Consider the following 54,046-nt stretch of genomic DNA (forward strand, 5'->3'; position numbering starts at 1 on the left):
AGCCCAGCCCAGCCCAGCCCAGCCCAGCCCAGCCCAGCCCAGCCCAGCCCAGCCCAGCCCAGCCCAGCCCAGCCCAGCCCAGCCCAGCCCAGCCCAGCCCAGCCCAGCCCAGCCCAGCCCAGCCCAGCCCAGCCCAGAAAAAGGTAAGTCACTTACTTTTCATAGTCAATGGTTGTTCTATCGGGACATCTCGCCACCAATAGAAAGGTGAGTCACTTACTTTTGTGGGTGAGTGCGTGCAGGAAGCGATGTACCTTTGTCAGTCGCCGATGTCCTCGAACCAGAGGTCGGGATGCTGGGCGATGAACTCCGACATCATCCGCACGCATTGCGGGTCGTCCAGCACTGTCACTGACACGCCGTGGTCGGCGAGCCAGTCGTGGCCGCCGGTGAACGTCGTCGACTCACCGATGAGGACGGACGAGATGCCGAACTGGCGTATCAAGCCGCTGCAGTACCAGCAGGGGGACAGCGTCGTCACCATGATGGTGCCGCGATAGGACCGGCGTCTGCCCGCCGCGCGGAAAGCCGCTGTCTCGCCGTGCACCGACGGGTCGCCGTCCTGCACCCGCCGGTTGCGACCGCTTCCCCACAGCTCACCGTCCGGGCCGAACAGCGCGGCACCCACCGGCACGCCGCCCTCGGACAAGCCGATCCGGGCCTCGCCGACCGCCACCGCCAGCATTTCGTCGGTGTTCAACGACGCCTCCCGCGCAACTCAAGCGAACAAGACCGACAAATCCCGCAAGACACGGGCTGCCCATCGCGGCAACCAAGATCTCCGGCGACCCGCAGGACTCAACAAGGTCTCAGGATGCCTCACGCGACTCGGGCCACCGAGCGCACCGGCTCGCGAACACCCGGCAGGACCAGCGGGCGCGGAACTTCGACGAGATCGAGGCGGGCAGATCACCGCAGGGTGCACCTGGGCGTAGCGGGATCGTGATCACGCCCGCGCGTCCGATGGGCGTGCGCGTCGTTGTCCTGGTAGGTCTACTGGGAAGTAGATAACCGGGAGGGACATCGACATGACCGCCTACCAGACCGTGGTCGTCGGGACCGACGGCTCGGACTCGTCCTTCCGCGCGGTCGACCGCGCGGCCGCGATCGCGGCGGACGCCGGTGCCACGCTGGTCATCGCCTGCGCGTTCCAGGCCCCGGCCGGTCGGGACCTGGAACGGACCCAGGACACCCTCGGCGACGACGTCGCCTACCAGGTGGTCGGCTCGAACCCGGCCGAGGAGTCGGTGCGCACCGCCGCCGAGCGGGCCCGGCGGGCGGGGGCGGTGAAGATCGACACGGTCGTGGTCGACGGCGACCCGGTGCCCACGCTGGCCAGGGTCGTGGCCGAGCGCGGCGCTGACCTGCTGGTGGTCGGCAACCGCGGGCTCAACACATTGACCGGGCGCATCCTGGGCTCGGTGCCCGCCGAGGCCGCGCGCAAGTCCGGTGTGGACGTCCTGATCGTGCACACCACCTGACCGCGATGGCCGAGAACGACGAAGACACCCTGGCCGCCGCCCAACGGCGCGTGGAGGAAGTGCTGCTCGGCGGTCGGCGCGAGTACACGCGCGGGGAGGTCTGCGCGAAGGCCGGGGTGCCGCTCGAGCGCGCGATGTCGTTGTGGCGGGCGCTGGGCTTCGCCACGGTCGGCGACGACGAGGTGGTGTTCACCGAGAGCGACGCCGAGACGCTGCGGATGACCGACGAGCTGATGTCGGCGGGCATCCTGGAACCCGAGCTGGCCACCGCCACCGCGCGGATGCTCGGCCAGCACCTGTCCCGACTGGCCGAGTGGGAGGTCGACGTCCTGCGCGGCGTGCTGGCGGCCAACCCCGAGCTGCTCACCGACGAGCGCCAGCTGGGCAGACTCGTCGAACGGCTGGTGCCCGACCTGGAGCGGATGCACAACTTCGCCTGGCGCAGGCACCTGGCCGCCTACGCGGGCCGCGCGCTGGCCGCGCCCGGGGACATCGAGTCGCGCAGCCAGGTCGTCGGGTTCGCCGACATGGTCGGTTTCACCACCCGCACCCGGCGCGCCGACGAGGCCGAGCTCGTCCGGCTGGTCGACCGGTTCGACCTGGTCACCGCTGAGGTCGTCGCCGAGAACCACGGCCGGATCGTGAAGATGCTCGGCGACGAGGTGCTCTTCGTGGTCGACGACCCGGAACACGGCGCGGAGATCGCATTGCGCCTGCTGGAGCGGGCGGCGGCCGAGCCGGAACTGCCCGCCCTGCGAGCCGGACTGGCCTACGGCCGGGTCCTGAGCCGCTTCGGCGACGTGTACGGATCGGTGGTCAACATCGCCAGCAGGCTCACCTCAGCCGCCCGTCCCGGCACGGTCCTGGTCGACAAGGGTCTGGCCAACGCCCTGGTCGATGCCGCACACTTCACCACCCGCAGCCGCAGGCCGGTCTCGGTCCGCGGCTACAGCAGGCTCCGGCACAGCGTGCTGCGCCGGGCGGGCACCGAGCCCGCGGGCCTGGTCGACCTCGTGCAGCAGCGCGCGGCCGACCTGCTGGGGCTCGGGGTGGACGAGGAGGAGGACGAGGGGATGCCGAGCATCGAACTGCACCCCGACGACGAGCGACGCGCCCGGAAGCGGCGCAGGCGCTGATGGACAGGCTCCCCGGTCCGAGCCCTCGTGGGCGGGGCTCGGACCGGGGACGCCACTGGCACTGGTGACGTCGACCAGCACACCAGGCCGATACCGGTCGCGCGACGGCTCAACCCGGCTCGACCGCACGATGCGACGGCCAGCACGGCAGCAGCACTCGTCGTCCCCGGTCGTCCAGGTACGCCGAGGCCGCACCGGCGCGCGGACTGTCCACCGCGGCCCCGCCGTCGCGGTACTTGCCGGTCAGGAAACCCTTCGCCAGCGACCAGCACGGCAGCACGGCAGCACGGCAGCACGGCAGCACGGACAGGCTGATCACCGGGCGACTCGATCCACTCCCGTAGCGCGAATAGGCCACCGGGCCAGCCGGGAAAACCAAGGCCGGCCAGGCCAACCCAGCTGGGCCACCCAAGCGGTACGCGGCCGGTCGCGGTCGCCGGTCGCGGTCGCCGGTCGCGGTCGCCGGTCGCGGTCGCCGGTCGCCGGTCGCCGGTCGCCGGTCGCCGGTCGCCGGTCGCCGGTCGCCGGTGAACAAGCCGGGGCTTGTTCACCGCGCCGAACCGGCTGGGTGGGCCCGGCTGTCAGGGCTATCGGGCTCATCGGGCTGGCCCGAGTGATCAGGCTGACCAGGCTCGTCGGGCCGCGCGAGCGAGCCCAGCCGATCGCGCGAGCCCTCCCACCGAATCGACCAGCCCGGCTGGCAGGGCTGGCCCGGTGATCAGGCTGGCCAAACTCGTCCGCTGCGCCGGCGAGTCCACCTGATCAAGCAGGACTGCCGCGCCGGGCTGGCAAGCTGGCCGAGCTAGGTGGGCTCGCACGAGCTGGCCGATTGGTCGGGCTGGCTAGATGAGTGATTCCGTGAAGGTGGTGTGAGGCGGGGCTGGTTCACCGCGTGGGTAGGAGGGTGTTCAAGATCAATGTGTGACGAAAGAACTGAACACCCTCCTGACCGCACTCTACGTGTTGATCGACGACCATGTCGTGCCGCCCCGCACCGGACGTGGCCGCCGACCCGAGTTGACCGACAGTGAGTTGATCACGCTGGCCGTGGCCCAGATGTTGCAGCGGTATGCCAGTGAACGCCGCTGGATCCGACACATCCACGCCGACCCCGACTGGCGGGCGATGTTCCCCGCCATGCTCACCCAGTCCGGCTACCACAAACGCCTGAAAACCGCGCAACCGTTGCTGTGCAGGGCGATCCTGACCTTGGCCGCGTGTTGCCCGTCCTGGTTCGACGACCTGTGGATCACCGACGCCACCCCCGTGCCCTGCGGCATGTCCAGAGAGACCGTGAAACGCTCCGACCTGGCCGGACACGCCGGCTACGGCTACTGCGCGTCACACTCCCGGTGGTACTGGGCCTCAAGCTCTACCTCGTCTGCGCCGGGGACGGGATGCCGGTCATGTGGTGCCTGGCCACTCCGAGAATCGGTGAACGCGAGGTGCTGGCCGCGCTGCTCGACCACAACCACCACCTCATCCGCGATGGTCAAGTTCTGTTGGCGGACAAGGGGTTCGCCGGGAAAGCCTTCAAGAATCTGACCGAGAGGATGGGGCTGGACCTGCTACGACCGGACCGCAAGGACGAGACCTACCGCAACGGCCACCTCGGCGGCGTTCGCCAGCGGATCGAGTCGGTCAACCAGACCCTCAAAGGCCATCTCGACCTCGAAGCCCACGGCGGACGCACCCCGCACGGCGTGTTCACCCGAGTTGCCCAGCGTCTGCTGGCCATGGCCACCGCGATCTGGCACAACTGGGCCACCGGCCTGACCAGCAAACGATCACTCATCGCCTACGACCACTAACACCAACTTCACGGAATCACTCATCTAGCCGGCAGGCCGGCCCAGTTGGCCCGAATGGCCGAGCTGAGCTAGTGGGCCAGACAGGCCAAGCCTTCGCCAGCGCACTGGCTCGGCAGGTCTGGGTGTCCGGTTACCTAGCCGTGAGCCATGGCAGGACTGCTGCGGTGAAGGCTTTAGGGGACTCGATCGGTGGTAGGTGTCCGACTCCGGGTAGCACCACTAGCTCCCCGGCCGTCAGTTCCGCGAGCTGCTCGCCCAGCGCGGCCGGCATCAGGCCGTCAGCCTCGCCGTGCACCACCAGGGCGTTCAGGTCCAGTGCTCGCAGTGTCTCCACCGAGTCCGGGCGGGCCGCCATCGCTCGCTGGGCCCAGGCCACCGACTCCCCCGGCTGCTCTTCCATCCATCCCCGCACCAAACCCGCGGCGGACTGGTCGGCCAGCAAATTGGGCAGCATCGTGTCAGCCAGCCAGGGCGCGATCCCCTCCCGCTCGGCCCGATCGGCCACCGCGAGCCGATTCGTTCGTGCTTCTGGGGTGTCCGCTGGGGCCTTGGTGTCCACCAGCAGCAGACCCGCGACGCGTTCGGGGGCCGCGCGCAGCATGGCCATCGCCACGTACCCACCCATCGAGCAGCCGCCGACCACCGCGCGCTCGATGCCGAGGGTGTCCAGCAGGGCGACCATGTCCGCGGCCACCACCTCCAGCGACGGCTCCGCCGAACCCAGCGGTGCGCGACCGAAGCCGCGCTGGTCGGGGGTGATCAGGTGGACGTGCGCGGACAGTTCCGCGCGCACGCCGTCCCACATCCGGGAGTCGAGGGGGAAGGCGTGGAAGAGCATCAGGGGGTGCACACGGTCATCCTGCCTCCCCGACCCGGCCCGCGCGGATGCGCTGGACCGCGTCCTCGCCCGCCAGCTCCGTGCGCGCGGAGGGGTTGGCCAGGTAGTAGCGCAGCGTGTGCAGGACCACGAGCTGGTCGACGTTCACCGTGCGCATCGACACCGCGCACAGCAGGTCGGGGCCGAAGCGGGTGGCGACCTTGCGCATCCGCTCGGCCTCCTCGCTGTGCTCGTGGGCGGCGACGCCGAGGTAGTTCTGGCTCAGCGCGCCCCGCTTGCGGCCCATCCGCAGGGCCAGCGGCCGGATCTCGGTGATCGAACCCCACGGGACCCGCACGGCCGGGCGGACCCAGTTGAGGACCACGTGCTCGGGGGTCAGCAGGATGCCGACGTCGCGCTGCTTGCGGGTGAGCGCGAAGACCCCGGCGGCGAGCAGCAGCAGGCCCAGCAGACCGAGGACGACCCCGGCCACCACGGCGAGCGTCGGGCCGCCCGCGATGAGCAGCCCGCCGGGCACGGCCATCGCCAGGCCGACCAGCACGAGCACGACACCCGCGGCCACGGCGGCGGGTCGGGAGGGCAGCAGGACCCCGGCGGCGTCGTCGGTGCGCACGACGGCGACGGCACCGGACGGGGTGCCCGCGGGGTTGGGCGTTCCGTCGGTTCGGCGCCAGGGTTGGGGACACGGGAGGGAGGCGGCCTGTTCGTCCATGATGACCATGCAAGCGCACCGGGCCACCGTCCCGCCAGCTAGGTTCGGGGCATGAGCGGCATCCGCACCGAACGGCTGAGCCTGCGACCGGTGACGGCGGCGGACCTCGCCCAGGTCACCGAGATCCAGGGCGACCCGGCGGCCGCCCGGTTCCGCCCCGGCGGGGCGAACACCCCGGACGAGTCGGCGAGCCAGCTGGTGGCCTGGGTGGAGCACTGGCGGGCGCACGGCTTCGGCTACTGGGCGGTCGAGGTCACCGCCACCGGCGCGCTCATCGGGCTGGGCGGGCTGCAGCACAGCGAGTTCGACGGCGAGCGCTACCTGAACCTGTACTACCGCTTCCGGCCCAGTTCCTGGGGCCACGGGTACGCCCCGGAGATGGCCAGGGCCGCGATGGACCTGGCCGCCCGGCAGCTGCCCCGGCTCGCGGTGTGGATCGTCACCACGGTGGAGAACACCCCGGCGCGGCGGGTGGCCGAGAAGCTGGGGTTCACCGAGTTCCGCGAGGGGATGTACGCGGGCGCGCTGTCCCGCTTCTACCAGTGGCGCGGCAGCGGCAGCTCGACCTCGGGCGCCACCAGCTCGACCAACGAGTCCAACGCCTCCTCGGCGTAGCCGACGAACAGGTGCTTGGCCCCGGTGAACTCGATCACCTCGGCCTGCGGCACGGCGGCGAAGCGCTCGCGGGCGGCGGGCGGGCGCAGGTAGTCGTCGAACTCGGGCACCAGGCAGCGCACCGGCTTGCCCGCGGCGGCCCAGGCGGCGAGGTGCTCGGGACTCGAGCGGCGCAGCGTGGGCGCCATCAGCACGGCCCCGCGCACCCGGGGGTCGCAGCCGTGCATCAGGGCCAGGTCGGTGCCGAACGACCACGCGGCGAGCCAGGGCGCGGGGAGGTCGGCGACGAAGTCCAGGGCGGCGCGCACGTCGGCGCGCTCGGTCACCCCGTCGCCGTGCTCGCCCTCGCTGGCGCCGGACTCGCTGGCGGTGCCCCGGGTGTTGAACCGGAAGGTGGCCAGCCCGGCGAGCGCGGGCAGCCGGGCGGCGGCCTTGCGGATCAGGTGGGTGTCCATCGAGCCGCCGCCGAGCGGGTTCGGGTGCAGCAGCACGACGGTGGCGCTGGGCTCGCGGTCGGCGGGCAGGGCCAGCTCACCGGCCAGCCGCAGGCCGTCCGCGGTTGTCAGGGTGACGATGGAGCGGCGGGCGGGGAGCAGGGTGTCCGGGCCGATTCTGCGCACCGGCCCAGTCTGTCACCGGCCCTGGTTCGCGGGCGCCGGGTGGGACCGGCAGCACGAACTCAGCCTCCGACTAGAAGGGCACGTGCCCTGCCGGGGTCCGATGTCACGCCCACCAGCCGGACCGCGGGCAGCGATCACCGGCGCCGGGTGGGGCCGCGCCTGCCGCGGGCCGACCAGCAGCCGGGGTGCCAGTGCCTGCGGTCCTCGACGGTGCCGAACTCCTCGGCGGGCCAGGCCACCACGTGCGGGGTGCCGGGGCGGATCTCGTGGTCGCAGCCGGGGCAGCGGTAGAACTTGGTCGCCTGCGCGCCGGGGATGCTGCGCACCAGCCAGTCGCCGTCCGGGCCGGACTCCACCCGCTGGTTCGCCGCGCCGCCGAGCGGGCGCGCCTCGGCGTCCGGCCTGGGTCGGTTGCGGCGGGGCACGGTGCAGCAGGTTAATCGTGCGCGGACCCGCGTCCTACTGGGTGGGCGGGTGCAGGCTCATCGGGCCGTAGACCTCGGCGCCGCCGTCGAGCAGCACGACCTGGTGCACGCCGGCCGCGAGCAGGTCGGCCCACTCGGCGCCGAACCACTCCTCGGCCTCGGCCTGGTCGTCGAAGGTCAGGTCCGGGCCGGTGACCGGGGTGCCGGACCCGTCCTCGTAGCGCCAGCGGAAGCTCACGCCGTCAACGGTAGCGTGACCAGGCGTGGACAAGACGCTGGTGCTCGGCGGGGCACGCTCGGGCAAGTCGGCGCACGCGGAGGGGCTGCTCAGCGGCCCGTCGGTCTACCTCGCCACCGCGCGCCGCGTCCCCGGGGACACCGAGTGGGACGCGCGCATCGCCACCCACATCGCCCGCAGGCCCAAGACCTGGCTGACCGTCGAGGCGCCGGACACCGACACCGTGGTGGCCGCCTTGGCCGCGCCGGAGCTCCCGGTCCTCCTCGACGACGTGGCGACCTGGCTCACCGGTGTGCTCGACGACGCGGGCGCGTGGGAGAGCGCGGACCTGGACCGGCCGCGCGCGGAGGCGATGCGGCTGGTGGCGGCGGTGCGGGCGTGTCCGGCGCCGGTCGTGCTGGTGTCCGCGGAGGTCGGGCTGGGTGTGGTTCCCGGCACCCGCTCTGGCAGGCTCTTCCGGGACGAGCTCGGAGCGGTCAACGCCTCCCTGGCCGAGGTCTGCAGTGACGTGCTGCTCCTGGTCGCGGGTCTGCCGCTGCGGCTGAAATGAGCGATTCGCGGAGGTATCCCGGGTGAGCACCGACTTCCCCCACATCCCGACCCCGGACGCGCCCACGCACCGGGAGACCGTGGCCCGACACCTGCGGCTGACCAAGCCCGCGGGCTCGCTGGGCAGGCTGGAGGAGCTGGGCGTGTTCGTGGCGGCCTGCCAGGGCCAGTGCCCGCCGCGGCCGTTCGCCCGGCCCCGGGTGGTGATCTTCGCGGGCGACCACGGCGTCGCCGCGCACGGCGTCTCGGCCTTCCCCAGCGAGGTCACCGCGCAGATGGTGTCGAACTTCCTCGCCGGGGGCGCCGCGATCAACGCGATGGCCGCCACGGCGGGGGCGACGGTGCGCGTGCTGGACCTGGCCGTGGACACCGACGACGCGTACCCCGAGGCCGTCACCGCGCACAAGGTGCGCCGCTCGTCCGGCTCGATCGACCGCGAGGACGCGCTCACCGACGCCGAGGTCGTCGCGGCGATCACCGCGGGTCGGGCGATCGCCGACGAGGAGGTCGACGGCGGCGCCGACCTGCTGATCGCCGGGGACATGGGGATCGGCAACACCACCCCGGCCGCGGTGCTGATCGCCGCGCTGGCGGGCGCCGAGCCGGTGGCCGTGGTCGGCCGGGGCACCGGCGTCGACGACCAGGGCTGGATGCGCAAGGCGGCCGCGATCCGCGACGGCCTGCGCCGCGCGCGGAAGGTGAGCGCGAACCCGGTCGCCCTGCTGCGCACCGTCGGCGGCGCCGACATCGCCGCGATGGCCGCGTTCCTGGCGCAGGCGGCGGTCCGCAAGACCCCGGTGATCCTCGACGGCCTGGTCTCCGGCGCGGCGGCACTGGTGGCCGAGGAACTGGCCCCCGGCGCGTCGGAGTGGTGGGTCGCCGGGCACCGCTCGGTCGAGCCCGCGCACGCGCTGGTGCTCGAACAGCTGAACCTCAAGCCGATCCTGGACCTGGACCTGCGCCTGGGCGAGGGCACCGGCGCCGTGGCGGCACTGCCGCTGCTGTCCATGGCCGCCCGCGTCCTGGCCGAGATGGCGACCTTCGACGACGCCGGGGTGAGCGGCCGAACCATCCCGCTCCCGGAATTGAAGGTCAAGAACGGCGGCTGGCGATAACCGGCCTGCGGTTGGCACTGTCCTGGCTGACAGTGCTACCAATCCGGGTATCCGACGCCGACGCGGTGGACCCCCGGAACACGCGGCGCGCCATCACACTCGCACCGCTTGTGGGCCTGCTACTGGGCTTCGCAGCCGTGGGCGTCCTGTTCGGAGCACACCTACTGGGCCTACCCGCACTACTCGGCGGCGTCCTGACGGTCGGCTTCCTCGCACTGGCCACTCGCGGAATGCACCTCGACGGCCTGGCCGACACCGCTGACGGACTGGGGTGCTACGGCCCACCAGAGCGCGCGCTGGAAGTAATGCGCTCCGGCGGCGCCGGACCATTCGGCGTGGTAACGCTGCTGGTAGTACTCGGCGCCCAGGCTGTCTCCTACGCCGCACTGGTACCACAACGATGGGGCGCGGTGGTGCTGGCGATCGTGGCAGGACGCGCGGCATTCACCGCCTGCTGCGTGCGGGGTGTCCCAGCCGCTCGCCCTTCGGGACTGGGAGCCCTGGTCGCCGACTCACAACCCCCATGGATCCCGGCGGCCTGGCTGACCATCCTCTTGGGAGTGTCCACCCTGGTCGTTCCAGGTCATTGGTGGCTAGGCCCAACAGGAGTGGCAATAGCAGCCCTCGTTGTCCTGACCCTAACGCGGCACACCCAAAAACGCTTCGGCGGAATCACCGGCGACGTACTAGGCGCTACCAGCGAACTAACCACGGCAACAATCCTCATCGCATGCACGGCCACCCTTTAGCGGCCAACGCCACCCACCACAACCACCACCCACCGACCGCCACCCGGCAACCAAACCCGCTGCCTGCGACCAGTCCCCGCCCTGCATCCCATACGCAGCCCAAAACACGGGCCGGGGTTGGGTGTCAAGGCATCTTTCCCGCCTTGACACCCAACCCCGGCCCGTAGTCACAATTGTGCGTAAGGGAAGCAGGCAGCCACGAACGCACTCAGAGAGTCGTCAACCAACCCCGAGAGTCAACACTCTCCCCACGCTGCAACCGAGTAAGGCTCTCCCGCAGCTGCGAGGTGATAGGCCCAGTCACCCCACCACTGATGTCAAAGCTGCCCTCAGCGTGCTTCACATGCCCCACCGGCGTGATCACCGCGGCCGTCCCGCAGGCGAAGACCTCGGTCAGCTCCCCCGACTCCGCCTTCTTCTCCCACTCCTCAGTGGAGATCCGGCGTTCCTCGACCCCGTACCCGAGGTCGGCGGCCAGGGCCAGCAGCGAGTCGCGGGTGATCCCCGGCAGCAGCGCCCCGGACAGCTCCGGGGTGACCACGCGGGCGTCGGCGCCCGAGCCGAGGACGAAGAACAGGTTCATCCCGCCCATCTCCTCGACCCAGCGGCGCTCCACCGCGTCCAGCCAGACGACCTGGTCGCAGCCCTGCTCGGCGGCCTGGGCCTGGGCGATCAGCGAGGCCGCGTAGTTCCCCGCGAACTTCGCCGCGCCGGTGCCGCCGGGGGACGCGCGCACGTACTCGGTGGACAGCCACACCGTGACCGGCTTGACCCCGCCGGCGAAGTAGGCGCCCGCCGGGGAGGCGATGGCGACGTAGAGGTACTCGTCGGACGGGCGCACGCCCAGGGCGGCCTCGGTGGAGATCATGAAGGGCCGCAGGTAGAGCGACTCCTCGGCCTGCTCGGGCACCCAGCGCTCGTCGGCGGCGACGAGCTCGCGCAGCGAGGTCAGGAACAGCTCCTCGGGCAGCTCGGGCATGGCCAGCCTGCGCGCGGAGGCGTTGAAGCGGGCGGCGTTGGCCTCGGGCCGGAACGAGGCGATGGTGCCGTCGGGCTGGCGGTAGGCCTTGAGGCCCTCGAAGATGGCCTGCCCGTAGTGCAGGACCATCGCCGACGGGTCCAGGGTGATCGGGCGGTAGGGCTCCAGCTTGGCGTCGTGCCACCCGTTCGCGCGGGTGTAGCGGATCGTCACCATGTGGTCGGTGAAGAACTGCCCGAAGCCCGGCTTGGCAAGTACCTCCGCGACCCGCTCCGGGGTCGCCGGGTTCGGGTTGGGGGTCCGTGCGAACGGCGTAGGCGTCATGGGAAGACGGTATCTCCCGATCCGCCTCGGGAAAATCGGTATCCCGAGGATCGGACGACCAACTACCTGGGGTGACCCCCGGCGGACACCCGGGAGCCGCGTCGGGCGTACGCCGCGCACAACGCCGTGCCCACCCCGAGAACCGCGAGCGCGCCCAGCAGGGAGGTCAGGCTGATGTTGACCCCGACGATCACCGACAGCGCCAGGCCGCAGCACCCGGTGCGCACCCAGGTGGACCGCTCGACCCGGCACAGCTGACGGGCGGCGGAGTTGACGAAGGCGTGCGCGCCGAGCACCAGGGTGGCCGCGAGGGCCAGTGCCGTGGTCGGGCTGAGCACCAGCGCCACCGCTGCCATCGCCGCGGCGCAGAGCACGGGCCCGCGGGCGACGCCGGGGAGTTCGCCCGCCGCGACGAGTTCGGCCGCGCTGCCCACGGCGCCCGTGAGCAGGACGTGCAGCGCCAAGACGGCGCCGACGGCGATCCCGAGGGTGAGCAGCGGGTCGATCGCGGACCCGTCGGCGGCGGCGAGGGCGTCACGCAGCGGGGTCGGGGAGAGCGCGAGCCGGGCGCCGCCGAGGTGGCGCAGCGCGACGAAGGCGACGAGCAGGTAACCGAGCCCGGCCAGCACCACCGCCACGACGCCCACGCGCGCCCGCGGCCCGCCCGCGCGCTCGGCGCCGAGGAAACCGAAGAACAGGACACCCGCGGCGGTCAGCAGCCCGGTCGGGTCGTCGGTCCCCGGGGTGCCCGCGGGCGCGGAGACGGCTTGGACGACGGGTTCGATGGCCAACCCGGTTGTCACGAACAACAATGTTGTGACGATCGTCACAAGACCAGCCACTCGGAGTAATGTAGGTGCAGGCGCAACCTTCATCGCGGCGGGCGCGACGACCACCGCGACCAACCCCGCGGCGGCCACTCCGGGCGCGCCGGGGAGCAGGTACCGCGCGGCCGCGCCCGCGACTGCGGCACCGGCCACCAGCCTGCCGGACAGGTCGAGCACACCCGCCAGCCGTCCCGGCCACTCGCCCAGCCGAGCCGTGACATGGGCCGGGATCCCGCCCGGACCGGACTGCGCGGCCAGGTCGGCGAAGGAGACCGCGGTCAGCAGGGCGACCAGAGCGGCCAGCGGCAGGGCGGCCAGGGTCCACCAGCCCGCGGCACCAGCTGCGGGACCGATCGTCAGCAACGCCCCCGCGCCCAGCGCCGCGCCGACGGCGGCGGGCACTGTAGCCCAGCTCCCCGGCGACGCCTGTCCCATCGCTGTCACGGGCACAACCGTGTCAGACACGAACCGAAATCTCCATCCGGCCGCTGGTTGAATGCGGCCCCCAACTCGTTAGCATGCGTCATTACCTGGCCGTAGGACCGGCCCCACCAGGTCCGAAAGGTCTCACGAGGACCCAGCCGGGTCACCCGAGCGATATCCCGAGGAGCACATCTGTGACCGCCCCCAAGTTGGCCCTGGCCGCCACCCCGGTTTCCGAGGCCCCCGTCGACGCCATCGTCGTCGGCACCATCCAGAACGGGTCGGGCGCGGTGCTCGCGCCGGGCAGCGAAGCGGTGGACGCGGCGTTCGACGGCAAGCTGACCGAGGTGCTCGGCGCGCTCGGCGCCACCGGCAAGGCCGACGAGATCGTCAAGATCCCCACCCTGGGCAAGCTCAAGGCCGCCGTGGTCGTGGCCGCGGGCCTGGGCAAGCCGGGCGCCGACGGCGCCGTCACCGCCGAGCAGGTGCGCCGCGCCTCCGGTGCCGCCGCCCGCGCGCTGCTCGGCAGCCGCTCGGCCGCCAGCACGCTGTCCACTGTGGACCTCCAGGGCGCGGTCGAGGGCACCGTGCTCGGCGCGTACTCGTTCACCGCCTACCGGTCCGAGGGCACCCGGCCGGAACTGGCCAAGGTGGACCTGGCCGCGCCCGCCGAGGGCACCACAAAGGACCACCGCGCCACCCTTAAGGCAGCCACCGCGATCGCCGAGGCCGTGGCCACCGCGCGCGACCTGGTGAACACCCCGCCGAACGACCTCTACCCGGCCTCCTTCGCCGACAGGGCCGCCGCGCTGGCCAAGTCGCTGGGCCTCGAGGTCGAGGTGCTCGACGAGAAGGCGCTCAAGAAGCAGGGCTTCGGCGGCATCCTCGGCGTCGGCGTCGGCTCCACCCGCCAGCCCCGGCTGGTGCGGATCACCTACAAGGGCGCCAAGGCGCGCAAGCGGGTCGCGCTCGTCGGCAAGGGCATCACCTTCGACACCGGCGGCATCTCGATCAAGCCCGCGGCCAACATGGAGCAGATGACCTCGGACATGGGCGGCGCGGCGGCGGTCATCGCCAGCGTCGTGCTGGCGGCGAAGCTGAAGTACCCGCTGGAGGTCACCGCGACGGTGCCGATGGCCGAGAACATGCCCTCCGGCGCGGCCTACCGCCCGGGCGACGTCCTGACCATGTACGGCGGCAAGACCGTCGAGATCCTCAACACCGACGCCGAGGGCAGGCTCATCCTGGCCGACGCCATCGTGCGCGCGGGCGAGGACGACCCGGACTACCTGATCGAGACCGCCACGCTCACCGGCGCCCAGGTCGTGGCGCTGGGCAACCGCACCTCGGGCGTGATGGGCAGCGACGAGTTCCGCGACCGCGTCGCCGCGATCGCCCGGGCCACCGGCGAGGGCGGCTGGGCCATGCCGCTGCCCGAGGAGCTGCGCGCGGACCTGGACTCGCGGCTGGCCGACCTGGCCAACGTGACCGGCCACCGCTGGGGCAGCATGCTCGCCGCGGGCGTGTTCCTCGCCGAGTTCGTGCCCGAGGGCCTGCCCTGGGCGCACATCGACATCGCGGGCCCGGCGTACAACGCGGGCGCCCCGTGGGGCTACAGCGGCAAGGGCGCCACCGGGGTACCGGTGCGCACCATCGCCGCGGTGCTGGCCGACATCGCCGAGAACGGCTGACGAGCGGGACCGAGCAGTGATCCACGCCGCCGCGACCGGGGTCCCCGGGCGCGGCGGCGTGGGCGTCTCAGCCCCGGCCCTCGCGCTTCTGCCTGGCCATGTAGTCGCGCATCCGCTGCGGGTAGCCGACCCTGGCCACCTCGTACACCGGGATCGACCGCTTCTTGCCGAACTCCAGCGCGCTGTCGAAGTCCGCGATCCGCCGCCGGGTCCACTCGCCGTCGTGCGCGACGAGCACCATGGTCGTGTCCGTCACGTTGGTCCGGGGCTCCACGTAGGCCTCGACGCCCTGGCGCTCACCCGCCCACTCGTCCAGGTGCGCCGTGTCCTGCTTGCTCGCCCCGCGCAGCACGCCGGGCTTCTGCCGCTTCCTGCGCAGCGAGTCGAAAACACCCACCGACGCCACCTCCGAATGTCGGTCCGCTCCTACCAGTGTCCCCGACCCGATCGGGGTACCAGCGGGTAACTCGAACAGGGGTGTAGGACACACCGGCCACCTCGCAAGCGTGCCCCACGTAGTGACAAGATGTCGTGTGGTGGCAGGCGCGGGCCGAAACCCGGCCACCACCTCGGAAGACTTTCGATGTATAGAACGTTGTCGCCTGTCGAGGAGATCCCGTGACTGACACCTCCGCTGACCTTGTGATCCTGGGTGGCGGGTCCGGTGGCTATGCCTGCGCCTTCCGCGCCGCCGAGCTCGGACTCTCGGTCATCCTGGTGGAGAAGGACAAGGTCGGTGGCACCTGCCTGCACCGCGGCTGCATCCCGACCAAGGCGCTGCTGCACGCCGCCGAGGTCGCGGACAACGCGCGCGAGGGTGACCAGTTCGGCGTGAAGTCCTCGCTGGAGGGCATCGACATGAACGGTGTCAACTCCTACAAGGACGGCATCGTCGGCGGCCTGTACAAGGGCCTGCAGGGCCTGTTCAAGGCCAACAAGGTCACCATCGTCGAGGGTTCGGGCACCTTCGTCGGGCCCAACTCCGTCGAGGTCGACGGCACCCGCTACACCGGCAAGAACGTGGTGCTGGCGACCGGCTCCTACGCCCGCACGCTGCCCGGTCTGGAGATCGGCGGCCGGATCATCACCAGCGACCAGGCGCTGAACCTGGACTACGTGCCCGAGCAGGTCGTGGTGCTCGGCGGCGGTGTGATCGGCGTGGAGTTCGCCAGCGTGTGGCGCTCCTTCGGCGCCGAGGTGACCATCGTCGAGGCGCTGCCCCGGCTGGTGCCGCTGGAGGACGAGTGGGCCTCCAAGCAGCTCGAGCGCGCCTTCCGCAAGCGCGGGATCAAGTTCAAGACCGGGGTCCGCTTCACCGGCGCCACCCAGGACGACAACGGCGTGCACGTGTCGCTGGAGTCCGGCGAGACCTTCGACGCCGACCTGCTGCTGGTCTCGGTCGGCCGCGGCCCGAACAGCGCGGGCCACGGCTACGAGGAGGCGGGCCTGAAGATGGACCGCGGCTTCGTGCTCACCGACGAGCGGCTGCGCACCAACCTGCCCGGCGTCTACGCCGTCGGCGACCTGGTGCCCGGCCTGCAGCTCGCGCACCGCGGCTTCCAGCAGGGGATCTTCATCGCCGAGGACATCGCCGGGCAGAACCCGAAGGTCATCGACGAGGCGGGCATCCCCAAGGTCACCTACTGCAAGCCCGAGGTCGCCTCGGTCGGCCTCACCGAGGCGCAGGCCAAGGAGAAGTACGGCGCCGCCGAGACGCTGGTCTACAACCTCTCGGGCAACGGCAAGAGCCAGATCCTCAAGACCAGCGGCGGGGTCAAGCTGGTCAAGGCCCCCGACGGCCCGGTGGTGGGCATCACCCTGGTCGGCGAGCGGGTCGGCGAGCTGATCGGCGAGGCCCAGCTGATCTACAGCTGGGAGGCCTACCCGGAGGACGTCGCCCCGCTGGTGCACGCACACCCGACCCAGAACGAGTCGCTCGGCGAGGCCTTCCTGGCGCTCGCGGGCAAGCCACTGCACGTGCACGGCTGACCGCCGGACGGCTCAGCCCACACCCGCAAGTCAGCCGCAGCAGGAAGAGCACGAGGAGTCTGAACAACCATGGCGTTCTCCGTTGAGATGCCCGCCCTCGGTGAGAGCGTCACCGAGGGCACCGTCACCCGCTGGCTCAAGCAGGAGGGCGACACCGTCGAGGTCGACGAGCCGTTGCTCGAGGTCTCCACCGACAAGGTCGACACCGAGATCCCCTCCCCCGCGGCGGGCGTGCTGCAGAAGATCGTCGCCCAGGAGGACGAGACCGTCCCGGTGGGCGCCGAGCTCGCGGTGATCGGCGACGGCAGCGGCGGCGGTGGCGAGAGCGCCCCGCAGGCCGAGTCCGAGCCGGAGCCGGAGCCGGAGCCGGAGCCCGCGCAGGCCGAGGAAGAGGCGTCCGCGCCCGGTCCCCAGCCGTCGGCCGACGCGCCCTCGGGCGGCAGCGGCAAGGGCACCGCGGTGACCATGCCCGCCCTGGGCGAGAGCGTCACCGAGGGCACCGTCACCCGCTGGCTCAAGCAGGTCGGCGACAGCGTCGAGGTCGACGAGCCGCTGGTGGAGGTCTCCACCGACAAGGTCGACACCGAGATCCCGTCGCCGGTGGCGGGCACCCTGCTGGAGATCAGCGCGGGCGAGGACGCCACCGTCGAGGTCGGCGGCAAGCTGGCGGTGATCGGCGACGCGGGCAGTGCCCCGGCCGAGACCCCCGCCGCTCCCGAGCCCGAGGCCCCGAAGCAGGAGGCCCCCAAGCAGGAGGAAGCGCCCAAGCAGGAGGCCGCCAAGGCCGAGGCGCCCAAGCCCGCCGCCACCCAGGCACCGGCCCCCAGCCGCGCGCCGCAGCCCGCGCAGGACACCCAGGCGCAGGACAGCCAGTCCGCCAACGGTGCCGCGCCCTACGTGACCCCGCTGGTGCGCAAGCTCGCCACCGAGCACGGTGTGGACCTCGGTTCGCTCACCGGCACCGGTGTCGGCGGTCGCATCCGCAAGCAGGACGTGCTCGCCGCCGCGGAGGCCGCCAAGGCGCCCGCGCCGGAGCCCGCCCCGCAGCAGCCCGCCGCGCCCGCCGCGAAGTCCGCGCCGAGCAAGGCCCCGGTGTCGGACACCTCGCTGCGCGGCACCACGCAGAAGCTCACCCGCCTGCGCCAGACGGTCTCCCGCCGGATGGTCGAGTCGCTGCAGACCGCCGCCCAGCTCACCCAGGTGGTCGAGGTCGACGTCACCCGGATCGCCAAGCTGCGGTCGCGGTCGAAGTCGGCGTTCGAGCAGCGCGAGGGCGTCAAGCTGACGTTCCTGCCGTTCTTCGCCAAGGCCACCGTCGAGGCGCTCAAGGGGCACCCGAAGCTCAACGCCTCGATCAACGACGAGACCAACGAGGTCACCTACCACGGCGCCGAGCACCTGGGCATCGCGGTGGACACCGAGCGCGGCCTGCTCACCCCGGCCATCCGCGACGCGGGCGACCTGAGCATCTCCGGGCTGGCGCACAAGATCGGCCACCTGGCCGACCGCACCAGGGCCAACAAGGTCACCCCGGACGAGCTGTTCGGCGCGACCTTCAACCTGACCAACCTGGGCAGCCAGGGCGCGCTGTTCGACACCCCGATCATCCAGCTGCCGCAGGTCGGCATCCTGGGCGTCGGCCTGGTCGTCAAGCGCCCGGTCGTGGTGACCGACGAGAACGGCGACGACAGCATCGCCATCCGCTCGATGGTCTACCTGGCGCTGACCTACGACCACCGCCTGGTCGACGGCGCCGACGCGGGCCGGTTCCTCAGCGCGGTGAAGTCCCGCCTGGAGGAAGGCGCGTTCGAGGGCGACCTCGGGCTCTAGCTTGTCGATCGCGAGAGGGGCCGTCCCGGTCGGGGCGGCCCCTCTCGCGTTGTCCGCCGTCACCCGGAAGTGCGGTGGCGCGGGATCTTGGGGACGATTCACCCCATGCGTGTAGTAGTCGCCGGTTCGTCCGGCCTGATCGGGACCGCGCTCGTGGCCAAGCTCCGCCGGGACGGTGACGAGGTCGTCCGGCTGGTCCGGCGCCCACCGCAGGGCCCCGACGAGCGGCAGTGGGACCCGCCCGCGGGCAAGCTCGCCGAGGACGCCCTCGACGGCGTGCACGCGGTGGTCAACCTGTGCGGCGCGGGCGTCGCGGACCGGCGGTGGAGCCAGGCGCGCAAGCAGGTGCTGCTGGACAGCCGGATCGAGCCGACCGAGGTGCTGGCCGCCGCGGTCGCCCAGCACGGGGTCCCGGTGCTGGTCAACGGTTCCGCGGTGGGCTACTACGGCGACACCGGCCCCGGACCCGCCGACGAGACGCAGCCGCGCGGTGCCGGGTTCCTGGCCGAGCTGTGCACGCGGTGGGAAGCGGCCGCCGAGCCCGCGAAGGCGGCGGGAGCGCGGGTCGCGCTGGCCCGCACGGCGCAGGTGCTCTCGCGGCACGGCGGCCTGCTCGGTCCGCTGCGCCCGCTTTTCGCGCTCGGCCTGGGCGGGAAGCTGGGCGGCGGCAAGCAGTACATGCCGTGGATCCACCTCGACGACGAGGTCGACGCGCTGGCGTTCCTGTTGCGCGAGGACATCAGCGGGCCGGTAAACCTGGTCGGCCCGAGTCCGGCGACCAACGCCGAGTTCACCCGCGCGTTCGGCCGCGCCAAGAACCGGCCCGCGCTGCTGACCGTGCCGAAGGTGGCGCTGCAGGTCGCCCTCGGCGAGCTCGCCGGGGAGGTTCTGCGCAGCCAGCACCTGGTGCCGAAGGTGTTGCAGGACAATGGGTTCCGCTTCCAGTACGACTCCGTGCAGGACGCGCTGGCGGCCACCGAGGCGCGGTGAGGCGGTCACTGGCGCTCGGCGGGCTGCTGCTGATCGCTTTCCTGCTGCTGGGCGCGGTCGTGTCCGGCCCGGCGCCGGGGATCGACGAGTTCCTGGCGAACTCGGTCGGCGCCGACTACCAGGGCACCGCCGGGCGCATCGCCTACGGCATCAGCCTGGTGCTCGGCCCGGTGCTGCCCGGGATCACCGCACTCGCGCTGATCGTCGCGGCGCTCGTGGTGCGCGGGCGGGACCCGCGGCTGATGGGTGTGCTGCTGCGCTGTGTGTTGCTACTGGCTGCGTGCCGGGCGGTGTCGCTGGTCAAGCCGTACTTCCACCGCGTCCGGCCGCGCGACTACCCGGACTTCAGCTACCCGAGTGGACACGTCGTCTCGGTCGCGTCGGTGGCGTTCACCGCGGTGGTGCTGTGCGCCTGGGTCGCGCGCGAGTGGCTGCGCACCGTGGTGATCGTCGCCGCCGCCGCGGTGGCGCTGATCGCGCTGTGCCGGATGCTGCTCGACGTGCACTGGTTCACCGACGTCGTCGGCGGCACCGTCGGCGTGGTGGCGGTCGGCCTGCTGGCCGGGTGCGCCCTGCGGCTGCTGCCCGCCGGGAGACCGACGGCGTAGGGTCGGCACCGTGAGCATCCGGGACATCTCCTGCCGCGCCGACGACACCCGACCGGTGGTCGTGCGCGAGCTCGGGACCATCGACTACCAGGCGGCCTGGGACGTGCAGCGCGAGCTGGCCCACGACCGCGCCGAGGACACCGGCGGCGACACCCTGCTGCTGCTGGAGCACCCGTCGGTCTACACCGCGGGCAAGCGCACCACCGACGACGAGCGCCCCGACGACGGCACCCCGGTGATCGACGTCGACCGCGGCGGCAAGATCACCTGGCACGGGCCGGGGCAGCTGGTGGGCTACCCGATCGTCAAGCTGTCCGACCCGGTGGACGTCGTGCAGTACGTGCGCCGGGTGGAGGAGGCCCTGATCGAGGTGTGCGCTCGGCTCGGGCTGGCCACCGGCCGGGTCGAGGGCCGCAGCGGCGTCTGGCTCGCCGCCGACGAGACCCGCCCCGAGCGCAAGATCGCCGCCATCGGCATCCGGGTGCAGCGCGGGGTCACCCTGCACGGCTTCGAGATCAACTGCGACGCCGACCTGAGCGCGTTCGACCGGATCATCCCGTGCGGCATCCGGGACGCGGGCGTCACCTCGCTCACCGCGGAGCTGGGTCGCCGGGTCACCGTGGCCGAGGTGCTGCCGCTGGCCCGCGAGGCCGTGCTGGCCGCGCTGGCGGGCACGCTCCCGGTGTCCGAGCACCCGCTGGCCGAGCCGGAACCCGCCACCCCGGGCGTCACCTTCGCGCTGAGCTGACCCGCGGGTCTCAGTCGATCTTCCCGGCATCGGTCCGCGCCGGGTCGACTTGCCCTGGACCGATCTTGGCGACCGCCAGCAGCGGGTAGCCGGGGAAGCCCGCGGCCCGGGTCGTGCCCGGCTCGGGCTGCCCGGCGAACCACAGCGCCCCGGTCTCCCACACGGTCCCGAGCAGGTCGACCGACGCTCCGGGAAGGCGCGCGGTGCGCGTCTCGCCGTCGGGAAGGGTGAGCACGGCGGTCGCCTCGGCGGTCCCGTCCAGTCGGGCTCTCCACGGCCCCAGCAGTGCCGAAACGGCCACCCACTCCCCCGCCTCGACGAGTCCGGGGAGCCGCAGCCCGGCCCAGCGGTAGCGGGCTTGCAGGAGCAGCAAGACACCCGCGAGCACGACCATGGCCAGCCACATCACCGCCCCGGGAACGTTGAACGGGGAGACGGTGGTCAGGAAAACCCCGCCGAGGGGTGTCGACGGCACCAAGACCGCCAGCGGGCCCAAGACGTCCAGCCGGGCCCGAGCAGCCGCCCGCCGGCTGACCTCCGCGGCCGAGACCTGTTCGACGACGGCCGCGGGTCGAAGCGGACGGGTGCGCACCACCGCGGGCCAGAACGCGTGCGCGCCGTCCACCCGGAACACGCACAGCGCACCCGCCGGACCCACCAGCCAGGCCCGGCCGGTGCGGGAGATCATCGCCCGGTGCGCGGGCGGCAGCCCGCGCACGGTGAGCGGGACGAACGCGCCGTTCTCCTCGATCTCGACCACGGTGGACTCCCACCCCACGCGCACCACCCGCGTGGTGACCGGCCGCCAGGCCTGGGTGGTGAGCAGTTCCGCGCCCCGGGGCACCCAGCCGATCTGGCGCCAGACGAGGACCGAGGCCACCAGGCTGCCCACCAGCACCACCGCCCACGCGACGCTGGCGGCGAGGGTCCGGCCGCCGATCACCAGGAGCACCAGCGCGATGGAGTACAGCGGGACCTGGAGCACGAGCATCGGCCCGAGCCGCAGCCACCGGTGCCTGCTCCGGTGTCCACTCAGAATCACCTCGGTGGTCGGGTCGCCCGCGGCTGGCCGGTCCGTCGCCGGGTCCGGCACCACCCCGATGTCCGTGCCGGTGTCCGCCATCGTGTTCCCCCCGTGCTCCCCAAGTTCGCCGCGCCGCCGAGATGATCCTCCCACCGGGGCACTCCGTCAGGCGGAGATCTTCGCGACCGCCAACATCGGGTAGCCGGGGAACCCGACAGCGACCACCTCGCCCGGGACCGGCGCCCCCGCGACCCACAGCGCGCCGGTCTCGGCCACGGCGCCGAGCAGGTCGACCGTGCCCGCGGCCAGGGACGCGGTGCGGACCGAGCCGTCCGGCAGCCAGAGGGTGAGGGTGACCGCCACCGTGCCGTCCGGCCGCGCGGTGGCGGGGGCGGCGAGCGCGCGCACCTGCGTCCACGGCCCGGCCTTGATCAAACTGGGCAGCCGCCACTCGGCGAGCAGGTACCGCTTGCGCCACAACGGGGCGGCGGCCGCGATGGCTATCGCGAGGCTGACCACCAGCTCGACGAGCAGCAGGTCGGGGTCCGACACCGTCCCGAGGAAGAAGGCGCCCAGCACGAGCACGACCACCACGGGCATGGCCAGCACGAGAACCCGCTGCCGCAGCAGGGTGGCCCACCGGTGCGTGGGTTCCGCGCGGTCAGCGGCCGGGACGCGCACCGCCGTCGGCCGCTTGTCGGCCGGCACGGCGGGCCACGCCTCGTGCGACCCGGCGACCCGCAGCGCGGCCGCACCGGACTGGTCGGGCCCCACGACCCAGGCCTGGTCCTCGCGCGCCAGCACACCGCGGTGCGCCGAGCTCAGCGAGAACACCTGGAACAGCGAGGTCGTGCCCACGCGGCCGTCCGGGTCGTACTCGGTGGCCTCGACCACCGAGTACGCCTTGGCACCGCGCAGCGTGACCACCCGCGCCTGCCGCCACGGGGCCGACTCGAGCAGGTCCCGGCTGGTCCGGAGCCGTTTACCGATCTTGAGCCACTGCACCCCGGTGATGGTGAGGAGTGCGGTCAGGGCCACCAGCAGGACGAAGAAGCCGCTCGCGTCGTCGGACAGGACGAGCAGGTCGGCGACGGCGAACACGGCGAGCACGGCCGCGTTGCCGAAGGCGCGCAGCGCGACCGATCGCGGGTCGCGGCGGAGCCCGAAGAGCAGGGCGGTGGTCGGGTCGGCGAGCACGGGCCGGTCGAGCGCGGGCCCGGGCAGGACGACCCGCGAAGGTGCGGTCATCGATCTGTCTCCCCAGTGACTAACCCCGGAGCCGGCGCAGCAGGGACGCGGGCTCGCGCCCCGGTTCGTCGTCCGGGCTCTCGGCAGGCGCCTGTCTGCGCATGCCGTGCAGCACTCTAATGATCGTCTGCGAGACCTCGGCACTGGCTTTCTTGGGGTCCTCGGCACCGGCGATGACCGCGGCGCCGGTCTGCAGCGCGCCGAAGAGGATGCGCGCGGTGACCTCGACCGGCAACGGGTCGATCTCGCCCGCCTCGATGAGCGACTCGATGGCGGCCCGGACGATGCCGTAGCTGAAGTGCTCCTCGGCCTCGCGCCAGCGCTCCCAGCCCATCACCACCGGGCCCTCGTGGATGGCGATGCGCTGGTAGGAGGGCTCCAGGCAGACCTTGACGTAGGCCTGCAGGCCGCTGACCGCCCGGTCCCACGGGGTGCCCGGCCCGGTGACCACCTCGCCGAGCCTGCTCATCACGGCGCGCTCGACCGCGTCGAAGGCGGCCTCGAACAGCGCCTGCTTGCCGCTGAAGTGGTGGTAGAGCGCGCCCTTGGTGACCCGGGCGCGCTTGGCGATCGCGTCCAGCGAGGTGGCCGAGTAGCCCTGCCTGGTGAACAGCGCGACGGCCGAGTCGACCAGGGCCTGCCTGGTCGACTCGCTGTAGTCCACTCGCCTCGACCGCGCTGTCGGCACGCTCACAACCATAGGACATACCGGGGGTACGTACCGGTGGTATGTTGGCCGCATCGGTTCCGTACCGACGGTATGCCGCAAACCCACGGTATGGCCGCGGTCACGGTGAGGGGAGCCCGCGGATGAGCTGGGACGACTTCTATCGCAGGCGGGACGCCCTGGACGCGGCGCTCGCGCACCTGCGGCACAACCCCGAGGGCTCGCTGCCCCTCGACGAGGTGGCCGACGTCTTCGACAGCGCGACCGCGCTGCTGCTCGCCCTGCACTACCGCTGGACCCTCAAGCTCGCGGGCCGGGTCGGCCTGGCGCAGGCCACCGCCGAGAAGGACCCGTCGGTCGACCTGGTCGACGCTGTCGCCCAGGCCTGGCGGACCACCGCCACCGAGCACCCGGTGCTTCGCCGCGTGCTCGACGCGCACCCCGAGACCGTGCGCCCGGCCGAGGAGGGCGAGTACCGGATGCTCGCGCTGGCCGCGAACCTGGCGGAGTACGGCGACTCGCGCGACGAGCTGACCCGCGTCGGTGCCGCCTTCGTCGCCTTGCTGCGCTCCGCCCCGCCGCGCGCGGCCCGTCGCCGCACCCCGGTCGACCTGCTGCGCAGGCTGGTCGCCAGCGCCTGAGCGGACTCTCAACCGGGGCTGCCTACCATCGGGTAGCACACGACCCGAGGAGGACGCGATGAGCTGGTCCGAGGCCGACATCCCGCGCCAGGACGGCAAGACCGTGCTGGTCACCGGGGCCAACTCGGGCCTGGGCCTGCGCACCGCCCAGGTCCTCGCCGAGCACGGCGCGCACGTGATCATGGCGTGCCGGTCGGTGGAGCGCGGGAAGGCCGCGCTGACCACGATCGACGGCGCCGCCGAGCTGCTGGAGCTGGACCTGGCCGACCTGGCGTCGGTGCGCAAGGCCGCCGCCGAGGTCCGCGAGCGCACCGGCGACCACCTCGACGTGCTGGTCAACAACGCGGGCGTGATGGCCACCCCGCGGGCCGCCACCGCCGACGGCTTCGAGCTGCAGCTGGGCACCAACCACCTCGGCCACGCCGCGCTCACCTGGCTGCTGATGCCCGCCTTGCGCGAAGTCCCGGGCGCGCGTGTGGTCACCCTGTCGAGCATTGCCCACCGAGGCAGCGGCCTGGACCTCGACGACCTCAACTTCGAACGGCGCCGCTACCGGGCGGGCGCGGCGTACAGCCAGTCCAAGCTCGCGAACCTGGTCTTCGCCGTGGAGCTGCACCGCCGGGCCACCGCGGCCGGGCTGGACCTGGTCAGCGTGGCCGCGCACCCGGGGATGACCGACACCGAGCTGGCGGGCAACTCCGCCCGGCTGCGCGCGAGCGGTCCGCTGGGCCGGGTCGTCACCGCCGTGGTGGACGTGGGGAACAAGCTGATCACCCAGTCGCTCGCCCGCGGCACCCTGCCCCAGCTCTACGCGGCGACCGCGCCGGACGTGCGCGGCGGCGAGTACTTCGGGCCCACCGGCCCGGCGGAGATCTTCGGCGCTCCGGGGCGGGCGAAACCGCGGGCTGCCGCCCTCGACCCCACGATCGGCCGGACATTGTGGGGGCGAACGGCCGATCTGACCGGTGTTTCTCCGGATCCGGCCTAGAGGCGTAGCCTGACCGTGTGACAGTCGCGCCTGAGGGTCGGAAGATGCTGCGCCTGGAAGTGCGCAACGCCCAGACACCGATCGAGAAGAAGCCCTCGTGGATCAAGACCAAGGCGAAGATGGGCCCCGAGTACCGGGAGCTCAAGGGCCTGGTCAAGCGTGAGGGCCTGCACACGGTGTGCGAGGAAGCGGGCTGTCCCAACATCTACGAGTGCTGGGAAGACCGCGAGGCGACCTTCCTGATCGGCGGCGAGCAGTGCACCCGCCGGTGCGACTTCTGCCAGATCGACACCGGCAAGCCCGCCGACCTCGACCGCGACGAGCCGCGCCGGGTCGCCGAGTCGGTGCAGGCGATGGGCCTGCGCTACTCCACGATCACCGGCGTCGCCCGCGACGACCTGCCCGACGGCGGCGCCTGGCTCTACGCCGAGACCGTCCGCCAGATCCACGCGCTCAACCCGGGCACAGGCGTGGAGCTGCTCATCCCGGACTTCAACGCCGAGCCCGACCAGCTGGCCGAGGTCTTCGGCTCCCGGCCGCAGGTGCTCGCGCACAACCTGGAGACGGTGCCGCGGATCTTCAAGCGGATCCGGCCCGCGTTCCGCTACGAGCGGTCGCTGCAGGTGATCACCGAGGCGCGCGAGTTCGGCCTGGTCACCAAGTCCAACCTGATCCTGGGCATGGGCGAGACCCCGGACGAGGTCACCGAGGCGCTGGCGGACCTGCATGACGCGGGCTGCGACATCATCACCATCACCCAGTACCTGCGCCCCAGCGTGCGCCACCACCCGGTCGACCGGTGGGTCAAGCCGGAGGAGTTCCTGGCGCACAAGGAGTCCGCCGAGCGGATCGGGTTCGCCGGGATCATGGCCGGACCGCTGGTGCGCTCGTCCTACCGCGCGGGCCGCCTCTACACCCAGGCCGTCGAGCACCGCGGCCAGCAGGTGCCGGAGAACCTGCGGCACCTCGCCGAGGCGGGCGAGTCCAGCCAGGAGATCAGCGCGCTGCTCAAGCGCTAGTAGTCCCCTGGTCTGACCCCGGGATCGGAGCACGGGTCGATCCCCGGGTTCACCCTGATCTGCCACGCTCGACAGAACGAGACAATTCGTACGCGCACCGCGGCAACCCGCCGCGGGTCCGGCGCGTCACTTCTCGCGTACTGCCGGGTGAACCCGGTCCCCGGGTCGTCCGGGGCCGGGCTTGGGTGAGGGGAACCTTGATCGTGGCCTTGCTGACCGACGTCCTCGAATGGCTCCAGGCGCTGCCGCAGCCCGCGCTCGTCGCCGCGACCGGTGGGCTCGTGCTCGCCGAGTGCACCATCGGCTTGGGCTTCATCGCCCCCGGCGAGGGTGGCCTGCTCATCGCCGCGACCACGGTCAACAGCGTGCCGCGGTTCCTGGTCCTGTGGGCGGTCGTCACCGTCTGCGCGGGCATCGGCGACTCGGTCGGCTACTTCATCGGCCGCAAGTACGGCGTCAAGCTGCGCGAGACCAAGCTGATCCAGAAGTACGGGGTGGACGGCTGGGACAAGGCCACCGACATCCTGCGCAGGCGCGGTGCCTGGGCGGTGTTCTTCGCCCGCTTCATGCCGGTGGTGCGGACCCTGACCCCCGCGGCGGCGGGGACCTCGGGTCTGCCGTACCGCAAGTTCCTCCCGGCCGTGGTGGCGGGCGCGGCCTGCTGGTCGGCGCTGCACATCAGCATCGGCGCGGCGCTGGGCGAGGCCGCCAAGCGGCTCGAGGGCGTGCTGAGCACCGGCGCGGCGGTCGTGCTGGGCGTCGTCGTGCTGGTCGTGCTGGTGATGCACCTGCTCAAGAAGCGCAAGAAGGCCAAGGCGGCGGCCGAGCCGGTCTCGATCCAGCTGACCGTGCCCACCTCGGCGTCCGGCGTCACGCCGGACGAGGACCCGGAACTCGCCACCGCCAAGTGAGCGGGCACCCGGAACACCAGGGGGTCGGCAAACGATCACCCTGGTGTGTCCGTGAGCACCGATCCGCCGTTCCGCGTCGTTGATCGGCCGTTGTCGGTCTACCGGCGCAAGAGGTTCCTCGTGCCGTTCCTGTCCGCGACCGCGGTCGCGCTGGTCGGGGTGATCACGCTGTTCGCGGGCGGGGTGGTCGCGCTGCCGTTCGACCGGGTGGTGGTCATCCGGGGGAAGATGGCCTCGAAGTCGGACTTCTTCACCGACCCCGAGGTCCAGCGGATCCTGATGGGGTACGGCCTCCAGGTCACCGTGGACAAGGCGGGCTCGCGCGACATCGCCAACGGCGACCTGGACCCGTACGACTTCGTCTTCCCGTCCGGGCAGCCCGCCGCCGACCTGATCAAGGACCGGCGCACCCGGGAACACCGGCACACCAAGGTGTTCAAGCCGTTCTTCAGCCCGGTCGTGCTCGCGACCTACCGCGAGTACGCCGAAGCGCTGCGGGCGAACGGCATCGCCACACCGCAGGGGCCGCTCTACTACGACATGCCGATGCCCGCGTTCACCGCGCAGCTGGGCCGGTTCGCGCCGTGGCGTGAGCTGGACCCGTCGCTGCGCAACGACAACCAGGTCACCGCGCAGACCTCCGACGTGTGCTCGTCGAACTCGGCGGGCACCTACCTGGGCATGGTCGCCTTCGCCGAGAACGGGAACCGGATCCCGCAGGACGAGGAGTCGGCGCGGGCGCTGGCCCGCAAGGTCAAGCCGCTGCTGACCATCCAGGGCATGCCCGGCGACGACATGGCGCGCAGCTACCTGGCGCCCAACGGCCAGACCCTCGCGCCGATCGCGGTGATCTACGAGCACCAGTTCCTGGCCCACCAGATCCGGGTGAAGCGGCAGACCGGCCGGGTCGACGACCGCCGGGTGCTGCTCTACCCGGCCGCGCAGCTGCAGGCCGTGCCCGAGCTCATCGGGCTCGACGAGGCGGGCGACCGGTTGGGCGAACTGATGACCACCGACCCCGACCTGCGCGCGCGGGCGCTGGAACTGGGCTTCCGGGTCTTCGAGGGCGATGACCCGGCCACCGCGGGCGAGTTCAGCCGGTTCCTGACCGGCGCGGGGATCCCGGTGCCCACCTCCGGCATCGGCAACACCGAGACGTTCCTCCCGCCGCTGCCGCTGCTGGAGCTCATGATCAACGAGGTCGGGCAGTGCCCGGTGCCGACGCCGTGATCGACCGCGGGCTGTGGTGGTCGGTGTGGTGGCCGTGGGTGGCGGTCTGGGCGCTGACCGCGCTGGCGGTGGTCGTGGCCGTCGGCGCGTTCGCGCTGGCCTGGTCGGCCCGGGCGCGCGCGGCCCGGACCCGGCACGTCCCGGAGATCACCTTCTACCTGCACGAGAAGTCGGTGATGGACCTCTACCGCGCGGGCGGCTACGGCGACGCGCTGCGCCGCGAGGTCGAGGTGCGGGAGGGCGCCAGCACCGAGGGCTGGTTCGGGTTCGCCACCCGGTTCTTCCGCGGCCACCGGCGGCGCACCGACGAGCGCGAGATGGTCAGCCGCTACATCACCACCGCCGAGCCGATCGAGGTGATCGGCGTGCTGATCGACGCCCTCGACGCCGCCGACGGCGTGGTGCACGTGGACCTGCGCAACCAGACCATGGTCCGCACCGGCGCGGTGGCCGCCGCCCAGGAGAAGGAGGGCTCCGCCACCGTCCGGCTGCGCCAGCTCGACGGCTACGTCTCGGTGCGCGGGGTGTTCCGGATGACCGAGCACAACGGCGGCAGGCCGGTGTTCCTGGCGCCGTTCGGCGACCCGGACGATCCTGGGGCCGGCCCGCAGCTGCGGGTCGAGTGCCACCAGGACGGCCTGCGCGACGACGAGATCCCCGAGGGCCCGTTCCACGCGCGGTGCCTGGGCAAGGTGCAGTCGTGGAACTCCGGCGAGCTGGTCGTGCGGCCGATCGCCATCTTCCAGTAGCGCTAGTCCGCTCGGCAGTGTGAATCAGTTATGGCGGTTTGAGATTACCCGGGCGGTATCGCTTGTCGGGCAACCTTTTCCCACGGATCCGCCACCCTGCCGAGGAGCCCGCCGATGTTGCTTCGCCGAGTCCTGCCCGCGATTGTCCTGGTAGCGGCCACTTTGGGGCCCGCCCCGCCGGTCGGCGCCGAGGTCGCCGCCACCGCTGACGCCGTCGCGGCGGCGCCCGCCCCGCGCGATTCCCGGGTGGTCCAGACCGGTGTCGCGCAGTCGGCGACCCGGTCGATCCAGTACGGGAACACTGGGAAGTCGTGGCGCACCGAGATCCACGAGGCGGGCGCCGCCTACGTCAAGGTGCACTTCGCACCACTGCGGCTGGTCGGCGACGACTACGTGACCGTCTCGTCCCCGGACGGTCGCGAGGTCTACACCTACTACGCCGACCGCAAGCGCGGGTCCGACTTCACCGAACACGGTGACCCCGGGTTCGCCGCGATGTCGATCGACGGCGACACCGCGGTCGTCACCCTGCACGCGACCGGGAACCGTGACGCGGCAAGGCTTTCCCGCCAGGGCTACGGTGTGCGGGTCACTCGCTACGACCGCGGTTACGGCCAGGCCGAGCTCGCCGCGCACAACCCGGTGGCGATGAGCGTGTGCGGCACGGACGCCCGCCGCGACGTGGTCTGCTACCAGTCCAGCCACCCCACCGAGTACGCGCGGTCGAACGCCGTCGCGCGGCAGCTGGTGGACGGCATCGGCTCGTGCACGGCGTGGCGGGTCGGCAACACCAACCGGATGCTCACCAACGCGCACTGCATCGAGAATGCCGCGGACGTGCGCTCCAGCGAGTTCCAGTTCGACTACCAGTGCGCCACCTGCGGCGGGGAGAACCCGCGCACCGGCACCAAGGTCAGCGGTGCGGAGCTGATCCGGATCAGCGCGCTCGCCGACCTGGACTACACCCTGTTCAGCGTCAACAACTTCGACAGCATCAGGCAGTACGGCACGCTCTACCTCGACGTGCGCGAGCCCACCGCGAACGAGCGGATCTACATCTCCGGGCACGGCGACATCAAGCCCAAGCGGCTCTCCATCTACGAGGACACCGAGGGCGGTGCCACCTGCAAGATCGACGTGGTGTCCGCCGGGGTGAACACGGGGTACCGCTGCGACAGCTCCGGGGGCAACTCCGGGTCCCCGGTGCTGGCCGGGTCGTCGCACAAGGTGATCGCGCTGCACCACCTGGGCGGCTGCCCGAACTGGGGCACCCGGATCACCCTGGTGTACAACGAGATCAAGAACGACATCGACAACACCAGCGGCATCCCCTCGCCGGGCGACGACTTCACCATCGACCCGAACCCGCGCCAGGGCTCGGTGGCCCCCGGCCAGTCGGTGGTCGTCGCGGTGAACTCGGCGGTCGTCTCGGGCAAGAGCCAGGTGGCGACGCTGACCACGTCGGGCCTGCCCGCGGGCACCACGGCCGTGCCCAACCCCAGCACCATCCAAATCGGACAGACGGCGACCCTGACCCTGAGCACGTCGGCGAGCACCGCGCCGGGGACCTACCCCATCACCATCACCGCCGCGGGATCATCGGTGACCCGGTCCACGACCTATCAGCTCACCGTCACCGGGTCGACGCCCGCGTGCCAGGGCATGGAGGTCACCAAGACCGGGACGCTCTCGACGGGCGGCAGCCAGTACCAACCCGACGGGTCGTTCTTCCAGACCACGGTCGCCGGCGCCCACCAGGCCTGCCTGACCGGCCCGGCGAGTGCGAACTTCGACCTCTACCTGCAGCGCTGGAACGGCTCCACCTGGCCAACTGTGGCGCAGAGCACGAAGACCGGCTCCGCCGAATCCCTTACCTACAACGGATCCGCGGGCTACTACCGGTACCGAGTGGCCTCGACCACCGGTAGCGGAACGTACACGCTCGGTTACAACGTCCCCTGACCTGCGGGGCGGCGCCTCCACCGGTGGCGCCGCCCCCCGAGTCCACCGGTGAACCGCGCACCCTTAGCCTTGGTGGAGTGACTTCGCTCAGATCACGTCTGGTCGCGTGGTGCGTGCTCGCGGTGGTCAGCTGGATCAACCTGGTCTCGCACGCCCCCTGGCAACGGGACGCGCACCTCAGCGCCTACGGCGACGCGCTCGAGTACTACCGGATGAGCGAGCAGACGTTCGCCCCGGTCGACAACCCGTTCGCGCTGCGCGTGCTCACCCCGTGGCTGGTGCGCAAGCTGCACCAGATCAGCGGGATCAGCCCCGACTCGGTGTGGATCGGGTTCACCTTCGTCACGACGCTGGCCGCGGTGCTGCTGTTCCACAGCATGCTGCTGCGGCACTTCAAGGTCAGCGCGTACACCGCGCTGCTGGTCGCCGGGATGCTGGCGTGCACCTTCTGGTACGCGCCGTACCTGTTCGGCAACCCGTGGCTGGTCGACCCGCTGAACAACCTGCTGTACGTGGCGGCCATCTGGCTGGCACTCGACCGCAGGCTGCTGTGGTTCACCGCGGTCGTGGTGGTGGGGACGGTCAACAAGGAGACCACCCTGCTGCTGGCCCCGCTGTACCCGCTGCTGGCCCTGGCCCGCACCCGCAAGCTCACCGACCGCTCAGTGCTGGCGGGCGCCGCTGCGACGGTCGTGGCCGCCGGCCTGTACTTCGCGTTCCGCCTGTGGGCCCAGGCCCGCATCGGCGGTGACTACGCGCTGGGGGCGGGACAGGCCAACAAGTCTTTGATGGACAACATCCGCTTCGCCCTCGCCAGCGCCAAGGGCCGCGACCAACTGGCGATCTGGAGCGTCTTCAGCTTCGCTTGGCTCATCTGGCTCTACGGCCTCTACCGGCTGCGGGTGACCAGCGGCCTACGCCACCCCCTGATCGTGACCAGCGCCTGGGTGTTCTTCTGCTGCCTGTTCGGCAGGGTGCTGGCGACCGACACCGAGCGCGTGTTCGTGATGCTGGCACCGGTCCTGCTGGCGGTCATCGCGGTTACCCTCGACCACTACGCGGGCCCCGCCCAACGCCCCTGGCTACTGGCCATCGCCGCGATGTACGTGGCCCGCCAACTGCACTGGGTCAGCGACCCGGTCACCTTCATCATCGACGTGGTCGCCTTGGGCGTCTTCGCCGCCATCGTCACCCTCACCCACCGCAACACCCGACCTGCGGCGACGATCGAGCCGGAGGGCGCGCCGAGTGCGCAAGACGTCCCCGCGGGCCGGTCAGCCGGGGTTGACCAGTAAGCACTGGTCGAAGGATAGGCAGCCGCACCCGACGCATCGGGTGAACTGGTCGCGGACGCGCCGCAGCTCCGCGATGCGGCCGTCGATGGTCGCACCCCAGCACTCCGAGGCCCGCAGCCACAGCTCGCGGGTGGGCGCGACGTCGTGCGGCAGGTAGTCCAGCACGCCCTCGATCTGCGCCAGCGGCACGCCCACGCTCTGCGAGGCACGGATGAACGCCAGCCTGCGCACCGTGCTGCGGTGATACCGGCGCTGGTTCCCGGTGGTCCGACGGCTCTGGATGAGCCCCTTGCGGTCGTAGTAGCGCAGAGCAGAGGCAGGCACGCCGCTGCGCTCGGACAACTCGCCGATGGTCAGCTCCGTGGCGACCGCTTCGGGATCCGACATGAACCCAACCTAGCTTGACTTGAACCCGGGTTTAACCACCACGCTGGTTCTCATGAGCCCACGAGACCCGACCGTCGCCCAGTGGATCCGACAGCACGCCCACCCACTGACCACAGTGGACATCCAGGCACCGCTCGACGACCTGCGCCCACTGCGCGCCATGGTCGGAGACGCCGCCGTCGTCGCCATCGGCGCCTCGACGCGACAGGCCCACGAGCTCTCGACCACCACACACCGAATCCTGCGCTTCCTGGTGGAGGAACTGCACTTCCGCGCACTAGCCCTCGAAGGCGACGACCCGGCCCGCGTCGGCCTGGACGCCTATGTGCGAGCGGGCCACGGCGACCCACGCGCGGCACTGGCCGAGGCACGCCCCTTCTGGCGCACGGAGGAGATCCTCGGCGTCATCTCGTGGATGCGCACCCACAACGAACAACACCCACTCGACCCGATCCGCTTCACCGAGCTGCCAAACCGACCCCGACCAGACCCACCGACAACCCCGGACCAGGGAAAGACCCGAGCCGACAACGTAACCAGGTGGCACGAACAGTCCGGCGACAAAATCGTCTACTGGGGCGGCATCGCCCACACGGCAGTATCCCCCGGCAGCGTGGGAGGCCACCTGCGCGAACGCTTCGGGGCCGAGTACCTGTCCGTCGCCCTGACCTTCGACCACGGCACCCTGCCCACCCCCGTACCCACCCCACCGGCGGACTACGCCGAAACAGCCCTCAACGACGCAGGCATCGGCCCATTCCTCCTCGACCTGCGCACCCCACGGCCGACCCCAGTCCAAGCCTGGCTGGAAACCCCCACCAAAACCAGACTGTTCGGCCGAACCCAAGACCCCACCCAACACCTATCCGGCGCCCCCTTCGGCACCTGGTTCGACGTAGTAGGGCACCACCCCGAAGTAACCCCCGTCCACCTCTTCCCCCACAAGAACCAATAAAGCTCCCGCACTGTCGCCCCCACCTCCACCGAACCCCTCACTTTCACCCCACCCTCACTTTCATCTCCCCCTCCCCCTCATCCAACTCCCACATCCCTCCTCGCCCAACTTCCAACTTCACATTCCCTAACCACCAACAAGCCCGCGCCAGGCCAACACACTCCCCAACAGACCACCCCTCCCCCTGCATTCCATACGCAGCCAAAACACGGCCTGTGATTGTTTGTCAAGGTACTCTTTCCCGCCTTGACAAACAATCACAGGCCGTAGTGATAATTGGCGTAGGGGATTCAGGGCCCCACGGGTGGCCACACTCCACAGGCAGCACGTACGCCCCCGGTAGCGCATACACATGGGCTGCCCAAGTAAAAGCGGGGGCTCGATCTAGTGAACTCGCTTCGTGTGGGGCCCCTAGAGCACCGCGGTGGAGAGAAAAGGGCAGGGTAAGGGCATCCCCACCCACGGCAAGTTTAGCGGCACTCTCCCCCCACACGAAGCGAGTCCACTAGATCGAGCATCCGTAACGGGACTTGCGTTCCAGCGTGGTCGGCCTAACCGCTGCGGTACCAGCGGGGCCGGGAACCTGTCGCGACCAGCGGGTTCGGGATTCCCTTACGTCCCAGCGGGGTAGGCCAAACCGCTGCGGTACCAGCGGGGCCGGGAACCTGTCGCGACCAGCGGGTTCGGGATTCCCTTACGTCCCAGCGGGGTAGGCCAAACCGCTGCGGTACCAGCGGGATCGGGTCCTGCGGCATCCCAGCGGGGTCGGGATTCACTTGCGTACCAGCGTGGTCAGGACCCTCGTGGACACCGACATGTCGGGATCCTCCTGCGTCCCGACACCCCTGCCCCCGGTCATCCGCCCTGAGCCGCAAGCCCGACCCGGATGGCTTGTTCCCATTCCCAGTGCAGTGCGTACAGTCCCGGCCCCGCGTCCGAAACAGCAAGCTGTGCACAATGCGACTGGTCTACCCGCAATTCCCCGCCGCGCGTCGCGCCCTTGTCATCGGTCATCCGCCACGCACAGCGCGTGGGCGTCGCCTGCGGGTCGAAGGAAACCTCGAAGAAGTACTCGTGCACCGGAAAGCGCAACTTGCGCTCGTAGAAGGTTGTAGGGACCTCCACGGCAGGGCACCGCACCTCGTACTCCACCATGATGACATCGCCACGCGCCAGTTCCCGGTCGAACGCCAGGGAAGCGACCAGATACCCCAGGTCCGGTAGGTATTCGGCGCTGTCGACCGAACAATGCCGTACCGGGCGAATCTCCGGCCCCTGGGAATGCGGTTGGTCCAGCGCATAGGCGACCGGCAACCGCGACACCCCGGAGCGGGCCGCGCGCAGCACCAGCCGCACCCGCAACGACCGCTCCGTGCCGTCGGCCCCGACCCGCAACAGGTCGTGCTGGCTGAGCCGGACCAGGAACTCGTCCTCGGCGTCGACCCCTCGCAGCAGCGGGAGGATCCTCGGATCACTCGGCCACACCGAAGCCGCAGGCAGCCTGCGCTGCCCAGCCCGACCCGGCCCACGAGACCGCCGCGGCCCCAGCAACAGCGTCAACGCCCCCACCGGCAGGTCAAGCACCTCTTCCAACGGCCCCAAAGCCGCCAACGACTCCCGCCGCTCCGGCCGACGCGTACCCGACTGCCAGTGGCTCAACGCGGCCACACTCACCCGGTGCCCCCGCTGCGCCAGCCGGTACCGGATCCGCTCCAGACCCAGACCACTGCGCTGGATGGCCGCCCGCAGCACCCGGTCGAACGACCGCCCCTCCAGCGCGTCGACCAACCTCGGCACCCCATCCGCCATCCCGACCCGATCAAACCGGTGAACGAGATTAACAGCGGCCAGACGCCCGTGGCCGTGCCACGAGACCCGCCGTTTTCCAACGAATAGGCCGGATACTGTGAAGAAGCCCGAAATCCCTTGAACACGGATTCCCAGAGTCTGTGGCCCTCCGTGCCTCCCTATCGAACCCGAGGCCGCCTCTGGTACGGCTGCTAGCGGCGGTGGCTGGTGGGGCTGTACTGCCAGACAGCGAGGCGGTGCCGGTGGAGGAGGCTGAGACTGGGGTGGCGTGTGAGGTAGTGGACCAACGGATGCTGGGGCAGGAGGAGTCGGCTGCGCTGGTGGAAGCATATCGAGGTGGAGCGTTAGTGTTGGAGCTGGCTCGGCGGTTCGGCGTGCACCGGCACACGGATCGACACGCGCAGCGCGCGGGGGTGGTGAAGCGGCCGGTGGTGCGGATGAGCCGGAGGGTGCTGGCGGAGGCGAGAGAGCTGTATGCCCACGGCTTGAGCGTGGCGGGGGTGGGCAAGAAGCTGGGCTTGAGTGCGAGCACGGTGTACTCGACGTTTGCACGGGAGGGGGTGAGGATGCGATGCTCCACGCGAGCTGATCCAAAACCACACGGACTCGCAATATGACATTTGAGCGAATGGGTACGGCCTAAATCTCGCGATGAGGAGGTTGCATCCAGTAACTGTCATTCATCTGCACGTCTGGAGTTAGGTCTCGTTCGATAATTCGAACCGCCCGATTCGAATCCAGTTCTTCGAGCTTCTTCCTGGCAGAATTGACCGCCGCACATTGCTCATCCGAGAGGTAGAAGTTTAACATCTCAAGCTCGCTCCATAGCGCATTTCTGGCCGCTAAGTCAGGCGACTTCGAATCAGCCAGAAGTACGTATGCCTCGACAGCGCCGCGCACCTCCTCGCGATCCATCAAGGGCATCAAGTCCGGAAGAATATTGATCGTTCCATCCGTGCTGTATACGATAACAACTGCGGGAGGCGGGTTGCTATCTATATACCGCACCGCATTATTGAACCGGCTTCCCCTTGCGGGATCTCCCACACCTTTGGCTGTTCCATCAAGAATGACACCAATCGCATGGCAGCGTCCCCGAGCATCAAGCAACAAACCTCCATCCATGCTCGAAACCTGATTAATCAAATCGCCTGTCAGCTCTACCGGCTCTACACTCCAAGGCTGCGGAGCCATGCGTTTCGCCTCACCCGCAGCATCGCTAGAGATAATGAGCATTGCGCCATTCCTATTCTCCTCCGCCGCATTAGCGAGCGCAACGAGGGTAGATATATCGGCTCCAGCAATTCGCCTCGAAACGACGTCAGCGAAGATCTCCGTGTTCAACGTAGGCCTTGGCAGGTAACCAGTGCCGTCGCGAACCGTTAGTAACGGCATCTCCGCGTGCGACAACTCCCATATCCCCCGCTCTTTTACTGACACCACGAAGATGGACTCTGAAGCTTCATCGTAATTGGCGCGTACAAGACCAAATCCATATACATATACTCCATCAGACAGCAGGTCAGCGTGAACGCCGCCAGCTTCCATCAGCTTGCGCACAGCATGCGAATCGGAGAATTCTACGGGTTGGAGCAACCTTAACGAAACATCGACCGCCTCGTGATTCATCTTCGCGAAGACTATACGGCCAGCTCCCCAGCGCTTCTCGTGAGGAAGTGCAGATATCTGATTCAGATATGACTCACGTCCATGCGCAAATATCTGCCCGGAGCAGATCAAGGCAGAATAAAACATGCGATTTGTTGCACTACGGACAATCTCATCCACCTCAGATCCCAGAACCATCAATCCTCTACCTGCATCTGGCATGTGTAACGCCCTAGCAGCCCGCATTGATACTTCGTAAAGCAACGCATGGACTAATGACTGCCATACGTGGACACAATCGACAGCCGTACTGTGAATCTGGGGTACTTTTTGGAGCGTTGCCTTGTCAACGCCTAGAACCACATGAACTTCGTAGTCATCGACTTGAACCGATCTGCTGCAGAAGAAGTTGAACACTCTTCCATGCGGTGAGGCACCGAGAGCATCAGCGAGCGCTTGCCTGCGGCAGGCGTCCGCTAGTTCATGACGCTTATCGAGCTGTATCTCAGGGTCACTGTATCGGTGCTGCAACTCTGGGCTAGCTTCAAATAGTACCTGCCCCTCGCGTACGACGTTTGACAGATCAAGATTCCCGAACGAACCATCTTCCGGCTCAACGCACACCGGGTAGTCATGTTGACCGGCTACTTGAAATCCAACGAGGAGAACATCGAAGCCTCCGTAGAAGTTGATCTGATCGAGAGCGCGCTCAAGCGATGTGTTGACTGACGTGCAGAAGTAGTGCTGATAACCCCACATGAACTGCCTGATGGTGCGCCCTGACATTTTGCTCACCTCAACCCCGCCTAACATTGACCATATTTTGCGTAATTTTTCAGTATCAAACAGTTGAATACAGGATATGTTACACTCTCTTATCGAAAACTGATTGCGCTTCGTCAAAATCATCAATGAACTCGGCAGTCCATTGATGAAAGTTGAGTTCGCCCCGCGTATCTCGATCCGTCCAATAGCGACCCCTCATCCGACTAACTGGTTCTCCGGAAAGAGAAAGCACCGTCGATCCATGATGCATCCGACTTCCCTCTTCAAACCGAGGGTCTGGACGGTTGAGGTAGAGGTACGCGAGTTCGGAAGTGCCGTCCACTGTCGAAACGGCCGCCAGTGAAGATGCAGATCGGGATTCGTTGGTCAGAAGTTTCACTGATACTAGCGATGCGGTCTGGCGTACGACTAAGTAAACCGTCTTCGGTGCCGCCCGCCGCCCGGTTGCAGGATCCTCCCAGAACGATGTCAGAGTTCCTTTCCAAGTACCTCCTATACGACGCGGCACTCCCGGGAAGAGCTGACTGGGCCGAATTTTCCATAGCCACAGATCCCACAGGGCGAAAACGATCGTTGCTAAGAGGACGGCCGCAGAAAAGAACTTCAGCCAGCCAGGATCAAACTTTCCCCCCTTCACCCAGGTTCCAATAGCGAAGACCAAGATTACAACTGCAACACTTACTCGAACGAGTATACCGTGTCTCATGATGCGTATCCCAGGTAGTTCCAGGCAGCCTTTACAAAATCCCGACCGTCCGCACGACTCCAAGCTTGATCACTACGAAAAAGATGCTTACACTCGTTAACCTCAAGCCAGCGATCGCTCGCGCCAGTCGGCTCATCTCCTCGAAGTGCTTGCCAGATGTGTGTTATTACGCCGCTGATCGTTTCCGTCCAGGTCGGACGCAGAAGCACACTGTTAGGACAGTTGTAGACAAGGCACTCGACAAAGAACGATGGGACTTCGCGACGCCCACCTTCCGTGAACATCGCATTCTCAACACGTTTCATGATGCGAACTGCGTGTTTATAGCAGTTCTTCGTCTCTACATTCTTTCGACGACCATTAGCAAGTTGCTGATCGGGATAGTTTACAATCCCGGTGCCATTTTTCTTGAAAACCTTAACTCCATCTCGATAACCACCTGACGAGAAGTAGTATCGGTAGTCGAAGCAGGGCACTACGTCGGCGTCAACTCGGGCAGTGTTCGAGTCGATCCGAAATGCTGTAGAACCAGCTGAGTCAACTTGGCCCGGAAACTTCTTGTTCAGAGCTACACCCAGTTCGGAACGAAGCTCAGCGGGTGTCCATATCCCTGAGTATGATCCACCTCCCGAGGGACGCACCCCTGCGATGGCTTCATCCCAATAGTAGAGATCTGTACACTGAACAGCGATGTCAACATCACTGTCAGCCCTGACGTTCGTGTTGTTAGCATACGAACCTTTGGCATATATCTTGAGGTTGCAATCGGAAAAAAGAGCGTGCCCCCTTACAGCTTCGCGAATCATGCGCTCAGTGCGCTCTTGCTTTTCCTGCTCGCTGATACTTGATGGGCCAGTCCAGCCAGCCAGCCTATCTTCCAATTTCATTAGTGAGCGGCCCTCCACCGTAAGGGACTTCGACAGGGAAACTGACAATGATCACACGAGGGTCTCCGATCTTCTCTCGATGCAAGTAGCTGTGCTCGATATTACGTGATTACCCTTGCCCGCGCACTCTCTACCTGTCATGTTCGCTGCCGCTACTATGCCCCTGCTCGTTATCGACAACCCACACAAACGCCACCCCACACGGCGGCACCGCCCAGCCGTCGAACCAGGTGGTCCCTGACTTGCCCGGGACGTCGTCGGGAGACGATGCGACGCGGGCCCGTTCGCTGCTGGCGAGAAAGTCGAGCGTATTGACATAGCTGATGCCGCTTGCGGGTCTGCTGCACGAGTAGGTGACAGTGGTAGTCACGCAGCCTGACTGACTGGCTGGCGTAGTCATGATTGCCTCGTATTCGACAGGGGTCAGCCGGCCGAGCGCGGTTTGGCGTCGACGTCGGTGGTAGGTGCCCTCGATCCAGGTGACGATTGCGATCCGGAGTTCGTCGCGGGTGGACCAGGTACGTCGGTCGAGAACGTTGTTTTGCAGCAACGCGAAGAAGCTCTCCATGGCGGCGTTGTCGCCCGCGGCACCGACCCGGCCCATCGAGCCGGGCAGGCCACGGCGGGCGAGCGCACGGACGAACTTCCTTGCCGGTGGCGGTGTTCGAGCCGAACCTCTACGACGAGCTGTTCGAGCACGCCGTCGACAGCAATACCGAGGGCACGATGCCGAGCCGGGCACTGCCGTTCGAGGCGAACACACTCACGTGGCTGCGGGAGTCGGGACGACTGTCGCCGGGGGCAGCAGCAGCGTTGGAACTTGCCTGGCGGCACCGGGGAGTACTGCTTGCTGGGTGAGGGACGCCCAGGCGCGCTACAGCAACATCGTCGCCTCGTGGGCACCCGCGATGCGAGATGTACCGAGTAGGCCGAGCGACACCAGACACGAAGAAGCCCCCGGCGCAGGGACTGCGGCCGGGGGCTTCATGCTTCGCATCTCGCCCTCTGTTCGACGTGTCGAAGGTTCGAGAGACATAACTTTGGTGGGCGCAGCAGGATTCGAACCTGCGACCGCTCGGGTGTAAACCGAGTGCTCTCCCGCTGAGCTATGCGCCCGCTCCCCGGCACCGACCGACACAAGTCGGTGCCGGGAGGTCGGTCAGAGTGCCGCGACGGCCTTCTTCCAGGCGTTCTGGTCGCGGGCCTCGCCGGGGCTGTTGATCTCGGCGAACTGGACGACGCCGTCCTTGTCGATCAGGAAGGTGCCTCGGTTGGCCAGGCCCGCCGCCTCGTTGAAGACGCCGTAGCTGGTGGCGACCGCGCCGTGCGGCCAGAAGTCCGAGAGCAGGGGGAACTGGTAGCCCTGCTGCTCGGCCCACGCCTTCAGGCTGAACGGGGTGTCCACGGACACGCCGACGACCTGGACGTCGTTGTCGGAGTACTCCGCGAGCTCGTCGCGGACCTGGCAGAGCTCGCCCTGGCAGGTGCCGCTGAACGCGAACGGGTAGAACACGAGCAGCACGTTCTTCGAGCCCTGGTAGTCCGAGAGCTTCACCGGCTGCCTGTTGTAGTCGTTGAGCGTGAAGTCCGGAGCCTTCGAACCGACCTCGACCGCCATACCCGGCATCCTCCTGGCTGGGGGCGCGGTGGATCCGCGCCGGTACCTGTGCGAGCCCAAGCCTAAGCCACCCGGACGGTCCAACGCCCGGGTGTTCGGCCTGTGGACTCAGCGCTTCGGCTTGACCGACTTGGGCGAGACCAGCCGGATGCCTGCCCAGTCGCCGCTGGTGCTGACGCCGGAGGTCTGTGCGAGCCCCGCCGTCGGCACCGCCTCGGCGATGTCACTGGGCTCGACGTAGCCGGGCCTGCCCGTCTTCGGGGTCATGACCCAGATCACGCCGTTGTCGGCGAGCGGTCCGATCGCGTCCATCAGCGCGTCGACCAAGTCCCCGTCTCCCTCGCGCCACCACAGCAGCACGACGTCGACGACCTCGTCGGCGTCCTCGTCCAGGAGGTCGGAGCCGATGCGCTCCTCGATGGCGGCGCGGACGTCGTCGTCGACGTCCTCGTCCCAGCCGATCTCCTGGACAATGGTGCCCTCGTCGATCCCCAGCTTGTCGGCGACGCCGGCGTTCCCGGCGTCTCCCGCGGCCACCACGGTGTCACTCCTCCAGTTGTGCTCATCTGCGGCGTGCCGAGCCCTTGATCAGGCCCGTCGGCCGCGTTCTGCCTGTTCGGTTAGGCGATAGCGAACACTGACAGTGGCCACCTGCGCAACCGCCCGCTGTCCGACACGCCGCTGCGAGGCCCTCCGCGGAGCGGTGTGAGCAACCCGATTTGGGCCTACTGACCAGTAAGGATGACGTCAACCAGGATTCAGTCGAGCATGGCAGAGTGTCCCTCGCGCGCGTGATATCGCGCGCGCGCAAAGTCGCCCTCAACCCCAGGCTGGAGCTCGAAGTTGGCCACCCAGAACGACAGGCCCGCCCCCGAGCGCGTCCGCGTCATCCGCGACGGGCTCGCCGCCCACCTCCCCGACATCGATCCGGAGGAGACCTCTGAGTGGCTGGAGTCCTTCGACGCTGCCCTGCGCGGCGGTGGTCAGCAGCGCGCGCGCTACCTGATGCTGCGCCTGCTCGAGCGCGCCCGTGAGAGCCACGTCGGCGTCCCCGCGCTGACCAGCACGGACTACGTCAACACCATCCCCACCGAGAAGGAGCCCTGGTTCCCCGGCGACGAGGAGGTGGAGCGCCGGTACCGCGCCTGGATCCGCTGGAACGCGGCGATGACCGTGCACCGCGCGCAGCGCCCCGGGGTGGGTGTCGGTGGACACATCTCGACCTACGCCTCCTCGGCCGCCCTCTACGAGGTCGGTTTCAACCACTTCTTCCGTGGCAAGGACCACTCGGGTGGGGGAGACCAGATCTACGTCCAGGGCCACGCGTCCCCGGGGATCTACGCCCGCGCGTTCCTCGAGGGCCGCCTCTCGACGTCGCAGTTGGACGGTTTCCGCCAGGAGCTCTCGCACGCGGGCCCCGGCGGCGGCCTGCCGTCGTACCCGCACCCGCGGCTGATGCCGGACTTCTGGGAGTACCCGACCGTCTCCATGGGTCTGGGCCCGATGAACGCCATCTACCAGGCGCGGTTCAACCGCTACCTCAACGACCGCGGCATCAAGGACACCTCCGACCAGCGGGTCTGGGCCTTCCTCGGCGACGGCGAGATGGACGAGCCGGAGTCGCGCGGGCTGATCCACGTCGCGGCCAACGAGCAGCTGGACAACCTCACCTTCGTGATCAACTGCAACCTGCAGCGCCTGGACGGCCCGGTGCGCGGCAACGGCAAGATCATCCAGGAGCTGGAGGCGTTCTTCCGCGGCGCTGGCTGGAACGTCATCAAGGTCATCTGGGGCCGGGAGTGGGACGCGCTGCTGCACGCCGACCGCGACGGCGCCCTGATCAACCTGATGAACACCACCCCCGACGGCGACTACCAGACCTACAAGGCCAACGACGGTGCCTTCGTCCGCGAGCACTTCTTCGGCCGCGACCCGCGGACCAAGGAGCTGGTCACGCCGATGTCCGACCAGGACATCTGGAACCTCAAGCGCGGCGGCCACGACTACCGCAAGGTCTTCGCGGCCTACCAGGCGGCCACCGAGCACCACGGCCAGCCGACCGTCATCCTGGCCAAGACGATCAAGGGCTACAACCTCGGCCCGCACTTCGAGGCGCGCAACGCCACGCACCAGATGAAGAAGATGACCCTGGACGACCTCAAGGCGTTCCGGGACACGCTGCGCATCCCGATCGAGGACGCGGAGCTGGAGAAGGACCCGTACCTGCCGCCGTACTACCACCCGGGCCAGGACGCGCCGGAGATCCAGTACCTGCAGGAGCGGCGCCGCCAGCTCGGCGGCTACCTGCCCGAGCGCCGGGCCAAGGCCAAGGCGCTGGTGCTGCCCGGCGACAAGGTCTACGACGTGCTCAAGCGCGGTTCGGGCAAGCAGGAGGTCGCCACCACGATGGCGTTCGTCCGGCTGGTCCGCGACCTGGCCAAGGACAAGGAGATCGGCCCGCGGCTGGTGCCGATCATCCCGGACGAGGCGCGCACGTTCGGCATGGACTCGATGTTCCCGACGCAGAAGATCTACAACCCGCAGGGGCAGCTCTACACCTCGGTGGACGCCTCGCTCATGCTGTCCTACAAGGAGAGCGAGCAGGGCCAGATCCTGCACGAGGGCATCAACGAGGCGGGCTCGACCGCGTCGTTCACCGCCGCGGGCACCTCGTACGCCACGCACGGCGAGCCGATGATCCCGGTCTACATCTTCTACTCGATGTTCGGCTTCCAGCGCACCGGCGACGGCCTGTGGGCCGCGGCCGACCAGATGGCGCGCGGCTTCGTGCTCGGCGCCACCGCGGGCCGCACGACGCTCACCGGTGAGGGCCTGCAGCACGCCGACGGGCACTCGCTGCTGCTGGCCGCGACCAACCCGGCGGTTGTGTCCTACGACGCGGCGTGGTCGTTCGAGCTGGCGCACATCGTCAAGGACGGCCTGCGCCGGATGTATGGCGAGCAGGCGGAGGACATCTACTACTACCTCACCGTCTACAACGAGCCCTACCAGCAGCCGGCCGAGCCGGAGAACCTCGACGTCGAGGGCCTCCTGCGCGGCCTGTACCGCTACCAGGAGGCACCCTCGACCGAGGGACCCCGGGCGCGGATCCTGGTCTCGGGCGTGGCCATGCCCTCGGCGCTCAAGGCCCGGCGGATCCTGGCCGAGGAGTGGGGCGTGGGCGCGGAGGTGTGGTCGGCCACGTCGTGGGCCGAGCTGCGCCGCGAGGCGGTCGAGATCGACCGGCACAACCTGCTGCACCCGGAGGCCGACCCGCGGGTGCCGTACGTGACCTCGGTGCTGTCCGAGGGCACCGGCCCGGTCGTGGCGGTGTCGGACTGGATGAGCGCGGTGCCGGACCTGATCCGCCCGTGGGTCCCGACCGACATGCTGACCCTGGGCACGGACGGCTTCGGCTTCTCCGACACCCGCCCGGCGGCCCGCAGGCACTTCCTGGTCGACGCCGAGTCGATCACCGTCGGCGTGCTGGCCGCCCTGGCCCGCCGCGGCGAGGTACCTCGGGCGTCGGTAGTCGAGGCGGCCCGCAAGTACCGCATCGACGACGTGTCCGCCGCCGGTCCGCAGACCTCGGACCCCGGCTCGGCCTGAGTTGACCGCCGGAGGGCCCCTGTCGTTCGCGACAGGGGCCCTCCGGCGTACTCGGTCCCGGCCCCGGACCGGCGGTGCTAGGCTGACCTGCGGTAACGAGGCGAACGCCGAGTGTGATCGACGGGGAGACCGGTGCGCAAACGAACCCGCTTGGCCCGCGCCCGCAAGGCGGCGGGCTTCACCCAGGAGGCGCTCGCCGAGGCCATGCACGTCGACCGCAGCACGGTCTTCCGCTGGGAGCTGGGCCGGAGCGAGCCACTTCCCTTCCTGCGCCCCAAGCTGGGCAGGCTGCTGGGCCTCACCAGGGAGCAGTTGGAAACCCTTCTCGTCAACGAACCGGTGGCGCCGGCGGCCGCTCCGGGGCGCAGCGAGGTGGACCGGCGGCAGTTCTTGGCGGGCACGCTGTTCAGCGTCGCCGCGTCGGCGGGCTCGACCCAGGACTGGCTGCTCAGCACGATCGACGAGGTCGCGGGCGCCCACGGCAAGGTCGACTCGTCCCAGATCGAGGCCCTGCGCCGCGCGTTCGCCCTCTACCAGGAGCTCGACGTCATGCGCGGTGGCGGACACGCCTTGGCCCAGCTCACGGGGTACCTGGAACAGGTCGTCACACCACTGGTGAACGACAACGGCCCCGACTCCACCACCGGGCGCGAACTCCACTCCGCGGCGGGCGAGCAGTTCTACCTGCTCGGTTGGATGAACTACGACCACGGCAACCAGGTCGGCGCCCAGACCCACCTGCTCCGCGCGCTCGAACTGGCGCGAGCCGCGAAGGATGTCGCACTCGGCGCGCACGTGCTCGCGGGGCTCTCCGACCAGGCGACTCTCACCGGTCACCCGGATCAGGGCCTGCGACTCGCCAAGACCGGCATCGCCGGGCTCGGGCACGACCGCTCCCCCGCTTGCCTGGCAGACCTCCGCGTACTCCAAGCTCGTGCCGAGGCAGCACTGGGCGACGCTGAGGCCGCAGACCGCAGTATCAGCCTGTCCCAGGAAGCCTTCGCCGCCAGCGAGCCCGCCAACGAACCGGAGTGGGCGCGGTTCATCGACGCCGCCTACCTGCACGGCGAGTACGCCAACGCCTATCGCGACCTCAACCGCCCCACCGAGACCACCGAACACGCTCAAGTCTCAGCCGATGAAGCGGCCCGCCAGAACCGGGCCCGACGCGGCTGCATGGCCAACGCCGCGCTCGCCCGAGCCGCTCTCACCAGTCACGACCTCGAGGCCGCCAGTGCCGCCGGGCTCACCGCCCTCCGGCAAGCCGTGACCGTGACCTCCAGCCGATCAGCCCAGGCCGTCACCGATCTGCGGATGCGGATGGCACCGCACCGGGACTCCCCGGCGACGCGGCAGTTCCTCGACGAGTCCGCCGTCCTGATGCCCGCCTAGCCGACCCGGCCAGGCTGCCCCACGGGCACGCCGTCCCGCTGCCGCTGGGCGGACCGGTACCAGCTCACCCAGCCGTAGACGACCAGCCCGGCGAAGATCGTGTAGACGAACGCGCTGAACCACAACCCGGACGAGAGCTGCAACGGCACGCCGATGGCGTCGACCAGCAGCCAGACCAGCCAGAACTCCACCAGCCCCCACGCCTGGAGCCCGAACGCCAGCAGCGTCCCGACGAAGATCGCCGAGTCCGGCCACGGCGCCCAGGAGGCGTCCAGCGCGTCGAGGACCAGCGCGAACACCACGGTGCCCACCACGAACGCGGCGGCCACGGCGAACAGCTCCCGAGGCGCGGCCCGCCGAACGGCCACCCCGAAGACGGGATCGCGGTGGCGCGCCCACGCCCACCAGCCGTAGACCGCGATCAGCCCGACGACCACCTGCCGCACCGCGAGCCCACCGAGGTGCGCGGAGGCGTAGACGGTGAACAGCAGCACCACCGAGACCAACTGGACGGGCCACGTCCACAACGTCCGCCGCTGCGCGAGGAACACCACCGCCAACGCGAACACCTGCCCGAACAACTCGGCGTAGGCGATCCGCTGGCCGAACAGCGAAACGGAGTTCTCCAACAGCACGTGCACGACGTCTCCCCTCACCCCTGCCCGGCCCAACACACCCCGCCACCGCATTGTTCCCGAGGGCGCTGACACCGACCCTGGACCACCGGATGCCACGAACGAGGGAACTGTGTTGTCTCGCCTGGCACCTGGGCCGGACACCATCCATAGTGGAATCACCGGTGGGGACCGGGGAGATGGGCCGCCCGGCATCGAGCGCACCGACATGCCGGGCGGCCCGCCCGATCGGCCCCGCGTGTTCGCGGAGAGCGCTCACCGGGGGATCGGGCGTTGTTTGTCCTGGGGGCCGAGCCCCCAGACCCCCACGGTGCGATCGGTGACCGAACCAGCGTGGTCTCGTGGGGGCTCGCTCACGCCTTCGGCGATCGCATCGGGTGCCTCATGGGCGGGCTGGCTATTGGTGGCTTGTGGGGGCTTGTGATGGGTGCCCATGTGGCCCCTCCCCCTCGTCTTCCTCTTTTCCTTTTCCCGTTCCCATCTTCCTTGCCCCTCCTTCCGTTTCCCTTTTCCCCTCCTTTCCTCCCCCCTCTTCCTTCCGCTTCCCGCCCCCCTTGCTCATTCCCCCTTCCTCCCCCACCTCGCCCTTCCTTCCCGCTTTCCCTTTCCCACCTTCTCGCCCCTCTTTCTCAATTCCCCCTCCCCTCGCGTGTCCTTCCTCTTGCCCCTCCTTTTCTCCCGCCGCGCCCACCTGCCCCCGCCCTACTCCCCCCTCCCTTCCCGTCTTCTTATCCCGCCTTCCTCGCCTTCCTTCCCGCCTCCCTGTCCCTTGCTCACTTTCCTCCTCTCCTCTCCTCTCCTCTCCTCTCCTCTCCTCTCCTCTCCTCTCCTCTCCTCTCCTCTCCTCTCCTCTCCTCTCCTCTCCTCTCCTCTCCTCTCCTCTCCTCTCCTCTCCTCTCCTCTCCTCTCCTAGCCAGCTTTATGACTTCTCCGTCTGACATCTCCTTTCCTGTTGGTGTTGGTTGGCGCTTGTGTTGTGGTGGATCTCTTGCGCTTGTGCGCCTGGGGCACTGAGAGTGGGTGGATAGGGCCGGCGGGGTGGAAGAAGGTGGTGAATGGGGGAAGTTGGCGGCGCGAGGACGTGGGGTGGTTCAGGATGGCGGGGCATCGGTTCGGTGGCGGGAGGGGTGGGGTGAAGGAAAAGTTCACGTGGAGGCGGAGGGCTGGAGATCGATGGGAAGAGGTCGCGCTCTCGTTCTTTCTTGTCGCGTGCTTCCTCTTGTCGTTCTTCAAGGATCTCTTCCCTGTTCTGGAAAATGGTCTTCAGGCGGCGGTGTTCGGCGCGATCTTTTGGTTGTTGCGGCAGGTTCGCGCGCTGCGGATCACCCTTCAGGACAGCAACGCGGTGGAGGTCTTCTTCGCGACGAACGAGGAGTTCTACAGTTCGGCGCGGGACGCGGTGCGCCGGGCCGAGCGGGAGGTACGGGTGACCTACTTCCGGGAGACGCCGCCGACTCGGCTGGCCAGCGTCGAGTCCAAGGAGTACTTCGCGGAGATCATCCGGTTCGCGCAGGCGCGCGGGACCGTGCGGCGGATCATCGGGGTGTCGAACGCGGAGATGGCGCAGTGGTGCGCCGACCAAGTCGCCTGCGTGGCGGAGAACCCGGGCTACAACGTCAGGGTGATCGTCACCGTGGCGCAGGCCGTGGAGCCGATGTCCGCCTGCCTGATCGACGACGACGCCATGTACATGGCGTTCTCCGGTCCCACCGCCCAGCAACTCGGCGGGATCCGGGAGGACGCGCCCAAGCTGGTCCACTTCCACCAGAACCGGTTCGACCAGCTCTGGGGCGACGGTGTCGACCTGGCGGACTTCGTGCGGTCCGCGGAGTTCGCCCGGATCGCGGGCGGGTCCGCGCGGGCCGGCTGAGATCGGCTACCGCTCCTGGTTGGGGGGTGGGGGTGGCGTGCGATGGTGTGGGGGTGAGGGCTGCGGCGGATGGGTTGTCGGTGGAGACGCTTGACGCTGTCGAACGGGCGTCGGGGAAGTTGGCGGCGGCGGCTGTGGCGGCGATGGACGAGCAGTTCGCCTGGTTCGGGCGGATGCCCGCCGACCAGCGGGCCTCGGTGCTGTTGGTGGCCCAGAACGGGGTCGCCGGGTTCACCGCCTGGCTCAAGGACCCCCGGGAGGCCCTGCGGCTGACCACGGACACGTTCCGGGGGGCGCCCCGGGATCTCTCCCGGTGGATAAGCCTCCGGCAGACCGTCGAGATGGTGCGGGTGTCCCTGCAGGTCTTCGAGGACCTCGTGCCCGACCTCGCCGAGAACGACGCCGAGCGGGCCGTGTTGTCCGAGGCCGTTCTGCGCTACGGGCGGGAGGTCGCGTTCGCCTCGGCGATGTCCTACGCGTCGGCGGCGGAGGCCCGGGGGGCGTGGGACGCGCGGCTCGAGGCGCTGGTGGTCGACGGGATCGTGCGGGGGGACGCCGAGGAGTCGCTGCTGTCCCGGGCCGCCGCGCTGGGCTGGGACCCCGCGTCGGAGGCGACCGTGCTGGTGGGGAACCCGCCGTCGGACGATCCGCCGACGGTGCTCTACGAGGTGCGCAGCCGGGCGGCTCGGGTGGGGCGGCCGGTGCTGCTGGGCGTGCAGGGGTCGCGGCTGGTCGTGGTGCTCGCCGGGCCCGCCGAGGATGCCGTCGACCTGGAGGTCCTCGCCAAGATGGCCGCCGCCTTCGGTGACGGTGCGGTGGTCGCGGGGCCCACGGTGTCGAGCATCGCGGAGGCGCACCGGAGTTCGGCGGACGCGCTGTCGGGGTTGCGGGCCGTGGTGGCCTGGCCCGAGGCCCCCCGGCCGGTGCGCTCGGCCGACCTGTTGCCCGAGCGGGCGCTGGCGGGCGACCCGGAGGCCGAGTGGCAGCTCATCGAGGGCGTGGCCAAGCCGCTGGAGGAGGCGGGTGGGGCGTTGCAGGAGACGGTGGAGGCCTATCTCGCCACCGGGGGTGTGCTCGAGACGTGCGCTCGTCAGCTCTTCGTGCACCCGAACACCGTCCGCTACCGTTTGCGCAAGGCGGCTGAGCTGACCGGGCGCAACGCCGGTGACCCGCGGGACGCGCTGGTACTGCGGGTGGCCCTGGCCGTCGGACGGCTGTCGCGCTCGCGCGGGCTCTGGTAACACCGGGCAACCGGATGGTGTCAGACACCACAACTGACAACGAATACCCGCCCGTAGCGTTCACAGGCCCGTCACTTTTGGAGGGTTCCCACAAACGAGGGGCTGCGACTTGGTGAGCGCCAGCATGCCTGACCGACACCGCGACCGTGTTCAGTTGAGCCTGTGATCGCACTCCTCGCGCCCGGGCAGGGCTCCCAGGCCCCCGGCATGCTCGCGCCCTGGCTCGAACTGCCCGGCACCGCCGACCGGCTCGCGGAGTGGTCGGAGATCACCGGGCTCGACCTGGCCCGGCTGGGCAGCACCGCCGAGGCCGACGAGATCAAGGACACCGCGATCACCCAGCCGCTGATCGTCGCGGCCACCCTGCTCGCCCACGAGGAGCTCGCCCGCCGGGTGGAGCTGCCCGCCGACGTGCTGGTCGCGGGCCACTCGATCGGCGAGTTCGCCGCCGCCGCCATCGCCGGTGTGCTCACCGCCGAGGACGCCGTCGCGCTGGCCGCCGTGCGCGGTCGCGAGATGGCCGCCGCCTGCGAGCTGGCGCCCACCGGGATGGCCGCGCTGGTGCGCGGCACCGAGGAGGACACCCTCGCCCGCCTCGAGGAGCTGGGCCTGGTCGCGGCCAACCGCAACGGCGCCGGTCAGATCGTGGCCGCCGGGTCGCTCGACGCCCTGGACAAGCTGGCCGCCGAGCCGCCCGCCGGGGCCAAGGCGATCCGGCTGAAGGTCGCGGGCGCGTTCCACACGCACTACATGGCCCCCGCCCAGGAGGCTCTGCGCGCCTACGCCGCCACCCTGGCCACCCCGGCCGACCCCACCCGCACCCTGCTGTCCAACGCCGACGGCACCGTGGTCGACTCCGGCGCCGAGGTGCTCACCCGGCTGGTCGCCCAGGTGACCAGTCCGGTGCGCTGGGACTCCTGCATGGCCACCATGGCCGAGCGCGGGGTCGGGGCAGTCGTAGAGTTCCCGCCCGCGGGCGCGCTCGTCGGTCTGGCCAAGCGCGAGCTGAAGGGCATCCCCACCGTGGCCCTGAAGACCCCCGCGGACCTGGACACGGTGATCGAGCTGATCGGAAGTGCCGCATGACCACGCTGCGACTCGCCCAAGGGGCGAAGGCCAGCCGGATCCTCGGCGTCGGTTCGTTCCAGCCCGAGCGGATCGTCACCAACCACGAGCTGTCCCAGCGCATCGACACCACCGACGAGTGGATCCGCGAGCGGGTCGGCATCGCCGAGCGCCGGTTCGCCGCCCCGGACCAGAAGCTGGTCGACATGGCGGTCATCGCGGGGTCCAAGGCGCTGGCCGACGCGGGCCTGTCGCCTTCGGACGCGGACACGGTGATCCTGGCCAACTGCACCATGCCCACCCCGATCCCCAACGGCGCGGCCCAGGTGGCCGACCGGATCGGGGTCAAGGCGGCGGGCGCGTTCGACCTCAACGCCGCGTGCGCGGGCTTCTGCTATGCGCTGGGCACCGCCTCGGACCTGGTCCGCTCCGGCTCGGCGCGCCGGGTGCTGGTGATCGGCGCGGAGAAGCTCACCGACTGGGTCGACCCCGAGGACCGGGCCAACGCGATCATCTTCGCCGACGGCGCGGGCGCCGCGGTGGTCGGACCCGCCGAGGAGCCGGGCATCGGCCCGGTGGTCTGGGGCAGCGCGGGCGACCTGGTCGAGATGATCCACATGCGCGACGACCGGTGGATCTTCCAGGAGGGCCAGTCGGTGTTCCGCTGGGCCACCACCAAGATCGCGCCGATCGCGCTGCGCGCGCTGGAGGCCGCCGGGGTGGCACCGTCCGAAGTGGACGTGCTGATCCCGCACCAGGCCAACCTGCGCATCGTCGAGTCGATCGCGAAGAAGCTGCGCGCGCACGGTGCCCGCGAGGACATGGTCGTCGCCGACGACATCGTCCACTCGGGCAACACCTCCTCGGCGTCGATCCCGATGGCGATGGACCACATGCGGGCCGCGGGCCGGATCAAGCCCGGTGACGTGGCGCTGCTGGTGGGCTTCGGCGCGGGCCTGTCCTACGCGGGACAGGTCGTGATCTGCCCCTGATCGAAGGGGAGCGGTAAGCCCGCCGGGTGCGGTACCCGGCGGGTCGCAAGCACTAGGGAAGGACACCTGGCATGTCGGACAAGCCCAGCGACGCCGAGATCCTCGAGGGCCTCGGCGAGATCGTCGAAGAGGTCGCGGGCGTCTCGCCCGACGACGTCACCGCCGACAAGTCCTTCGTGGACGACCTGGACATCGACTCGCTGTCGATGGTCGAGATCGCCGTGCAGGCCGAGGACCGGTTCGGCGTCAAGATCCCGGACGACGAGCTCGCCAACCTCAAGACCGTCGGCGACGCGGTGAACTACGTCTCGAAGAACATCTGAGGCACGCCGCACCCCGTTCCACCCCGGCTCCGCGGAAACCACCCACCACCCGCTCGCGAAGGAACCCCATGAGCAACGTCGATGTCGTCATCACCGGGCTGGGCGCCACCACGCCGCTCGGCGGTGACGTGTCGTCCACCTGGGATGCCCTGCTCGCAGGCCGCAACGGCGTCAAGGTCAACACCGCGGCCTGGGTCGAGCGCTTCGACCTGCCCGCCAAGTTGGTCGCGCCGCTGGCCGTCGACCCGACCGAGGTGCTGCCGCGCGTGCAGGCCCGCAGGCTCGACCGCTGCGAGCAGATCGCGGTCATCGCCGCGCGCGAGGCGTGGGCGGACGCCGGGTACGACATCCCCACCGACGAGCACGAGTCGGTGGAACCGGATCGCCTCGGGGTCTGCATCGGCACCGGCATCGGCGGACCGGTCACCCTGCTCGACCAGGACGACATCCTGGAGGAGCACGGGCTGCGCAAGGTCTCGCCGCTGACGGTGCCGATGCTGATGCCCAACGGGCCCGCCGCCCAGGTGGGCATCGAGATGCGGGCCCGGGCGGGCGTGCACACCACCGCCTCGGCGTGCGCCAGCGGCGCCGAGGCCATCGCCACCGCGTACCAGATGATCCAGAACGGCCGCGCGGACGTGGTGATCGCGGGCGGCGCCGAGGCCTGCATCCACCCGATCACCGTCGCCGGGTTCTGCCAGTCCCGAACCCTGAGCACCCGCAACGACGAGCCGGAGCGCGCCTCCCGCCCGTTCGACACCGAGCGCGACGGCTTCGTCCTCGGCGAGGGCGCGGGCGTGCTGATCCTGGAGCGCGCCGACTACGCGGCCGCCCGCGGCGCCCGGGTCTACGGCCGGATCGCCGGCTACGGCATGACCTCGGACGCCTACCACATCACCGGCAACCACCCCGAGGGCCTGGGCCAGATCAAGGCCATCGAGAACGCGGTCCGGATGTCCGGGCTGACCGCGCTGGACATCAACCACGTCAACGCGCACGCCACCTCCACCGTGGTCGGCGACGTCGGCGAGGCCGCCGCCATCCGCAAGGCCCTCGGCGAACACGTGGTGCTGACCGCGCCGAAGTCCTCCTTCGGCCACCTGGTCGGCGGCGCGGGCGCGGTGGAGAGCATCTCGACGATCCTGTCGATCTACCACAGCATCATCCCGGCCACCCGCAACCTGGAGAACCTCGACCCGAGGGTCGGCCTGGACGTGGTGACCGGCGACGCCCGCAAGCTAGAGATCACCGCCGCCATCAACGACTCGTTCGGCTTCGGCGGCCACAACGTCGCCTTGGTCTTCACCGGCTGATCGCCGGTGTCGCGTCCGCCGCGCCTGACTATCGGCGCGGTGGACGCTCGCTTGGCGCTGCGTCGTGAGGTTGCCGTCTTCGTTGCCCAGGTTTCGGGCATGGCTCGATCTGGTGGACGCGCTTCAGGTGGCCGTCTTCGTTGCCCGGGTTCCGGGCGTGGCTCGATCTGGTGGACGCGCTTCAGGTGGCCGTCTTCGTTGCGCGAGTTGCGAGCGTGGGCTCGATCGAGGACGTGCGTCGGGGGTTGCCGTCTTCGTTGCCCAGGTAAGAGCGGGGGCTCGATCTAGTGGACTCGCTTCGTGTGGGGCCCCTAGAGCACCGCGGTGGTGAAAAAAGGGCGGGTGAAGGGCATTCCCCACCACCGGTCAAGTTTAGCGGTGCTCTCCCCCCACACGAAGCGAGTCCACTAGATCGAGC

The 54,046-nt window shown here is 69.7% G+C and carries 53 protein-coding genes, 1 tRNA gene and 2 pseudogenes; 32 read left to right on the top strand and 24 right to left on the bottom strand.

Annotation, left to right across the window (positions count from 1 at the left end):
- Positions 1–259: 259 nt before the first annotated feature.
- Complete coding sequence (locus QSK30_RS30885) at positions 260–685, bottom strand: nucleoside deaminase (protein WP_285508360.1); 426 nt, start codon at positions 683–685, stop codon at positions 260–262.
- Between the two features lie 343 nt (positions 686–1,028).
- On the opposite strand from QSK30_RS30885, the gene QSK30_RS30890 reads away from it, so the two are divergent.
- Positions 1,029–1,481, top strand: a complete 453-nt coding sequence (locus QSK30_RS30890) for a universal stress protein (protein ID WP_285508291.1) — start codon at positions 1,029–1,031, stop codon at positions 1,479–1,481.
- A 5-nt stretch (positions 1,482–1,486) separates the two neighbouring features.
- Complete coding sequence (locus QSK30_RS30895) at positions 1,487–2,617, top strand: adenylate/guanylate cyclase domain-containing protein (protein WP_285508292.1); 1,131 nt, start codon at positions 1,487–1,489, stop codon at positions 2,615–2,617.
- A 109-nt stretch (positions 2,618–2,726) separates the two neighbouring features.
- Here QSK30_RS30895 and QSK30_RS37205 read toward each other — a convergent pair whose 3' ends face one another.
- Positions 2,727–2,936 carry a hypothetical protein gene (locus QSK30_RS37205; RefSeq protein WP_502871913.1) on the bottom strand — a complete coding sequence of 70 codons (210 nt, stop codon included), beginning with the start codon at positions 2,934–2,936 and terminating at the stop codon, positions 2,727–2,729.
- A gap of 602 nt (positions 2,937–3,538) precedes the next feature.
- Here QSK30_RS37205 and QSK30_RS30905 point away from each other — a divergent pair.
- Positions 3,539–4,428, top strand: a pseudogene (locus QSK30_RS30905) (IS982 family transposase).
- A gap of 130 nt (positions 4,429–4,558) precedes the next feature.
- On the opposite strand, the gene QSK30_RS30910 reads toward QSK30_RS30905, so the two are convergent.
- Together QSK30_RS30910 and QSK30_RS30915 are read right to left on the bottom strand one after the other, a co-directional pair.
- Complete coding sequence (locus tag QSK30_RS30910) at positions 4,559–5,266, bottom strand: alpha/beta fold hydrolase (RefSeq protein ID WP_285508362.1); 708 nt, start codon at positions 5,264–5,266, stop codon at positions 4,559–4,561.
- Between the two features lie 16 nt (positions 5,267–5,282).
- Entirely contained in the window at positions 5,283–5,978 is a 696-nt protein-coding gene (locus QSK30_RS30915; protein WP_285508294.1) for a hypothetical protein, read from the bottom strand.
- A gap of 51 nt (positions 5,979–6,029) precedes the next feature.
- Here QSK30_RS30915 and QSK30_RS30920 point away from each other — a divergent pair, with 51 nt between their 5' ends.
- Positions 6,030–6,593 carry a GNAT family N-acetyltransferase gene (locus QSK30_RS30920; protein ID WP_285508296.1) on the top strand — a complete coding sequence of 188 codons (564 nt, stop codon included), beginning with the start codon at positions 6,030–6,032 and terminating at the stop codon, positions 6,591–6,593.
- Here the strand turns inward: QSK30_RS30920 and QSK30_RS30925 are convergent.
- The 3 genes from QSK30_RS30925 to QSK30_RS30935 all read right to left on the bottom strand — a co-directional run bounded on the left by QSK30_RS30925 (position 6,515) and on the right by QSK30_RS30935 (position 7,876).
- Positions 6,515–7,213 (bottom strand): alpha/beta hydrolase, encoded by a 699-nt coding sequence (locus tag QSK30_RS30925; RefSeq protein WP_285508297.1) that lies wholly within the window; start codon positions 7,211–7,213, stop codon positions 6,515–6,517. The genes QSK30_RS30920 and QSK30_RS30925 overlap by 79 nt on opposite strands.
- Before the next feature lie 134 nt (positions 7,214–7,347).
- Positions 7,348–7,638: an Rv1322 family protein gene (locus tag QSK30_RS30930; RefSeq protein ID WP_285508298.1), complete on the bottom strand. Its 291-nt coding sequence runs from the start codon at positions 7,636–7,638 to the stop codon at positions 7,348–7,350.
- A gap of 34 nt (positions 7,639–7,672) precedes the next feature.
- Positions 7,673–7,876 (bottom strand): hypothetical protein, encoded by a 204-nt coding sequence (locus QSK30_RS30935; protein WP_285508299.1) that lies wholly within the window; start codon positions 7,874–7,876, stop codon positions 7,673–7,675.
- A 25-nt stretch (positions 7,877–7,901) separates the two neighbouring features.
- Between QSK30_RS30935 and QSK30_RS30940 the strand changes: the two genes are divergently transcribed.
- Genes QSK30_RS30940 through cobS form a run of 3 tightly spaced genes read left to right on the top strand, consistent with a single transcriptional unit; the run spans position 7,902 to position 10,289 of the window.
- Positions 7,902–8,426 carry a bifunctional adenosylcobinamide kinase/adenosylcobinamide-phosphate guanylyltransferase gene (locus tag QSK30_RS30940; RefSeq protein WP_285508300.1) on the top strand — a complete coding sequence of 175 codons (525 nt, stop codon included), beginning with the start codon at positions 7,902–7,904 and terminating at the stop codon, positions 8,424–8,426.
- 22 nt (positions 8,427–8,448) lie between these two features.
- A complete protein-coding gene (gene cobT / locus QSK30_RS30945) occupies positions 8,449–9,540 on the top strand; it encodes a nicotinate-nucleotide--dimethylbenzimidazole phosphoribosyltransferase (protein WP_285508301.1) in 1,092 nt (363 codons plus the stop codon).
- An 11-nt stretch (positions 9,541–9,551) separates the two neighbouring features.
- Complete coding sequence (gene cobS / locus QSK30_RS30950) at positions 9,552–10,289, top strand: adenosylcobinamide-GDP ribazoletransferase (protein WP_352231647.1); 738 nt, start codon at positions 9,552–9,554, stop codon at positions 10,287–10,289.
- A gap of 208 nt (positions 10,290–10,497) precedes the next feature.
- On the opposite strand, the gene QSK30_RS30955 is transcribed toward cobS, so the two are convergent.
- The gene (locus tag QSK30_RS30955; RefSeq protein ID WP_285508302.1) at positions 10,498–11,592 is read right to left on the bottom strand and encodes a branched-chain amino acid aminotransferase; all 1,095 of its coding nucleotides are present in this window, start codon (positions 11,590–11,592) and stop codon (positions 10,498–10,500) included.
- Positions 11,593–11,654: 62 nt separating this feature from the next.
- Entirely contained in the window at positions 11,655–12,863 is a 1,209-nt protein-coding gene (locus QSK30_RS30960; RefSeq protein ID WP_285508303.1) for a hypothetical protein, read from the bottom strand.
- A gap of 173 nt (positions 12,864–13,036) precedes the next feature.
- Between QSK30_RS30960 and QSK30_RS30965 the strand changes: the two genes are divergently transcribed.
- On the top strand, positions 13,037–14,533 hold the full coding sequence (locus tag QSK30_RS30965; RefSeq protein ID WP_285508304.1) for a leucyl aminopeptidase: 1,497 nt from the start codon (positions 13,037–13,039) through the stop codon (positions 14,531–14,533).
- 67 nt (positions 14,534–14,600) lie between these two features.
- Here the strand turns inward: QSK30_RS30965 and QSK30_RS30970 are convergent, their stop codons facing one another.
- Positions 14,601–14,939, bottom strand: a complete 339-nt coding sequence (locus QSK30_RS30970) for an oxidoreductase (protein WP_285508306.1) — start codon at positions 14,937–14,939, stop codon at positions 14,601–14,603.
- Between the two features lie 212 nt (positions 14,940–15,151).
- Between QSK30_RS30970 and lpdA the strand changes: the two genes are divergently transcribed.
- The 5 genes from lpdA (at position 15,152) to lipB (ending at position 20,698) form a co-directional block, all read left to right on the top strand.
- Positions 15,152–16,522, top strand: a complete 1,371-nt coding sequence (gene lpdA, locus QSK30_RS30975; RefSeq protein WP_285508308.1) for a dihydrolipoyl dehydrogenase — start codon at positions 15,152–15,154, stop codon at positions 16,520–16,522.
- Positions 16,523–16,591: 69 nt separating this feature from the next.
- Entirely contained in the window at positions 16,592–18,352 is a 1,761-nt protein-coding gene (sucB, locus tag QSK30_RS30980; protein ID WP_285508309.1) for a 2-oxoglutarate dehydrogenase, E2 component, dihydrolipoamide succinyltransferase, read from the top strand.
- Between the two features lie 105 nt (positions 18,353–18,457).
- A complete protein-coding gene (locus QSK30_RS30985; protein ID WP_285508310.1) occupies positions 18,458–19,342 on the top strand; it encodes a TIGR01777 family oxidoreductase in 885 nt (294 codons plus the stop codon).
- Positions 19,339–19,950, top strand: coding sequence for a phosphatase PAP2 family protein (locus tag QSK30_RS30990; protein WP_285508312.1), 612 nt, complete (start codon positions 19,339–19,341; stop codon positions 19,948–19,950). Before QSK30_RS30985 ends, QSK30_RS30990 begins: the two co-directional genes overlap by 4 nt.
- 10 nt (positions 19,951–19,960) lie before the next feature.
- The gene (gene lipB, locus QSK30_RS30995) at positions 19,961–20,698 is read left to right on the top strand and encodes a lipoyl(octanoyl) transferase LipB (protein WP_285508313.1); all 738 of its coding nucleotides are present in this window, start codon (positions 19,961–19,963) and stop codon (positions 20,696–20,698) included.
- A gap of 10 nt (positions 20,699–20,708) precedes the next feature.
- Here the strand turns inward: lipB and QSK30_RS31000 are convergent, their stop codons facing one another.
- The 3 genes from QSK30_RS31000 to QSK30_RS31010 form a co-directional block, all read right to left on the bottom strand.
- Complete coding sequence (locus tag QSK30_RS31000) at positions 20,709–21,821, bottom strand: hypothetical protein (RefSeq protein ID WP_285508315.1); 1,113 nt, start codon at positions 21,819–21,821, stop codon at positions 20,709–20,711.
- A 66-nt stretch (positions 21,822–21,887) separates the two neighbouring features.
- The gene (locus tag QSK30_RS31005) at positions 21,888–22,970 is read right to left on the bottom strand and encodes a hypothetical protein (protein WP_285508316.1); all 1,083 of its coding nucleotides are present in this window, start codon (positions 22,968–22,970) and stop codon (positions 21,888–21,890) included.
- A 19-nt stretch (positions 22,971–22,989) separates the two neighbouring features.
- Positions 22,990–23,670, bottom strand: coding sequence for a TetR/AcrR family transcriptional regulator (locus QSK30_RS31010; RefSeq protein ID WP_285508318.1), 681 nt, complete (start codon positions 23,668–23,670; stop codon positions 22,990–22,992).
- 110 nt (positions 23,671–23,780) lie between these two features.
- Here QSK30_RS31010 and QSK30_RS31015 point away from each other — a divergent pair, with 110 nt between their 5' ends.
- From QSK30_RS31015 to QSK30_RS31050, 8 genes are all read left to right on the top strand, one after another.
- The gene (locus tag QSK30_RS31015; protein WP_285508321.1) at positions 23,781–24,278 is read left to right on the top strand and encodes a hypothetical protein; all 498 of its coding nucleotides are present in this window, start codon (positions 23,781–23,783) and stop codon (positions 24,276–24,278) included.
- A 58-nt stretch (positions 24,279–24,336) separates the two neighbouring features.
- Complete coding sequence (locus tag QSK30_RS31020) at positions 24,337–25,266, top strand: oxidoreductase (protein WP_285508323.1); 930 nt, start codon at positions 24,337–24,339, stop codon at positions 25,264–25,266.
- A gap of 17 nt (positions 25,267–25,283) precedes the next feature.
- Positions 25,284–26,285 carry a lipoyl synthase gene (gene lipA / locus QSK30_RS31025; protein WP_285508324.1) on the top strand — a complete coding sequence of 334 codons (1,002 nt, stop codon included), beginning with the start codon at positions 25,284–25,286 and terminating at the stop codon, positions 26,283–26,285.
- Positions 26,286–26,488: 203 nt separating this feature from the next.
- Entirely contained in the window at positions 26,489–27,196 is a 708-nt protein-coding gene (locus tag QSK30_RS31030; protein WP_285508326.1) for a DedA family protein, read from the top strand.
- Positions 27,197–27,247: 51 nt separating this feature from the next.
- Positions 27,248–28,426 (top strand): hypothetical protein, encoded by a 1,179-nt coding sequence (locus QSK30_RS31035; protein ID WP_285508327.1) that lies wholly within the window; start codon positions 27,248–27,250, stop codon positions 28,424–28,426.
- Positions 28,405–29,175, top strand: coding sequence for a hypothetical protein (locus tag QSK30_RS31040; protein ID WP_285508329.1), 771 nt, complete (start codon positions 28,405–28,407; stop codon positions 29,173–29,175). The genes QSK30_RS31035 and QSK30_RS31040 overlap by 22 nt, the downstream gene beginning before the upstream one ends.
- A 114-nt stretch (positions 29,176–29,289) precedes the next feature.
- Positions 29,290–31,137, top strand: coding sequence for a trypsin-like peptidase domain-containing protein (locus QSK30_RS31045; RefSeq protein WP_285508332.1), 1,848 nt, complete (start codon positions 29,290–29,292; stop codon positions 31,135–31,137).
- 77 nt (positions 31,138–31,214) lie between these two features.
- Positions 31,215–32,432, top strand: a complete 1,218-nt coding sequence (locus QSK30_RS31050) for a hypothetical protein (RefSeq protein WP_285508333.1) — start codon at positions 31,215–31,217, stop codon at positions 32,430–32,432.
- Here QSK30_RS31050 and soxR read toward each other — a convergent pair.
- Positions 32,412–32,819: a redox-sensitive transcriptional activator SoxR gene (gene soxR, locus QSK30_RS31055; RefSeq protein WP_285508335.1), complete on the bottom strand. Its 408-nt coding sequence runs from the start codon at positions 32,817–32,819 to the stop codon at positions 32,412–32,414. The two genes, QSK30_RS31050 and soxR, sit on opposite strands and share 21 nt — an antisense overlap.
- 52 nt (positions 32,820–32,871) lie before the next feature.
- Here soxR and QSK30_RS31060 point away from each other — a divergent pair, with 52 nt between their 5' ends.
- A complete protein-coding gene (locus tag QSK30_RS31060) occupies positions 32,872–33,774 on the top strand; it encodes an erythromycin esterase family protein (protein WP_285508337.1) in 903 nt (300 codons plus the stop codon).
- A gap of 855 nt (positions 33,775–34,629) precedes the next feature.
- On the opposite strand, the gene QSK30_RS31065 is transcribed toward QSK30_RS31060, so the two are convergent.
- The gene (locus tag QSK30_RS31065) at positions 34,630–35,562 is read right to left on the bottom strand and encodes an XRE family transcriptional regulator (RefSeq protein WP_285508338.1); all 933 of its coding nucleotides are present in this window, start codon (positions 35,560–35,562) and stop codon (positions 34,630–34,632) included.
- A 263-nt stretch (positions 35,563–35,825) separates the two neighbouring features.
- Between QSK30_RS31065 and QSK30_RS31070 the strand changes: the two genes are divergently transcribed.
- Complete coding sequence (locus QSK30_RS31070) at positions 35,826–36,200, top strand: hypothetical protein (RefSeq protein WP_285508339.1); 375 nt, start codon at positions 35,826–35,828, stop codon at positions 36,198–36,200.
- 22 nt (positions 36,201–36,222) lie between these two features.
- On the opposite strand, the gene QSK30_RS31075 is transcribed toward QSK30_RS31070, so the two are convergent.
- The 4 genes and pseudogenes from QSK30_RS31075 to QSK30_RS31085 form a co-directional block, all read right to left on the bottom strand.
- Positions 36,223–37,977: a diadenylate cyclase gene (locus tag QSK30_RS31075; protein ID WP_285508366.1), complete on the bottom strand. Its 1,755-nt coding sequence runs from the start codon at positions 37,975–37,977 to the stop codon at positions 36,223–36,225.
- A 79-nt stretch (positions 37,978–38,056) separates the two neighbouring features.
- On the bottom strand, positions 38,057–38,683 hold the full coding sequence (locus tag QSK30_RS37020; RefSeq protein WP_352231648.1) for a Cap15 family cyclic dinucleotide receptor domain-containing protein: 627 nt from the start codon (positions 38,681–38,683) through the stop codon (positions 38,057–38,059).
- A complete protein-coding gene (locus tag QSK30_RS31080) occupies positions 38,680–39,570 on the bottom strand; it encodes a nucleotidyltransferase domain-containing protein (protein WP_285508341.1) in 891 nt (296 codons plus the stop codon). The genes QSK30_RS37020 and QSK30_RS31080 overlap by 4 nt, the downstream gene beginning before the upstream one ends.
- 391 nt (positions 39,571–39,961) lie before the next feature.
- A pseudogene (locus QSK30_RS31085) lies at positions 39,962–40,222 on the bottom strand (integrase core domain-containing protein); the annotation flags it as partial.
- Positions 40,223–40,224: 2 nt separating this feature from the next.
- Here QSK30_RS31085 and QSK30_RS31090 point away from each other — a divergent pair.
- A complete protein-coding gene (locus tag QSK30_RS31090) occupies positions 40,225–40,428 on the top strand; it encodes a hypothetical protein (protein WP_285508369.1) in 204 nt (67 codons plus the stop codon).
- 183 nt (positions 40,429–40,611) lie between these two features.
- Here the strand turns inward: QSK30_RS31090 and QSK30_RS31095 are convergent.
- The 3 genes from QSK30_RS31095 to QSK30_RS31105 form a co-directional block, all read right to left on the bottom strand.
- Positions 40,612–40,686 (bottom strand) — tRNA-Val (locus QSK30_RS31095).
- A gap of 43 nt (positions 40,687–40,729) precedes the next feature.
- The gene (locus tag QSK30_RS31100; RefSeq protein ID WP_285508342.1) at positions 40,730–41,188 is read right to left on the bottom strand and encodes a peroxiredoxin; all 459 of its coding nucleotides are present in this window, start codon (positions 41,186–41,188) and stop codon (positions 40,730–40,732) included.
- A gap of 108 nt (positions 41,189–41,296) precedes the next feature.
- The gene (locus tag QSK30_RS31105) at positions 41,297–41,728 is read right to left on the bottom strand and encodes a DUF3052 domain-containing protein (protein WP_285508343.1); all 432 of its coding nucleotides are present in this window, start codon (positions 41,726–41,728) and stop codon (positions 41,297–41,299) included.
- 303 nt (positions 41,729–42,031) lie between these two features.
- Here QSK30_RS31105 and aceE point away from each other — a divergent pair, with 303 nt between their 5' ends.
- Together aceE and QSK30_RS31115 are read left to right on the top strand one after the other, a co-directional pair.
- Positions 42,032–44,797 carry a pyruvate dehydrogenase (acetyl-transferring), homodimeric type gene (gene aceE, locus QSK30_RS31110; RefSeq protein WP_285508344.1) on the top strand — a complete coding sequence of 922 codons (2,766 nt, stop codon included), beginning with the start codon at positions 42,032–42,034 and terminating at the stop codon, positions 44,795–44,797.
- Between the two features lie 132 nt (positions 44,798–44,929).
- Positions 44,930–46,189: a helix-turn-helix transcriptional regulator gene (locus tag QSK30_RS31115; RefSeq protein WP_285508346.1), complete on the top strand. Its 1,260-nt coding sequence runs from the start codon at positions 44,930–44,932 to the stop codon at positions 46,187–46,189.
- Here the strand turns inward: QSK30_RS31115 and QSK30_RS31120 are convergent.
- Entirely contained in the window at positions 46,186–46,830 is a 645-nt protein-coding gene (locus tag QSK30_RS31120; protein WP_285508348.1) for a nicotinamide mononucleotide transporter family protein, read from the bottom strand. The genes QSK30_RS31115 and QSK30_RS31120 overlap by 4 nt on opposite strands.
- A gap of 767 nt (positions 46,831–47,597) precedes the next feature.
- Positions 47,598–47,765 carry a hypothetical protein gene (locus QSK30_RS31125; protein WP_285508349.1) on the bottom strand — a complete coding sequence of 56 codons (168 nt, stop codon included), beginning with the start codon at positions 47,763–47,765 and terminating at the stop codon, positions 47,598–47,600.
- A gap of 356 nt (positions 47,766–48,121) precedes the next feature.
- Between QSK30_RS31125 and QSK30_RS31130 the strand changes: the two genes are divergently transcribed.
- From QSK30_RS31130 to QSK30_RS31155, 6 genes are all read left to right on the top strand, one after another.
- Entirely contained in the window at positions 48,122–48,694 is a 573-nt protein-coding gene (locus QSK30_RS31130; protein ID WP_285508351.1) for a hypothetical protein, read from the top strand.
- Positions 48,695–48,768: 74 nt separating this feature from the next.
- Positions 48,769–49,935, top strand: coding sequence for a PucR family transcriptional regulator (locus QSK30_RS31135; RefSeq protein WP_285508367.1), 1,167 nt, complete (start codon positions 48,769–48,771; stop codon positions 49,933–49,935).
- 162 nt (positions 49,936–50,097) lie between these two features.
- Positions 50,098–51,021: an ACP S-malonyltransferase gene (locus QSK30_RS31140; RefSeq protein ID WP_285508352.1), complete on the top strand. Its 924-nt coding sequence runs from the start codon at positions 50,098–50,100 to the stop codon at positions 51,019–51,021.
- A complete protein-coding gene (locus QSK30_RS31145; protein ID WP_285508354.1) occupies positions 51,018–51,992 on the top strand; it encodes a beta-ketoacyl-ACP synthase III in 975 nt (324 codons plus the stop codon). The genes QSK30_RS31140 and QSK30_RS31145 overlap by 4 nt, the downstream gene beginning before the upstream one ends.
- A gap of 71 nt (positions 51,993–52,063) precedes the next feature.
- Positions 52,064–52,315 carry an acyl carrier protein gene (locus QSK30_RS31150; RefSeq protein WP_285508356.1) on the top strand — a complete coding sequence of 84 codons (252 nt, stop codon included), beginning with the start codon at positions 52,064–52,066 and terminating at the stop codon, positions 52,313–52,315.
- A gap of 68 nt (positions 52,316–52,383) precedes the next feature.
- Positions 52,384–53,628, top strand: a complete 1,245-nt coding sequence (locus tag QSK30_RS31155; RefSeq protein WP_285508358.1) for a beta-ketoacyl-[acyl-carrier-protein] synthase family protein — start codon at positions 52,384–52,386, stop codon at positions 53,626–53,628.
- The last annotated feature ends 418 nt before the right edge of the window (positions 53,629–54,046 follow it).

Source organism: Actinokineospora sp. NBRC 105648, from assembly GCF_030269645.1.
Taxonomy (GTDB): domain Bacteria; phylum Actinomycetota; class Actinomycetes; order Mycobacteriales; family Pseudonocardiaceae; genus Actinokineospora.

What these genes read in the sequence shown, in the direction of transcription:
- QSK30_RS30885 (WP_285508360.1), bottom strand. Translation starts at nt 685, where the DNA reads ATGCTGGCGGTGGCGGTCGGCGAGGCCCGGATCGGCTTGTCCGAGGGC.
- QSK30_RS30890 (WP_285508291.1), top strand. Translation starts at nt 1,029, where the DNA reads ATGACCGCCTACCAGACCGTGGTCGTCGGGACCGACGGCTCGGACTCG.
- QSK30_RS30895 (WP_285508292.1), top strand. Translation starts at nt 1,487, where the DNA reads ATGGCCGAGAACGACGAAGACACCCTGGCCGCCGCCCAACGGCGCGTG.
- QSK30_RS30910 (WP_285508362.1), bottom strand. Translation starts at nt 5,266, where the DNA reads ATGCTCTTCCACGCCTTCCCCCTCGACTCCCGGATGTGGGACGGCGTG.
- QSK30_RS30915 (WP_285508294.1), bottom strand. Translation starts at nt 5,978, where the DNA reads ATGGACGAACAGGCCGCCTCCCTCCCGTGTCCCCAACCCTGGCGCCGA.
- QSK30_RS30920 (WP_285508296.1), top strand. Translation starts at nt 6,030, where the DNA reads ATGAGCGGCATCCGCACCGAACGGCTGAGCCTGCGACCGGTGACGGCG.
- QSK30_RS30955 (WP_285508302.1), bottom strand. Translation starts at nt 11,592, where the DNA reads ATGACGCCTACGCCGTTCGCACGGACCCCCAACCCGAACCCGGCGACC.
- sucB (WP_285508309.1), top strand. Translation starts at nt 16,592, where the DNA reads ATGGCGTTCTCCGTTGAGATGCCCGCCCTCGGTGAGAGCGTCACCGAG.
- QSK30_RS30985 (WP_285508310.1), top strand. Translation starts at nt 18,458, where the DNA reads ATGCGTGTAGTAGTCGCCGGTTCGTCCGGCCTGATCGGGACCGCGCTC.
- QSK30_RS31000 (WP_285508315.1), bottom strand. Translation starts at nt 21,821, where the DNA reads ATGGCGGACACCGGCACGGACATCGGGGTGGTGCCGGACCCGGCGACG.
- QSK30_RS31005 (WP_285508316.1), bottom strand. Translation starts at nt 22,970, where the DNA reads ATGACCGCACCTTCGCGGGTCGTCCTGCCCGGGCCCGCGCTCGACCGG.
- QSK30_RS31010 (WP_285508318.1), bottom strand. Translation starts at nt 23,670, where the DNA reads ATGGTTGTGAGCGTGCCGACAGCGCGGTCGAGGCGAGTGGACTACAGC.
- QSK30_RS31015 (WP_285508321.1), top strand. Translation starts at nt 23,781, where the DNA reads ATGAGCTGGGACGACTTCTATCGCAGGCGGGACGCCCTGGACGCGGCG.
- QSK30_RS31020 (WP_285508323.1), top strand. Translation starts at nt 24,337, where the DNA reads ATGAGCTGGTCCGAGGCCGACATCCCGCGCCAGGACGGCAAGACCGTG.
- QSK30_RS31045 (WP_285508332.1), top strand. Translation starts at nt 29,290, where the DNA reads ATGTTGCTTCGCCGAGTCCTGCCCGCGATTGTCCTGGTAGCGGCCACT.
- soxR (WP_285508335.1), bottom strand. Translation starts at nt 32,819, where the DNA reads ATGTCGGATCCCGAAGCGGTCGCCACGGAGCTGACCATCGGCGAGTTG.
- QSK30_RS31060 (WP_285508337.1), top strand. Translation starts at nt 32,872, where the DNA reads ATGAGCCCACGAGACCCGACCGTCGCCCAGTGGATCCGACAGCACGCC.
- QSK30_RS31075 (WP_285508366.1), bottom strand. Translation starts at nt 37,977, where the DNA reads ATGTCAGGGCGCACCATCAGGCAGTTCATGTGGGGTTATCAGCACTAC.
- QSK30_RS37020 (WP_352231648.1), bottom strand. Translation starts at nt 38,683, where the DNA reads ATGAGACACGGTATACTCGTTCGAGTAAGTGTTGCAGTTGTAATCTTG.
- QSK30_RS31080 (WP_285508341.1), bottom strand. Translation starts at nt 39,570, where the DNA reads ATGAAATTGGAAGATAGGCTGGCTGGCTGGACTGGCCCATCAAGTATC.
- QSK30_RS31100 (WP_285508342.1), bottom strand. Translation starts at nt 41,188, where the DNA reads ATGGCGGTCGAGGTCGGTTCGAAGGCTCCGGACTTCACGCTCAACGAC.
- QSK30_RS31125 (WP_285508349.1), bottom strand. Translation starts at nt 47,765, where the DNA reads ATGTCAGACGGAGAAGTCATAAAGCTGGCTAGGAGAGGAGAGGAGAGG.
- QSK30_RS31145 (WP_285508354.1), top strand. Translation starts at nt 51,018, where the DNA reads ATGACCACGCTGCGACTCGCCCAAGGGGCGAAGGCCAGCCGGATCCTC.
- QSK30_RS31150 (WP_285508356.1), top strand. Translation starts at nt 52,064, where the DNA reads ATGTCGGACAAGCCCAGCGACGCCGAGATCCTCGAGGGCCTCGGCGAG.
- QSK30_RS31155 (WP_285508358.1), top strand. Translation starts at nt 52,384, where the DNA reads ATGAGCAACGTCGATGTCGTCATCACCGGGCTGGGCGCCACCACGCCG.